General features: G+C 63.7%; 49 protein-coding genes, 1 tRNA gene and 1 riboswitch (1 of these 51 running past the window's edge). Of the genes, 33 read left to right on the forward strand and 17 right to left on the reverse strand.

The genetic code is table 11. From position 1 onward, the window contains the following. The 5 genes from cobG to AB6802_RS12590 form a co-directional block, all read right to left on the reverse strand. Positions 1-172: the start of a precorrin-3B synthase gene (cobG, locus tag AB6802_RS12570; protein ID WP_371010409.1), read on the reverse strand. Its footprint begins 1,289 nt before the window's first position; 172 of the gene's 1,461 nt are visible here — the first part of the coding sequence; it begins with the start codon at positions 170-172; the stop codon falls past the left edge of the window. Next, complete coding sequence (locus AB6802_RS12575; RefSeq protein ID WP_371010410.1) at positions 169-3,711, reverse strand: cobaltochelatase subunit CobN; 3,543 nt, start codon at positions 3,709-3,711, stop codon at positions 169-171. The genes cobG and AB6802_RS12575 overlap by 4 nt, the downstream gene beginning before the upstream one ends. Positions 3,712-3,733: 22 nt before the next feature. Further along, positions 3,734-4,771 (reverse strand): cobalamin biosynthesis protein CobW, encoded by a 1,038-nt coding sequence (gene cobW / locus AB6802_RS12580; protein WP_371010411.1) that lies wholly within the window; start codon positions 4,769-4,771, stop codon positions 3,734-3,736. 2 nt (positions 4,772-4,773) lie between these two features. Continuing rightward, the gene (locus AB6802_RS12585) at positions 4,774-5,199 is read right to left on the reverse strand and encodes a DUF1636 family protein (RefSeq protein WP_371010412.1); all 426 of its coding nucleotides are present in this window, start codon (positions 5,197-5,199) and stop codon (positions 4,774-4,776) included. A 39-nt stretch (positions 5,200-5,238) separates the two neighbouring features. After that, positions 5,239-5,443: riboswitch (cobalamin riboswitch) on the reverse strand. Between the two features lie 28 nt (positions 5,444-5,471). Beyond that, positions 5,472-6,671, reverse strand: coding sequence for a winged helix-turn-helix domain-containing protein (locus tag AB6802_RS12590; RefSeq protein WP_371010413.1), 1,200 nt, complete (start codon positions 6,669-6,671; stop codon positions 5,472-5,474). A 333-nt stretch (positions 6,672-7,004) separates the two neighbouring features. Here AB6802_RS12590 and AB6802_RS12595 point away from each other — a divergent pair, with 333 nt between their 5' ends. From AB6802_RS12595 to AB6802_RS12710, 24 genes are all read left to right on the forward strand, one after another. Continuing rightward, positions 7,005-7,370: an NADH-quinone oxidoreductase subunit A gene (locus AB6802_RS12595; protein WP_371010414.1), complete on the forward strand. Its 366-nt coding sequence runs from the start codon at positions 7,005-7,007 to the stop codon at positions 7,368-7,370. Then, positions 7,361-7,942 carry an NADH-quinone oxidoreductase subunit B family protein gene (locus AB6802_RS12600; RefSeq protein ID WP_013531090.1) on the forward strand — a complete coding sequence of 194 codons (582 nt, stop codon included), beginning with the start codon at positions 7,361-7,363 and terminating at the stop codon, positions 7,940-7,942. Before AB6802_RS12595 ends, AB6802_RS12600 begins: the two co-directional genes overlap by 10 nt. Before the next feature lie 4 nt (positions 7,943-7,946). After that, a complete protein-coding gene (locus AB6802_RS12605) occupies positions 7,947-8,549 on the forward strand; it encodes an NADH-quinone oxidoreductase subunit C (RefSeq protein WP_371010415.1) in 603 nt (200 codons plus the stop codon). 34 nt (positions 8,550-8,583) lie between these two features. Further along, positions 8,584-8,961 (forward strand): four helix bundle protein, encoded by a 378-nt coding sequence (locus tag AB6802_RS12610; RefSeq protein WP_371010416.1) that lies wholly within the window; start codon positions 8,584-8,586, stop codon positions 8,959-8,961. Between the two features lie 65 nt (positions 8,962-9,026). Next, the gene (locus AB6802_RS12615; RefSeq protein ID WP_371010417.1) at positions 9,027-10,217 is read left to right on the forward strand and encodes an NADH-quinone oxidoreductase subunit D; all 1,191 of its coding nucleotides are present in this window, start codon (positions 9,027-9,029) and stop codon (positions 10,215-10,217) included. Beyond that, the gene (locus AB6802_RS12620; protein WP_371010418.1) at positions 10,217-11,557 is read left to right on the forward strand and encodes an NADH-quinone oxidoreductase subunit E; all 1,341 of its coding nucleotides are present in this window, start codon (positions 10,217-10,219) and stop codon (positions 11,555-11,557) included. Before AB6802_RS12615 ends, AB6802_RS12620 begins: the two co-directional genes overlap by 1 nt. A gap of 10 nt (positions 11,558-11,567) precedes the next feature. Further along, positions 11,568-12,872 carry an NADH-quinone oxidoreductase subunit NuoF gene (gene nuoF, locus AB6802_RS12625; protein WP_371010419.1) on the forward strand — a complete coding sequence of 435 codons (1,305 nt, stop codon included), beginning with the start codon at positions 11,568-11,570 and terminating at the stop codon, positions 12,870-12,872. Between the two features lie 73 nt (positions 12,873-12,945). Continuing rightward, on the forward strand, positions 12,946-13,629 hold the full coding sequence (locus AB6802_RS12630) for an NADH-ubiquinone dehydrogenase (protein WP_371010420.1): 684 nt from the start codon (positions 12,946-12,948) through the stop codon (positions 13,627-13,629). Between the two features lie 74 nt (positions 13,630-13,703). After that, on the forward strand, positions 13,704-15,785 hold the full coding sequence (gene nuoG, locus AB6802_RS12635) for an NADH-quinone oxidoreductase subunit NuoG (protein WP_371010421.1): 2,082 nt from the start codon (positions 13,704-13,706) through the stop codon (positions 15,783-15,785). 2 nt (positions 15,786-15,787) lie between these two features. Beyond that, entirely contained in the window at positions 15,788-16,831 is a 1,044-nt protein-coding gene (nuoH, locus tag AB6802_RS12640) for an NADH-quinone oxidoreductase subunit NuoH (RefSeq protein WP_371010422.1), read from the forward strand. After that, positions 16,831-17,322 (forward strand): NADH-quinone oxidoreductase subunit NuoI, encoded by a 492-nt coding sequence (gene nuoI / locus AB6802_RS12645; RefSeq protein ID WP_371010423.1) that lies wholly within the window; start codon positions 16,831-16,833, stop codon positions 17,320-17,322. Before nuoH ends, nuoI begins: the two co-directional genes overlap by 1 nt. A gap of 128 nt (positions 17,323-17,450) precedes the next feature. Continuing rightward, positions 17,451-18,071, forward strand: coding sequence for an NADH-quinone oxidoreductase subunit J (locus tag AB6802_RS12650; RefSeq protein ID WP_371010424.1), 621 nt, complete (start codon positions 17,451-17,453; stop codon positions 18,069-18,071). Positions 18,072-18,073: 2 nt separating this feature from the next. Next, complete coding sequence (gene nuoK / locus AB6802_RS12655; RefSeq protein WP_040982022.1) at positions 18,074-18,382, forward strand: NADH-quinone oxidoreductase subunit NuoK; 309 nt, start codon at positions 18,074-18,076, stop codon at positions 18,380-18,382. Between the two features lie 11 nt (positions 18,383-18,393). Continuing rightward, the gene (gene nuoL / locus AB6802_RS12660; protein WP_371010425.1) at positions 18,394-20,367 is read left to right on the forward strand and encodes an NADH-quinone oxidoreductase subunit L; all 1,974 of its coding nucleotides are present in this window, start codon (positions 18,394-18,396) and stop codon (positions 20,365-20,367) included. Further along, positions 20,367-21,875, forward strand: coding sequence for an NADH-quinone oxidoreductase subunit M (locus AB6802_RS12665; protein ID WP_371010426.1), 1,509 nt, complete (start codon positions 20,367-20,369; stop codon positions 21,873-21,875). The genes nuoL and AB6802_RS12665 overlap by 1 nt, the downstream gene beginning before the upstream one ends. 13 nt (positions 21,876-21,888) lie before the next feature. Continuing rightward, complete coding sequence (nuoN, locus tag AB6802_RS12670) at positions 21,889-23,325, forward strand: NADH-quinone oxidoreductase subunit NuoN (protein WP_371010427.1); 1,437 nt, start codon at positions 21,889-21,891, stop codon at positions 23,323-23,325. 4 nt (positions 23,326-23,329) lie between these two features. Beyond that, positions 23,330-24,151, forward strand: coding sequence for a biotin--[acetyl-CoA-carboxylase] ligase (locus AB6802_RS12675; protein ID WP_371010428.1), 822 nt, complete (start codon positions 23,330-23,332; stop codon positions 24,149-24,151). 50 nt (positions 24,152-24,201) lie between these two features. Beyond that, the gene (locus AB6802_RS12680) at positions 24,202-25,872 is read left to right on the forward strand and encodes a ribonuclease J (RefSeq protein ID WP_371010429.1); all 1,671 of its coding nucleotides are present in this window, start codon (positions 24,202-24,204) and stop codon (positions 25,870-25,872) included. A gap of 109 nt (positions 25,873-25,981) precedes the next feature. After that, complete coding sequence (gene mce / locus AB6802_RS12685; protein WP_371010430.1) at positions 25,982-26,386, forward strand: methylmalonyl-CoA epimerase; 405 nt, start codon at positions 25,982-25,984, stop codon at positions 26,384-26,386. Next, complete coding sequence (locus tag AB6802_RS12690; RefSeq protein WP_371010431.1) at positions 26,383-26,667, forward strand: DUF1467 family protein; 285 nt, start codon at positions 26,383-26,385, stop codon at positions 26,665-26,667. The genes mce and AB6802_RS12690 overlap by 4 nt, the downstream gene beginning before the upstream one ends. 573 nt (positions 26,668-27,240) lie before the next feature. Further along, entirely contained in the window at positions 27,241-28,569 is a 1,329-nt protein-coding gene (gene proS / locus AB6802_RS12695; protein WP_371010432.1) for a proline--tRNA ligase, read from the forward strand. Continuing rightward, on the forward strand, positions 28,566-29,849 hold the full coding sequence (locus AB6802_RS12700; RefSeq protein WP_371010433.1) for a lipoprotein-releasing ABC transporter permease subunit: 1,284 nt from the start codon (positions 28,566-28,568) through the stop codon (positions 29,847-29,849). Before proS ends, AB6802_RS12700 begins: the two co-directional genes overlap by 4 nt. Beyond that, positions 29,849-30,529 (forward strand): ABC transporter ATP-binding protein, encoded by a 681-nt coding sequence (locus tag AB6802_RS12705; protein ID WP_371010434.1) that lies wholly within the window; start codon positions 29,849-29,851, stop codon positions 30,527-30,529. Before AB6802_RS12700 ends, AB6802_RS12705 begins: the two co-directional genes overlap by 1 nt. Before the next feature lie 597 nt (positions 30,530-31,126). Then, positions 31,127-32,377 carry a site-2 protease family protein gene (locus AB6802_RS12710; protein ID WP_371010435.1) on the forward strand — a complete coding sequence of 417 codons (1,251 nt, stop codon included), beginning with the start codon at positions 31,127-31,129 and terminating at the stop codon, positions 32,375-32,377. A gap of 149 nt (positions 32,378-32,526) precedes the next feature. Here AB6802_RS12710 and lipB read toward each other — a convergent pair whose 3' ends face one another. Next, positions 32,527-33,270: a lipoyl(octanoyl) transferase LipB gene (gene lipB, locus AB6802_RS12715; RefSeq protein WP_371010436.1), complete on the reverse strand. Its 744-nt coding sequence runs from the start codon at positions 33,268-33,270 to the stop codon at positions 32,527-32,529. Between the two features lie 233 nt (positions 33,271-33,503). On the opposite strand from lipB, the gene AB6802_RS12720 reads away from it, so the two are divergent. Further along, a tRNA-Leu gene (locus tag AB6802_RS12720) sits at positions 33,504-33,588 on the forward strand. Between the two features lie 56 nt (positions 33,589-33,644). Here AB6802_RS12720 and AB6802_RS12725 read toward each other — a convergent pair. The 6 genes from AB6802_RS12725 to AB6802_RS12750 form a co-directional block, all read right to left on the reverse strand. Then, the gene (locus tag AB6802_RS12725; protein ID WP_371010437.1) at positions 33,645-34,388 is read right to left on the reverse strand and encodes a DUF1647 domain-containing protein; all 744 of its coding nucleotides are present in this window, start codon (positions 34,386-34,388) and stop codon (positions 33,645-33,647) included. Positions 34,389-34,594: 206 nt separating this feature from the next. Further along, entirely contained in the window at positions 34,595-35,494 is a 900-nt protein-coding gene (gene sucD / locus AB6802_RS12730; protein WP_371010438.1) for a succinate--CoA ligase subunit alpha, read from the reverse strand. Between the two features lie 15 nt (positions 35,495-35,509). Then, complete coding sequence (locus tag AB6802_RS12735) at positions 35,510-36,697, reverse strand: malate--CoA ligase subunit beta (protein WP_371010439.1); 1,188 nt, start codon at positions 36,695-36,697, stop codon at positions 35,510-35,512. A gap of 19 nt (positions 36,698-36,716) precedes the next feature. After that, complete coding sequence (locus AB6802_RS12740) at positions 36,717-37,679, reverse strand: CoA ester lyase (RefSeq protein ID WP_371010440.1); 963 nt, start codon at positions 37,677-37,679, stop codon at positions 36,717-36,719. Between the two features lie 10 nt (positions 37,680-37,689). Beyond that, positions 37,690-38,880: an aminotransferase class V-fold PLP-dependent enzyme gene (locus AB6802_RS12745; RefSeq protein ID WP_371010441.1), complete on the reverse strand. Its 1,191-nt coding sequence runs from the start codon at positions 38,878-38,880 to the stop codon at positions 37,690-37,692. A 147-nt stretch (positions 38,881-39,027) separates the two neighbouring features. After that, entirely contained in the window at positions 39,028-39,699 is a 672-nt protein-coding gene (locus AB6802_RS12750) for a LuxR C-terminal-related transcriptional regulator (protein WP_371010442.1), read from the reverse strand. 354 nt (positions 39,700-40,053) lie between these two features. Between AB6802_RS12750 and mgtE the strand changes: the two genes are divergently transcribed. Continuing rightward, positions 40,054-41,460, forward strand: coding sequence for a magnesium transporter (gene mgtE / locus AB6802_RS12755; RefSeq protein WP_371010443.1), 1,407 nt, complete (start codon positions 40,054-40,056; stop codon positions 41,458-41,460). A 151-nt stretch (positions 41,461-41,611) separates the two neighbouring features. Then, positions 41,612-41,998, forward strand: coding sequence for a MerR family DNA-binding transcriptional regulator (locus AB6802_RS12760; RefSeq protein WP_112100024.1), 387 nt, complete (start codon positions 41,612-41,614; stop codon positions 41,996-41,998). A gap of 307 nt (positions 41,999-42,305) precedes the next feature. Here AB6802_RS12760 and AB6802_RS12765 read toward each other — a convergent pair whose 3' ends face one another. Both AB6802_RS12765 and AB6802_RS12770 read right to left on the reverse strand, forming a co-directional pair. After that, positions 42,306-42,785: an isoprenylcysteine carboxylmethyltransferase family protein gene (locus AB6802_RS12765; protein WP_371010444.1), complete on the reverse strand. Its 480-nt coding sequence runs from the start codon at positions 42,783-42,785 to the stop codon at positions 42,306-42,308. Next, a complete protein-coding gene (locus AB6802_RS12770) occupies positions 42,782-43,783 on the reverse strand; it encodes a heparan-alpha-glucosaminide N-acetyltransferase (protein WP_371010445.1) in 1,002 nt (333 codons plus the stop codon). The genes AB6802_RS12765 and AB6802_RS12770 overlap by 4 nt, the downstream gene beginning before the upstream one ends. Before the next feature lie 226 nt (positions 43,784-44,009). Here AB6802_RS12770 and AB6802_RS12775 point away from each other — a divergent pair, with 226 nt between their 5' ends. Then, on the forward strand, positions 44,010-45,209 hold the full coding sequence (locus AB6802_RS12775; protein WP_371010446.1) for an MFS transporter: 1,200 nt from the start codon (positions 44,010-44,012) through the stop codon (positions 45,207-45,209). Here the strand turns inward: AB6802_RS12775 and AB6802_RS12780 are convergent. Further along, positions 45,201-46,379, reverse strand: a complete 1,179-nt coding sequence (locus AB6802_RS12780; RefSeq protein WP_371010447.1) for an aromatic ring-hydroxylating dioxygenase subunit alpha — start codon at positions 46,377-46,379, stop codon at positions 45,201-45,203. The two genes, AB6802_RS12775 and AB6802_RS12780, sit on opposite strands and share 9 nt — an antisense overlap. Before the next feature lie 103 nt (positions 46,380-46,482). Here AB6802_RS12780 and AB6802_RS12785 point away from each other — a divergent pair, with 103 nt between their 5' ends. The 3 genes from AB6802_RS12785 (at position 46,483) to cobO (ending at position 48,462) form a co-directional block, all read left to right on the forward strand. Beyond that, the gene (locus AB6802_RS12785) at positions 46,483-47,169 is read left to right on the forward strand and encodes a gamma-glutamylcyclotransferase (protein ID WP_371010448.1); all 687 of its coding nucleotides are present in this window, start codon (positions 46,483-46,485) and stop codon (positions 47,167-47,169) included. Positions 47,170-47,300: 131 nt separating this feature from the next. Continuing rightward, positions 47,301-47,846 carry a bifunctional adenosylcobinamide kinase/adenosylcobinamide-phosphate guanylyltransferase gene (gene cobU / locus AB6802_RS12790; protein ID WP_371010449.1) on the forward strand — a complete coding sequence of 182 codons (546 nt, stop codon included), beginning with the start codon at positions 47,301-47,303 and terminating at the stop codon, positions 47,844-47,846. Between the two features lies 1 nt (position 47,847). Beyond that, positions 47,848-48,462 carry a cob(I)yrinic acid a,c-diamide adenosyltransferase gene (cobO, locus tag AB6802_RS12795; RefSeq protein ID WP_371010450.1) on the forward strand — a complete coding sequence of 205 codons (615 nt, stop codon included), beginning with the start codon at positions 47,848-47,850 and terminating at the stop codon, positions 48,460-48,462. On the opposite strand, the gene cbiB is transcribed toward cobO, so the two are convergent. Continuing rightward, entirely contained in the window at positions 48,459-49,448 is a 990-nt protein-coding gene (gene cbiB, locus AB6802_RS12800; RefSeq protein ID WP_371010451.1) for an adenosylcobinamide-phosphate synthase CbiB, read from the reverse strand. The two genes, cobO and cbiB, sit on opposite strands and share 4 nt — an antisense overlap. Between cbiB and cobD the strand changes: the two genes are divergently transcribed. Continuing rightward, positions 49,447-50,502 carry a threonine-phosphate decarboxylase CobD gene (gene cobD / locus AB6802_RS12805; protein ID WP_371010452.1) on the forward strand — a complete coding sequence of 352 codons (1,056 nt, stop codon included), beginning with the start codon at positions 49,447-49,449 and terminating at the stop codon, positions 50,500-50,502. The two genes, cbiB and cobD, sit on opposite strands and share 2 nt — an antisense overlap. After that, positions 50,499-51,008 carry a tyrosine phosphatase family protein gene (locus tag AB6802_RS12810; protein ID WP_371010453.1) on the forward strand — a complete coding sequence of 170 codons (510 nt, stop codon included), beginning with the start codon at positions 50,499-50,501 and terminating at the stop codon, positions 51,006-51,008. The genes cobD and AB6802_RS12810 overlap by 4 nt, the downstream gene beginning before the upstream one ends. Here AB6802_RS12810 and AB6802_RS12815 read toward each other — a convergent pair whose 3' ends face one another. Further along, the gene (locus AB6802_RS12815) at positions 51,009-51,806 is read right to left on the reverse strand and encodes a creatininase family protein (RefSeq protein WP_371010454.1); all 798 of its coding nucleotides are present in this window, start codon (positions 51,804-51,806) and stop codon (positions 51,009-51,011) included. It lies immediately after the preceding gene. Positions 51,807-52,001: the final 195 nt, after the last annotated feature.

The following is a 52,001-nucleotide window of genomic DNA, read 5'->3' on the forward strand; positions in this document are numbered from 1 at the left end:
CGGTTACTTCCATGATGCCGTTGCCGTGGCGCAAGGCGGATTCGCCGAGTCCGATCAACAGCTTCGGTGACAGTCCTCCAGCGACGGGGTTCAGCCGCACCAAAAGCCCGTCGCCGGTCTGCATGGGCGCGCTCAAGGCCGGGCAGGCGCCGCGGCGCGAAAACGCGTTCATGCCGCGACCCCATTTGCCTGGGCCTCGGCGATCAAAGCGGCGAGATCGTCATCGACGGAGTTTCTTAACGGATGCCACAGGCCGCGCCGCCGTGCGGAGAGAAAGCGCTCCGCGATGATTTTCGCAGCCGCCGGATTCTCGCGCAGGATGAAAGCGCGGACCTCAGCATCGCCGAGATAGGCGTCGTGCACGGCTTCGATCAGCGCGCCCGAAATGGCATGCGTGGTTTCGGCGAAGCCGACCAGGCGGTCGACGGTTTCGGCAAATTCCGAGGCGCCGCGCGGTCCATGCCGCATCTGGCCGGCAATGAAGCGCGGGTTGACCGCGCGAGCCCGCACCACACGGGATACGGCCTCGCTGACCGAGCGTGGTTTGGGCTTTGCCGGATCGGTCGTGTCGAGCACGATGACGTCGGCATTTCGCCCAAGTGCTGCCAGCGCCGCCGAGAATCCGCCGATGAAAGCGACGTCGGCCGAGCCTTCGAGAATATCGCGGCCGGGATCGTCGCCGGTGTGAACGAGCAGGTCGGCCTCGGCGATCCGGTTCTCGAAGGCGCCGGGGGAGGCGACGCCCTCGCCGTCAGCGCCGCCATAAGCGTGCGAGGTGGCGTCGAGATAGGCGCGACCGATCTCTTCGCGCGCCGCCCATTCGCCGCGTGACAGAAGATCCTCGACGCCGGCGCCATAGGTGCCGGGCGATGTGCCGAAAATGCGCGGGCTAGTTTTGCCGTCGGCGCGGGTTTTGGCCGCAAGCGGGTTTTCGGAATCCTCTTCGTCGCGGGCCGCAACAGCGTTGGCGGCGGCATCGATCAGCGCGATCTGGGTCGGGAACATGTCGCGGAACAGGCCGGAGATGCGCCAGGTGACGTCGACGCGTGGGCGGCCGAGCATTGCCGGCGGCAGAACCTCGATGCCGGTGACGCGGCCTGTCGCGGCATCCCATTGCGGCCTGCAGCCCATCAGCGCCAAGCCTTGGGCGATTTCCTCGCCGCCGGTGCGCAACGACGCGGAGCCCCAGAGGTCGATGACCAGCGAGCGTGGCCAGTCGCCATGGCTCTGCATGTAGCTGCGTACCACTTCCTCCGCCGCCGCCTGGCCGAGATCATGGGCCGTCGGCGTCGGCATGGTGCGCGGATCGGAGGTGAAGAGATTGCGGCCGGTGGGCAGCACGTCGGAGCGCCCGCGCGTCGGCGCGCCGGCCGGACCGGCCTTGATGTGGCGGCCGTCGAGGGCGGCCAGCAGCGTTGTTTTCTCGTTCTCGGCACTTTGCCGACGCAACGGATCGGGCTCGCCCTCCGGCGCGCGGCCATAAACATGCAGCCCGTCCTTGACGGCGAAATCCTTGAGATCGCAGAGCCAGGCGTCGATGCGGCGGAGCGCCTCGTCGGGCGCGTCGGTCCGGGCGACGCCGGCTTCGGAGGCGAGGCCGCTCTTTTGCGCCGTCCCGACGATCAGCTTGGCCAAGCGGTCGCGGCGGCGGCGGTCGAGCCCGTCGGCCAGAGCATATTCGTCGACCAACCGCTCGAGCTTCTGCTGAGTCTCGTCAAGGCCGGCGCCGGTCAGCGGCGGCGGCAGATGGCCAAGCGTAACGGCGGCAATGCGGCGCTTGGCTTGCGCGGCTTCGCCCGGATTGGAAACGATGAAGGGATAGATGACCGGCAGCGAGCCGGTGACGATCTCGGGGAAGCAGGTGCCGGAGAGGGCGACGGTCTTACCCGGCAGCCATTCCAGCGTGCCGTGAGCGCCGACATGGATGATGGCATGCACGCCGAGCGATTTTTGCAGCCAGAGGCCGAAGGCGAGGAGGGCGTGGCGAGGAGGAAGGGCCGGGTCGTGGTAGTCGGCGCGGCGGTCGGCCGAGCGGCCGCGATCGGGGGCGAGCGCGACGGTGACGTTGCCGAAGGTGGCGGCGCGGAAGGGGAAGTGCGGTGAGGTCGGCGCTTGAGCCCCCCTCTCTGCCCTGCCGGGCATCTCCCCCTCAAGGGGGGAGATTAGCAGTTTCGCCGACGGCGCTCCACTTACAGCGTTGGAGATTGGTGAAGGCAGAGATGAGGGCCTGATCTCCCCCCCCGAGGGGGAGATGTCCGGCAGGACAGAGAGGGGGGTCTCGCGCGAACCTATCCCTTCCGGCTGCCCCCACGCTGCCTCTACTGCGCCACGTGCTGCCCCTGGGAGTTCGGTCGAAAGATCCAAGTAGTCCTGTAAGCCAAGGCCATGCCCTGCCTTCTCCAGAGCATCCAGCAACTTCCGCGGCGTTTGCGGAATCCCATCAACCGCATAGCCCTGTTCCTTCAGGTCATGCAGCATCGCCAGCACGCTGGATGGCACATCGAGGCCAACCGCGTAGCCGGTCCGTCCGGGCGCGCTCGGATAGTCGGGAATCAGGATCGCCAGCTTGCGCTTGGACCGTTCCGTCTTTTGCAGGCGAATGAACGCCGCGACCCGCCTGGCGACCTGCGCCACGCGATCAGCTTCCGGACGATTGGCGAAGGCGCGGAAGGCCAGCGCCGGATCGGTCTCGATCTCGCCCTTGAAGGAGATTGCACCGGCGAGGATACGGCCGTCGAGCTCCGGCAGCACAACATGCATGGCGAGATCGGCCGGCGCCAGGCCGCGCTGGTTGTTTTCCCAGACGTCGCGGCGGGTGGTGGCGACGATGACCTGGAAGACGGGCACGCCGGCGCGGTCGAACAGGGTTTCGACGCCGGGTTCGGCGCCTGAGGCGAAGGCGGTCGCGGTGATGATGACGGCCGGTTTCAGCGATGCGATGGCGTCCTCGACGAAGACCAGCGACGTCGGGTCTTTCAGGCTGGAGACGAAGATCGGGACTGGGGCCAGGCCGCACTGACGGAGCGCTTCGACGAGTGCGTCGATGGGCGCGACGTCCGCGGCGAGGAGCATCGAGCGATAGAAGAGGATGGGTACAATGGAGACGCTGACATTGTCGGCGTCGAGTTCGCCAACGCCCGATGGCTTTCCGACAACTCCCAGCCCCGGCTCATAATATCCCGACTTCGGCACCGCCACCGGTCCCGCCACCGACGCAGCCGATCCAGCCAAGCGCGCCAGCCGCTGCATCAGTGCGCTCATATTTGCCGGGCCGCCCTCGCGGAAATAGCCGAGCAAGGCGTCCAGCTCGGCGCGGGGCAGCGTCGAGGCCTCGATCAGCCTTTGATCCTCGTCATGGCTTTCACCGGGCAGCAGCACGAGCTTGATGCCGCGTTCGCGCGCCACCGCCGCGAGCTGGTCGCAGCCGTAGCGCCACCAGTCGTAGCCGCCCAGGATGCGGATAAGGATGACCTTGGCGTGGCGGGCGACGCTGTCGATCCATAGATCGACGGACATCGGATGGCGCAGGTCGCGCAGCGCCGCGAGCCGCATCGAGGGCAAGCGGGCGGCGTCGGCTTTCCATGCCACCGCCAGGCCGGCGAGGTCGCTGTCGGTGAAGGACAGGGCCAAGATATCCGCCGGCGTCTGCCGCAGATCGACCGGCTCGGCGAGATCGTCGAGCGAGGCGGAGCTGGTGGTCAGTATGTGCATTTCGCCCCTAGGTCGGTTGGCGTCAGCCGGCGAGTATAGCCTCGATCGCCGGGCGGTTCAGCCCCTTGAGGCCGATGACGACGAGACGCGAGCGGCGGTCGTCCTCGGCGGTCCAGGCGCGGTCATAGTAATGGTTGACGCGCTGGCCGACGGCCTGCAGCAAAAGCCGCATCGGCTTGCCGCCGACTTCGACGAAACCTTTGACGCGCAACACGTTTTCCTGTTCGGCGGCGGTGGCGACACGCTTTGCCAGCTCGTCCGGATTGGCGATCGACGGGATGTCGACGATGAAGGTGTCGAAATCGTCATGCTCGTGGTCGAACGCGCCGTCATGATGCGATTTGCGGTTCTCGATGTCGTCCTCGACGGCGAGGCCGAGACCGAGCAGCACCGAGGGATCGACCTTGCCATGCGATGTCGGCACGATCTTCACGGCGCGGGCGGAGTGTTCGCCAATGATGGCGTTGGCGCGGGCCGAGCCGGCGGCGTCCATCAGGTCGTTTTTCGAGAGAATGATGAGGTCGGCGCAAGCGATCTGGTCCTCGAAGACTTCCTCGACCGGGTCGTCGTGGTCGAGGCTATCGTCCTGGGCGCGCTGCGCCTGTAAAGCATCCATGTCGCTGGCGACGCGGCCTTCGGCGAGCGCCGGGCCATCGACCACGGCAATGACGCCGTCGACGGTCACCCGGCTCTTCACCGTCGGCCACTGGAATGCCTGGACCAGCGGCTTCGGCAAAGCGAGGCCGGAGGTCTCGATCAGGATGTGGTCGACCTTGGGGGTGAGCGCCAGGATCTGGTCGAGCGCCGGCACGAAATCGTCGGCCACGGTGCAGCAGATGCAGCCATTGGCCAGTTCGACGATGTTTTCCTCCGGGCAGGTGTCGATGCCGCAGCCTTTGAGGATTTCGCCGTCGATGCCGATGTCACCGAACTCGTTGACGATGATGGCGATGCGCTTGCCGCCGGCATTCTCCAGCAGATGACGGACCAGGGTCGTCTTGCCGGCGCCGAGGAAGCCGGTGACGACGGTGCAGGGAATACGGGAAACGGAAGCGCTCATGGTCAGTCCTTCAGCATGTCGAGGGGAGGGATGCGGGCAACAAGGCCGCGCTTGAGGGAATCGGGGCGGCCGCGCCAGGGGATCAGGCCATCCGTCGACGTGGCGAAGAGCTTTGCGCCGGCAACGAGGTCGGCGCCGCTGGTCGCGCTCAGGTCGCCGAAGACATAGCTCCAGCAGCCGTCGCGCAGGATCGCCGCGCTCAGCCGCCGCTTGCAATTGCCGAGGCATTCGACCGTGCGGATGCGGATGTTGTCATCGGCTGCGGCGCGGCGGGTGTCATCGGCCAGCAATTCGCCGGCGCGGGGGTGGGCATCGGAGCCGGCCTCATTGCGGCAGGAAGCGCAGACGATGACCGTCACGCCGGCCAAAGCGTCGCCCTCGGACGAATTATCCGCTGGGCCAGCCGAAAAACTGCCGTTGTGGTCCAAAAAGCCGGGCTCCTTGCCCGGAAACCCGCCGGGCGATCGGATTGTTCTGTCGCAGACGGCAGGTCTCCTGGCTCGCGGATCATCGCCTTGGTTGGCCGCCTTCCCGGGAATTCCCAGTGGCTTTCGGCCTTGGCTCATCGCTTACAGTTGCGGGGACAGCCGCGGATTTGGGTTTTTGTCCCGCACCGCATTCCCTCTTGGCCCTTGCCGTTGCGGGCAAGGGACCGTCTGGAGGGATTTAGGCTTTTGCAGGCAGCGGTGTCAACGCGCGGTTACGACGCTGAAAGGTCGGCCAGTGGCTGCCCGAGGTCGCCCGCTGGCGTCACTTCGATGTGCTCCAAGCCGAGCCAGGCCTGCATCTGCTTCAATTCCTCGAAAAGCTGGGCGGCTGTCTCCGGCGGCGCTTCAGGCTCGGCATAGGCGGCATGGACGCGCAGCACACCCGCTGGACGGTCGGCTTTGAGGTCGACGCGGGCGACGATCGTGTCGCCGAGCAGGAAAGGCAGCACGTAATAGCCGTATTGGCGCTTGTCGGCAGGCGTGTAGATTTCGATGCGATAGCGGAAATTGAAAAGCCGCTCCGAGCGCGACCGTTCGAAAACGACGGGATCGAACGGCGCAAGCAAGGCGCGCGCCTCGATGCGGCGGGGAAAACGGGCGTCCTTGTGCAGATAAGCGGTCCTGTCCCAGCCTTCGACGCTTACGGGCAGCAACTCGCCCATTTCGACCAGTTCCTCGATGCGGTCCTTGGTGTCGCCGGGCGCCAGGCGAAAATAGTCGCGCAGGTCGCCATAGGTGGCGATGCCGTGGGCGCGGGCGGAAATGCGCAGCAATTCGCGGTGCGCGTCCTCGACGGAGGGGACAGGCAGGTCGAGCACGGCCTGCGGCAAAACGCGCGCCGGCAAGTCGTAATAGCGCTCGAAGCCGCGCCGGTAGGCGGTGGTGATGCGGCCAGCCCAGAACAGCCATTCGAAAGCGTGCTTGGCCTCGCTCCAGCCCCACCAGCCGCCGTTGCCCTTGTGGCCTTCTATGTCGGAAGCAGCGGTCGGCCCGCGTTCGGCGACTTGCTTATAGATTTCATCGATCATCCCGGTCCGCTCGCGTCCCCATTTGGCGAGGCCGAGATACATTTCGCCGCCCTGTTCGGCGCGCTGCATGCGCCAGCGCATCAGCGGCCAGGTCTCGACCGGCAGGAAGGACGCTTCATGCGCCCAGTATTCGAACACGGTGCGCTTGCGGGTGACGGCGGCGTTGTCGAGCAGCGCGAGCGGATAGGGGCCAAGGCGCGAATAGAGCGGCATATAGTGCGCGCGCACCACGGCGCTGACGGAATCGATCTGCAGCAAGCCGGTGCGGGAAAGCACGCGGGCAAGGTGTCGCCGATCGGGTGTGCCGCCGGGCCGCGGGTCGGTGAAACCCTGCGCGCCGAGCGCGATGCGCCGGGCCATAGGAAGCGAAATCTTGTCCTTCATCGAGGCGACCTTGCCCTGATCGTTTGCCGGATTTTTAGCCGGTGATTCCGGTGATGCTAGCAGGCAAATGGCGGGAGATGTGTCAGGAGACAGAAGTGGAGTAAAAAGAGAAGGAAATCAAACAGGAGCGGATCGGACCAGTTTCCTCCGATATGGCGTCCAGGGCGGTAATTTGAACAAGGTTTGACTTGCTTCGCTGAAACCGCTGCGCTAACCCTCGCCGCGTTGCAGCATGGGCCTCCTAAAACGGTTCAGCGGTTAAACTGTCACGCTTCCGCATTAGAGTTCGTTGCTGTAATCAAAGTGAACTGGCCCGCCGAGGAAAGCCGCCGCATGAGCGCACTCCTGAGTTCGTACCTGCCGATCGTCCTGTTCATCGCCGTGGCGCTGGTCGTCGGCCTGGCGCTGCTGGTGGCGCCGTTCCTCGTGGCCTACCGCAATCCCGATCCGGAAAAGCTTTCCGCCTATGAATGCGGGTTCAACTCATTCGACGACGCCCGCATGAAATTCGACATCCGTTTCTACCTGGTGTCGATCCTGTTCATCATCTTCGACCTGGAAGTGGCCTTCCTGTTTCCCTGGGCCGTCTCCTTCTCGAAGATCGGCATGCTCGGTTTCTGGTCGATGATGGTGTTTTTGGCGGTGCTGACCATCGGCTTTGCCTATGAATGGAAAAAAGGAGCGCTGGAATGGGATTGAACGACAGTTCAGGCACCCTCGTCGCGCCGAAGCCCAAGGGCATCATCGACCCCAACACCGGTCGGCCGGTGGGGGAGGACGATCCCTTCTTTCTCGAAATCAACAATGAACTGGCCGACAAGGGTTTCCTTGTCACCTCGACCGAAGCGCTCATCACCTGGGCGCGCAGCGGCTCGCTGATGTTCATGACCTTCGGCCTCGCCTGCTGCGCGGTCGAGATGATCCACACCTCGATGCCGCGTTACGATTCGGAGCGTTTCGGTGTCGCGCCGCGCGCCTCTCCGCGCCAGTCCGACATCATGATCGTGGCCGGCACGCTGACCAACAAGATGGCGCCGGCTTTGCGCAAGGTCTACGACCAGATGCCGGAGCCGCGCTACGTCATCTCGATGGGTTCCTGCGCCAATGGCGGCGGCTATTACCACTATTCTTATTCGGTGGTACGCGGCTGCGACCGCATCGTGCCGGTCGACATCTATGTGCCCGGCTGCCCGCCGAGCGCCGAAGCGCTGCTTTACGGCATTCTCCTTCTGCAGAAGAAGATCCGCCGCACCGGCACGATCGAACGGTGAGCCGATGACCCAGGCATTGAACGACCTCTCCACTTATCTTGGCGAGAAGCTCTCAGGACGCATCGGCGAGACAGTGCTTGCCTATGGCGAGCTGACGGTTCTGGTCGAGCCGGCCAATCTGATCGAGGTGGCGACCTTCCTGCGCGACGACGCGCGCTGCCAGTTCATCTCGATCATCGATATCAGCGGGGCGGACTATCCGTCGCGCGCCAAGCGCTTCGACGTCGTCTATCATCTGTTGTCGCCGAAGCAGAACGTCCGCATCCGGCTCAAGGTCCACGCCGACGAGGAAACGATGGTGCCGTCGATGACCGCCGTCTATCCCGGCGCCGACTGGTTCGAGCGTGAGACCTACGATCTCTACGGCGTGCTGTTTTCCGGCCATCCGGATTTGCGCCGCATCCTCACCGACTACGGTTTTGACGGGCATCCGCTGCGCAAGGATTTCCCGCTGACCGGCTTCGTCGAGGTTCGTTACGACGACGAGGCCAAGCGCGTGATCTACGAGCCGGTCGAATTGAAGCAAGAGTTCAGAAACTTCGACTTTTTGAGCCCCTGGGAAGGCACTGACTATGTGCTGCCCGGCGACGAGAAGGCGAAACAGTGAGTAGGGAAATAGTGAGTAGTCAGTAGGGAAGGAATTGGAAAAGCGGATCGAATCTTATCGCGACTTGGTGGTGTGGCAATCGGCGATGGTTCTTGCCGAAGATTGTTACCGTGTCACCAAAGTTTTTCCGAGAGATGAGATCTATGGAATGACCTCCCAGATGCGCCGCTCGGCGGTATCTATCGCCGCCAACATTGCGGAAGGGTACGGTCGTGAGAATAGAGGTTCGTTCGTTCAATTTCTGCGCATTGCGCAGGGCTCGTTGAAGGAACTGGAAACACATATACTGTTGGCATGCCGTGTCGGCATGCTGGAACGAAATAACGAGACTGAGCTGCTACTGCGATGCGAAGAGATTGGGAAAATGATGCGATCTCTCATCAGAACGGTGCAGGCAAAGCAGGCGGAATAAGTAGGCATTGAGATTGATGACCACTACTCACTACTCACTACTGACTCTTCGCCAGAGGCGCCACGATGGCTGAAACCTCCGTCCGCAATTTCAACATCAACTTCGGTCCGCAGCACCCTGCGGCGCATGGCGTTTTGCGCCTGGTGCTTGAGCTGGACGGCGAGGTGGTCGACCGCGTCGATCCGCATATCGGCCTGCTCCATCGCGGTACCGAGAAGCTGATCGAGGCCAAGACCTATCTGCAGGCAGTGCCTTATCTCGACCGGCTCGACTATTGCGCGCCGATGAACCAGGAGCATGCCTTCGCTCTGGCCGCCGAGCGCCTGCTCGGCATCGAGGTGCCGAAGCGCGGCCAGCTGATCCGCGTACTCTACTCCGAAATCGGCCGCATCATGTCGCACATCCTCAATGTGACGACGCAGGCGATGGACGTCGGCGCGCTGACGCCGCCGTTGTGGGGCTTCGTCGAGCGCGAAAAGCTGATGGTGTTCTATGAACGGGCCTCGGGCTCGCGAATGCATGCGGCTTATTTCCGGCCGGGCGGGGTGCATCAGGATCTGCCGCAGAAGCTGGTCGAGGACATCGGCAAGTGGATCGACCCGTTCCTGAAGTCGCTCGACGATCTCGACAGGCTGCTCACCGGCAACCGCATCTTCAAGCAGCGCAATGTCGATATCGGCATCGTCTCGCTGGCCGACGCCTGGGCCTGGGGTTTTTCAGGTGTCATGGTGCGCGGTTCGGGCGCCGCCTGGGACCTGCGCAAATCGCAGCCTTATGAATGCTATTCCGAGATGGATTTCGACATCCCGATCGGCAAGAACGGCGACTGCTACGACCGCTACCTGGTGCGCATGGAAGAGATGCGCCAGTCGGCCAAGATCATGCGCCAGTGCATCGATCTCCTGCTCGGCAAGGAAAGTGCCGGACCGGTGTCGAACCTCGACGGCAAGGTCGTGCCGCCGAAGCGCCAGGCGATGAAGCGCTCGATGGAAGCGCTCATCCACCACTTCAAGCTCTACACCGAGGGCTATCGCGTGCCTGCCGGCGAGGTCTACGCGGCCGTCGAGGCGCCGAAGGGCGAATTCGGTGTCTACCTGGTCTCCGACGGCACCAACAAGCCTTATCGCTGCAAGCTGCGCGCGCCCGGCTTCGCGCATCTGCAGGCCATGGATTTCCTGTGCCGCGGCCACATGCTGGCCGACGTCACCGCCGTTCTCGGCTCCCTCGACATCGTGTTTGGTGAGGTCGATCGTTAATGTCAGTCCGCCGTCTCGCAGATGCCAGCGTCCAGCCAGCTTCCTTCGCCTTCAACAAGGCGAATGCGGCGGCGGCTGAGCAGTGGATCGCCAAATATCCGAAAGGGCGCGAACAGTCGGCCATCATCCCGTTGCTGATGATCGCGCAGGAACAGGAAGGCTGGGTCACCAAGGCGGCGATCGAGACGATCTGCGACATGCTCGGCATGCCGCGCATCCGTGGGCTCGAGGTCGCGACCTTCTACACGCAGTACCAGCTCAATCCGGTCGGCACGCGCGCGCATATCCAGGTCTGCGGCACGACGCCCTGCATGTTGCGCGGCTCGGAAGCGCTGATGGATGTCTGCCGCTCCAAGATCCATCACGACCAGTTTCACACCAACGGCAAGGGCACGCTGTCGTGGGAGGAAGTCGAGTGCCTCGGCGCCTGCGTCAACGCGCCGATGGTGATGATCTTCAAGGACACTTTTGAAGACCTGACGCCCGAGCGGCTGGCCGAGATCATCGATCTCTACGACGCCGGCAAGGGCGCTGACGTGAAGCCCGGCCCGCAGAATGGCCGCCATGGCTCCGAGCCTGCCGGTGGCCTGAAGACGCTGACCAGCGAAAAGGCGATCCTGAAGTCGACGCGCGACAAGGAAGCCAAGGCCGCCGCGAAGGGGGCCAAGGACGCCGCTGCTGCTGCGCCGGCCGCCGTTCCCGCCGCCGTCGTCTCACAGGCTGCACCTGCTCCAGCCGCGCCCGCGGCTTCGGCGCCCGCAGCGCCGTCGGCCTCAGGCCCGGTTGCGCCGTCCAAGTCCAGCAAGCCGAAGACGCATGCGGTCGAAACCAGCCCGGCGCTCAACACGCCGTCGCCGGTCAAGGTCGCTCCGACCACCGAGAACGGCGCCAGCGTCAGGGCGCCGCGCCATTCGGCCGCCAACGCCAACCAGGCCGACCCGGAAGTCGAGGCTGTTTCCAAGCAGCGCAACGGGCCGAAGACCAAGGCCGAGCCGGCCACAGCTTTCAAGGCGCCGGAAACCAAGCAGCCGGCCGCCAAGCCGGCAAAGCCGTCGCTGGAGGACAAGAACCGCCCGGCGGGCATAGAGCGTCCGGCGACGGTCGACGATCTCAAGCTGATCTCCGGCGTCGGCCCTAAGATCGAGGCAACTTTGCATTCGCTCGGCATCTACAGTTTCGCTCAGGTCGCCGCGTGGAAGAGCGCCGAGCGGGAATGGGTGGACGGCTATCTGAACTTCCGCGGCCGAATCGACCGCGACGACTGGGTGAAGCAGGCCAAGGCGCTCGCCAAGGGCGGCGTCGCCGAATATATCCGCGTCTTCGGCAAGAAGCCGGTCTGAGGGACGAAAAATGCTTCAGGACAAAGACCGCATCTTCACCAACATCTACGGCCTGTTCGACACGTCGCTGGCCGGGGCGCAGTCGCGCGGCATCTGGGACGACACGCCCGGCCTCGTCGCCAAGGGGCGCGACTGGATCGTCAACGAGATGAAGGCTAGCGGGTTGCGCGGGCGTGGCGGCGCCGGCTTCCCGACCGGGCTGAAATGGTCGTTCATGCCCAAGCAGAGCGACGGTCGGCCGAGCTATCTGGTCGTCAATGCCGACGAATCCGAGCCGGGCACCTGCAAGGACCGCGACATTCTGCGCAACGATCCGCACACGCTGGTCGAGGGCTGCCTGGTCGCCGGCTTCGCCATGGGCGCGGTCGCGGCTTACATCTATGTGCGCGGCGAGTTTATCCGCGAGCGCGAGGCGCTGCAGCGCGCCATCGACGAGGCCTACGCGGCCAAGCTGATCGGCAAGGGAAACACCTCCGGCTACGATTTCGACGTCTACATGCATCATGGCGCCGGCGCCTATATCTGCGGCGAGGAAACCGCGCTGCTCGAAAGCCTCGAGGGCAAGAAGGGCCAGCCCAGGCTGAAGCCGCCTTTCCCGGCCAATGTCGGCCTCTATGGCTGCCCGACCACGGTCAACAACGTCGAGTCGATCGCGGTGGCGCCGACCATCCTGCGCCGCGGCGCGGCCTGGTTCTCGTCCTTCGGCCGGCCCAACAACGCCGGCACCAAGCTGTTCTGCGTCTCCGGCCACGTCAACAATCCGTGCACCTTCGAAGAGGCGATGTCGATCCCGTTCCGGGAACTGATCGAGGAGCATTGCGGCGGTATTCGCGGCGGCTGGGACAACCTGCTGGCCGTCATTCCCGGCGGCGCTTCGGTGCCGCTGGTGCCGGCCGAGCAGATCATGGACGCGCCGATGGATTTCGACGCGTTGCGCGATCTCAAATCCGGCCTCGGCACGGCGGCTGTCATCGTCATGGACAAGTCGACCGATATCGTGAAGGCGATCGCCCGGCTGTCCTACTTCTACAAGCATGAGAGCTGCGGCCAGTGCACGCCGTGCCGAGAAGGCACCGGATGGATGTGGCGGGTGATGGAGCGGCTGGTGCGCGGCGAGGCGCACAAGCGCGAGATCGACATGCTGCTCGACGTCACCAAGCAGGTCGAAGGCCATACGATCTGCGCGCTGGGCGACGCGGCCGCCTGGCCGATCCAGGGCCTGATGCGGCATTTCCGCGGCGAGGTGGAACGCCGCATCGACGAGTTTTCGCGCAACGCGCACCGGGTCGAACCGGTGATGGTGGCGGCGGAATAGAATTTTGGAATGCGGGCGCAAGCCCGAGACGGAACGCAGGGGCGGGGCACGAAGAAACGACCAGGAGATTTCTATGGCGCCGTATTCGATACCTTACCCGTTGATGCCTGATTTGGAACAATTCGAGAAAATGAACCAGGACCTGACCAGGATGATGCCGAAGGAGATGGCTAGCGCCGTCAACCTTTTCGCGCATCCCGTCGCCGGCGCGGCGGCGATGTCGGCGCTTGGCCTGGGTCTCGCCAACCACGCCGTCGGCATGTGGATGGGCGCGTTCACCGGGGCGCTCGAAGCGTCGCAGCGCATGTTCCAGCCGTTCCTCGACGACCTCGAGGCGCAGAACGAAGCGGCCGCCAATTCCTCCAAGGCGCGCAAGGCGACCGATACGCTGATTGCCGAAGCGCAGACTTTTGCCCGCGACGTGACCGACATCGCGGCGAACGCCACCGAGAAGGCGCTCGACGCGACTAGCACTGACGCGGCTCCCGAGCCGGTAGCAGCCGGGCTGATGCCTGAGGATTTCAGGCAGCCGAAGGCGATCGACAAGCCGGCCAAGCCGTCGGATCTGAAGGCGATTTCGGGCATCGGCCCGAAGCTGGAAAAGGTGCTCAACGGTCTCGGCATCTGGACCTATGGCCAGATCGCGGCGTGGACGTCGGAGGAGATCGCCTGGGTCGAGGATTATCTGTCGCTTGCCGGCCGCATCGGCCGCGACGACTGGGCCAGGCAAGCGGCGACGCTCGCCGTCAAGAAGTGAAATGAAATGCCGGGCGCGGCTCGAGCCGCGCCCGCAAAGATAGATTGCGGGACAGCCGCAGGGGTTTGAGGCGAATGGCAAAGCTCAAGGTCGACGGGAAAGAAATCACGGTACCCGACCACTACACGCTGCTGCAGGCGGCGGAGGATGCCGGCGCGGAAGTGCCGCGCTTCTGCTTCCACGAGCGGCTGTCGATCGCCGGCAATTGCCGCATGTGCCTGATCGAGGTCAAGGGCGGTCCGCCCAAGCCGCAGGCGTCCTGCGCCATGGGCGTGCGCGACCTGCGCCCCGGCCCGAATGGCGAGCCGCCGGAAATCTTCACCAACACGCCGATGGTCAAGAAGGCCCGCGAAGGCGTGATGGAATTCCTGCTGATCAACCATCCGCTGGATTGCCCGATCTGCGATCAGGGTGGCGAGTGCGACCTGCAGGACCAGGCGATGGCCTTCGGTGTCGATTCCTCGCGCTACCACGAGAACAAGCGCGCCGTCGAAGACAAGTATATCGGTCCGCTGGTCAAGACGGTGATGAACCGCTGCATTCACTGCACGCGCTGCGTCCGCTTCACCACCGAGGTCGCCGGCATTTCCGAACTCGGCCTGATCGGTCGCGGCGAGGACGCCGAGATCACCACCTATCTCGAACAGGCGATGACCTCCGAGTTGCAGGGCAATGTCATCGACCTTTGCCCGGTCGGCGCGCTGACCTCCAAGCCTTTCGCCTTCCAGGCGCGGCCGTGGGAGCTGACCAAGACGGAATCGATCGACGTCATGGACGCCGTCGGCTCGGCGATCCGCGTCGATAGCAGAGGCCGCGAAGTGATGCGCATCCTGCCGCGCGTCAACGAAGCGGTGAACGAGGAATGGATCTCGGACAAGACCCGTTTCATCTGGGACGGCCTGCGCACGCAGCGCCTCGACCGCCCCTATGTGCGCAGGAACGGCAAGCTGGCAGCAGCAAGCTGGGCGGAAGCCTTCGCCGCCATCAAGGACCAGGTGGGCAAGACGACGCCCGAGCAGATCGGCGCCATTGCCGGCGATCTCGCGGCGGTCGAGGAAATTTACGCGCTCAAGCTTCTGATGACGGCGCTCGGCTCCAAGAACATCGACTGCCGCCAGGATGGCGCAGCACTCGATCCGTCGCTCGGCCGTGCCAGCTACATCTTCAACCCGACCATCGAAGGCATCGAGCAGGCCGACGCGGTGCTGATCATCGGCGCCAATCCGCGCTTCGAGGCTTCGGTGCTCAACGCCCGCATCCGCAAGCGCTGGCGCCTCGGCAACCTGCCGGTCGGCGTCATCGGCGAGGTCGGCGACACCCGCTATGACTACGAGTTGATCGGCGCCGGTCCTGAATCGCTGAAGGGGCTGGCGGATGGCAGCGGCAAGTTCTTCGAGGTGCTGAGCAAGGCGACGCATCCGCTGATCATCGTCGGCCAGGGCGCGCTGGCGCGCGCCGACGGCGCCGCGGTGCTCGGTCAGGCAGCCAGGCTGGCTGCGGCGGTCAATGCTGTCACCGCCGACTGGAACGGCTTTGCGGTGCTGCACAACGCCGCGGCCAGGGTCGGCGGCCTCGATGTCGGTTTCGTGCCGGGCGAGGGCGGCAAGGACGTCGCCGGCATGCTCGGCGAGACGGATCTGCTCTTCCTGCTCGGCGCCGACGAGATCGATATGGCCAAGACCGGCGGCGCCTTCGTCGTCTATATCGGCACGCATGGCGACGCCGGCGCGCACCGCGCCAACGTCATCCTGCCGGCCGCCGCCTACACCGAGAAGTCGGGTACCTATGTCAACACCGAAGGCCGCGTGCAGCAGACCAACCGCGCCGGCTTCGCGCCGGGCGAGGCGCGCGAGGACTGGGCGATCCTGCGGGCGCTGTCGGATGTGCTTGGCAAGAAGCTGCCCTTCGATTCGCTGCCGCAACTGCGCGCCAAGCTCTATGGCGACTATCCGCATCTTGCCCGCATCGACCAGGTTCTGGCCGGCAGCGCCGATGACGTCGCCAAGGCGGCGAAGCTAGGCGGCCGCCTGAACAAGGGTACCTTCACCTCGCCGGTGAAGGATTTCTACCTGACCAACCCGATCGCGCGAGCGTCGGCCGTGATGGCTGAATGCTCGGCGCTGGCCAAGAGCGGCTTCAAGCAGGCGGCGGAATAAGCATGGACACTTTCTTCTTCCTCTATGTGGTGCCGGCGCTCTGGATTCTGGGCGAGTCGATGCTCCTCATCGTCGTGCTGCTGATCTTCGTCGCCTACATCCTCTACGCCGATCGCAAGATCTGGGCGGCGGTGCAGCTGCGCCGCGGTCCGAATGTCGTCGGCCCGTTCGGCACGTTGCAGGCTTTCGCCGACCTTCTGAAATTCGTCTTCAAGGAGCCGGTGATCCCGGCCGGCGCCAACAAGGGCGTCTTCCTTTTGGCGCCGCTGGTGTCGGCGGTGTTGGCGATCTCGGCCTGGGCAGTTATTCCGGTCGACAAAGGCTGGGCGATCGCCAACGTCAATGTCGGCATCCTCTATGTCTTCGCCATCTCCTCGCTCGAGGTCTATGGCGTGATCATGGGCGGCTGGGCGTCGAATTCGAAATATCCGTTCCTCGGCGCACTACGTTCGGCCGCGCAAATGGTGTCCTACGAAGTCTCGATCGGCTTCGTCATCGTCACCGTGCTGCTCACCGCCGGTTCGCTCAACTTGTCCGATATCGTGCTGTCGCAGCATGATGGGATTGGCACGCGGCTCGGTCTGCCCAACACGTTCCTCGACTGGAACTGGCTGGCGCTGTTCCCGATGTTCATCATCTTCTTCATCTCGGCGCTTGCCGAGACCAACCGCCCACCTTTCGACCTGGTGGAAGCCGAATCGGAACTCGTCGCCGGCCACATGGTCGAATATTCGTCGACGCCGTTCCTGCTGTTCTTCCTCGGCGAATATGTCGCGATCGTGCTGATGTGCGCGCTGGCGACCATCCTGTTTCTCGGCGGCTGGCTGCCACCCTTGAACTTCTGGCCGTTCACCGTTGTGCCCGGCGTCATCTGGTTCGTGCTGAAGGTCTGCTTCGTGTTCTTCGGCATCTCGATGGTGAAGGCCTTCGTGCCGCGCTACCGCTACGACCAGCTGATGCGTCTCGGCTGGAAAGTGTTTTTGCCGATTTCGCTGTTCATGGTCGTCGCCACCGCGGCCTTCCTCAAGATCACGGGGTTTGCGTGATGTCCGCTCTCGGCCAAGCCGCAAAGTCGCTGCTGCTGCAGGATTTCGTCAGCGCCTTCTTCCTGTCGATGCGCCAGTTCTTCGCGCCGAAGGAAACGATCAACTATCCGCACGAAAAGGGGCCGACCAGCCCGCGCTTCCGCGGCGAGCATGCGCTGCGCCGCTATCCGAACGGCGAGGAACGCTGCATCGCCTGCAAGCTGTGCGAGGCGATCTGTCCGGCGCAGGCGATCACCATCGAGGCCGGCCCGCGCCGCAATGACGGCACGCGCCGCACGGTGCGATACGACATCGACATGGTGAAGTGCATCTATTGCGGCTTCTGCCAGGAAGCATGCCCGGTCGACGCCATCGTCGAGGGGCCGAATTTCGAGTTCGCGACCGAGACGCGCGAGGAGCTTTACTACAACAAGGAAAAGCTGCTTGCCAACGGCGATCGCTGGGAGCGGGAACTGGCGCGCAACATTGCGCTGGACTCGCCCTATCGCTGACATTTGACGCATGGACGGGGCGAGGGGCCTCGTCTAAGGAACACGCGGCTTCGGTACCGGAGGCGGAACGAAGTCACAGAGTACGGAAAGGACGAAAGGTCCGATCCGACAGGAACCCGGGGGAACCCATGCTGACTGGATTAGAGGCGGCCTTTTTCTACCTCTTCGCCTTTATCGCCGTGGCGTCGGCCTTCATGGTCATTTCGTCGCGCAACCCCGTGCATTCAGTGCTGTTCCTGATCCTGACCTTCTTCAACGCCGCCGGCCTGTTCATGCTTACCGGCGCCGAGTTCCTGGCGATGATCCTGCTCGTCGTCTATGTCGGCGCGGTGATGGTGCTGTTCCTGTTTGTCGTCATGATGCTCGACGTCGACTTCGCCGAGATGAAGCAGGGCGCGGCGCAATATGCGCCGATCGGCGCATCGGTTGGGATCATCCTGTTTTTTGAGCTGGTCATCGTGCTCGGCGGCTACACATTCGCGCCGCAGCTCGCCTCGACGGTCGCCAAGCATACACCGGACCTCGCCACGCGCTCCAACACGGCAGCGCTCGGCGACATCCTCTATACGGACTACCTCTACTACTTCCAGATTTCGGGCCTCGTGCTTTTGGTCGCCATGATCGGCGCCATCGTGCTCACGCTGCGCCACAAGGAAGGGGTCAGACGGCAGTCGATCGCCGCCCAGGTCGGCCGCACGCCGGCGACGGGCATGGAAATCCGCAAGGTCAAGTCGGGCGAGGGTATCTGAAGATGGTCGTCGGCATCGCACATTATCTGACCGTATCGGCGATCCTGTTCACGCTCGGCGTGTTCGGCATCTTCTTGAACCGCCGCAACATCATCGTCATCCTGATGTCGGTCGAGCTGATCCTCCTTGCGGTCAACATCAATTTCGTCGCCTTCTCGGCGGCGCTGCATGACCTCGTCGGACAGGTCTTTGCCCTGTTCGTGCTGACGGTCGCAGCCGCCGAGGCCGCGATCGGACTTGCCATTCTTGTCGTCTTCTTCCGCAACCGCGGGTCGATCGCGGTCGAAGACGTCAGCGCGATGAAGGGTTGACGGGAACGACCATGTATCAGGCTATCGTCTTCCTTCCGCTGCTCGGCTTCCTGATTGTCGGCCTGTTCGGCAATTCGCTCGGCGCCAAGGCATCCGAATACATCACGTCCGGCTTCCTGGTGATCGCCGCTGTTTTGTCGTGGGTCGCCTTCTTCACCGTCGGCTTCGGCCATGGTGAAGTGTTCACGGTGCCGGTACTGCGCTGGATCCAGTCTGGCGGCATCGACGCGTCCTGGGCACTCAGGATCGACACGCTGACGGTGGTGATGCTGGTCGTCGTCAACACCGTGTCGGCGCTGGTCCACATCTACTCGATCGGCTACATGCACCACGATCCGAACCGGCCGCGCTTCTTCGCCTATCTGTCGCTGTTCACCTTCGCGATGCTGATGCTGGTGACGGCCGACAACCTCATCCAGATGTTCTTCGGCTGGGAAGGCGTCGGTCTCGCCTCCTATCTGCTGATCGGCTTCTGGTACAAGAAGCCGTCGGCCAATGCCGCGGCCATCAAGGCCTTCGTCGTCAACCGCGTCGGCGATTTCGGCTTCGCGCTCGGCATCTTCGGCGTCTTCGTGCTGTTCGGCTCGGTCAATCTCGGCACCATCTTTGCCAATGCGGCGACCTATCTGCCGGCCGAAAGCGCGCCGGCGGGCGCCGCGGTGCTGACCTTCCTCGGCCATGCGCTGGACAAGCAGTCGGCGCTGACGGTGGTCTGCCTGCTGCTGTTCATGGGCGCCATGGGCAAGTCGGCGCAGGTGCCGCTGCACACCTGGCTGCCCGACGCCATGGAAGGCCCGACGCCGGTTTCCGCGCTGATCCACGCCGCGACCATGGTGACCGCCGGCGTGTTCATGCTGGCAAGGCTGTCGCCGCTGTTCGAGCTGTCGCATTCGGCGCTGACCGTCGTCACTTTCATCGGCGCCTTCACCGCTTTCTTCGCGGCTACCGTCGGACTGGTGCAGAACGACATCAAGCGTGTCATCGCCTATTCGACCTGCTCGCAGCTCGGCTACATGTTCGTGGCGCTCGGCGTCGGCGCCTATGGCGCGGCGATCTTCCATCTGTTCACGCATGCCTTCTTCAAGGCGCTGCTGTTCCTCGGCTCCGGTTCGGTCATCCACGCCGTGTCGGACGAGCAGGACATGCGCAAGATGGGCGGCCTGCGCAAACTGATCCCCAACACCTATTGGATGATGGTCATCGGCACGCTGGCGCTGACCGGCGTCGGCATCCCGGCGACGGTGATCGGCACGGCCGGCTTCTTCTCCAAGGACGCCATCATCGAAACCTCGTTCGCCGGTCATAACGCGGTCGCGGGCCTGGCCTTCGTGCTCCTGGTGATCGCGGCCTGCTTCACCAGCTTCTATTCCTGGCGGCTGATCTTCATGACCTTCCATGGTGAGCCGCGCGCCAGCCACGAGGTGATGCATCACGTCCATGAATCGCCGCCGGTGATGCTGGGCCCGCTCTATGTGCTGGCGGTCGGCGCGCTGTTTGCCGGTGTCATCTTCCACGGCTCCTTCATCGGCGAGGGTTATGCCGAGTTCTGGAAGGCGTCGCTGTTCACGCTGCCGGACAATCACATCCTGCACGAAATCCACGAGCTGCCGCTGTGGGTGGAACTGGCGCCGTTCGTCGCCATGCTGATCGGCTTTGCCGTCGCCTGGCAGTTCTATATCCGCCGGCCCGACATGCCGGTGAATCTTGCGGCGCAGCATCGCGGCCTCTACGCCTTCCTGCTCAACAAATGGTACTTCGACGAGCTCTACGACTTCCTGTTCGTGCAGCCGGCCAAGCGCCTCGGCCGGTTCCTGTGGAAGACCGGTGACGGCACGATCATCGACGGGCTTGGCCCCGACGGCATCTCGGCGCGCGTCGTCGACGTCACCAACCGCGTCGTCAAGCTGCAGACCGGCTACCTCTATCACTACGCCTTCGCCATGCTGATCGGCGTGGCCGCTCTCGTCACCTGGATGATGCTCTGATGACCGCCGCCTGGCCAATCCTCTCGCTGGTCACCTTCCTGCCGCTGGTTGGTGTTCTGCTCATCCTGTTCATCAACGACGACAATGACAACGGGCGCCGCAACATCCGCGCGATCGCCTTCATCACGACGGCCTTCACCTTCGTGGTGTCGCTGTTCATCTGGTCGGGCTTCGACAACACGCAGGCCGGTTTTCAGTTCGTCGAGAAATCCGCCTGGCTGGATTCGGGGATTTCCTATCACATGGGCGTCGACGGCATTTCGATGCTGTTCGTCATCCTGACCACTTTCCTGATGCCGTTCTGCATCCTGGCTTCGTGGGAAGCGATCGAGAAGCGGGTCAAGGCCTATATGATCGCCTTCCTGATCCTCGAGACGCTGATGATCGGCGTGTTCTGCGCGCTCGACATCGTGCTGTTCTACGTCTTCTTCGAGGCCGGCCTGATCCCGATGTTCATCATCATCGGCGTCTGGGGCGGCAAGCGGCGCGTCTATGCCTCGTTCAAGTTCTTCCTCTACACGCTGGCCGGCTCGGTGCTGATGCTGCTCGCCATCATGGCGATGTTCTTCCAGTCCGGCACCACCGATATCCCGACGCTTTTGACGCATCACTTCCCGGCCAATATGCAGACCTGGCTGTGGCTCGCCTTCTTCGCTTCCTTCGCGGTGAAGATGCCGATGTGGCCGGTCCATACATGGCTGCCCGATGCCCACGTCGAGGCGCCGACGGCCGGCTCGGTCATCCTGGCCGGCATCCTCTTGAAGATGGGCGGATACGGCTTCTTGCGGTTTTCGCTGCCGATGTTTCCGGAAGCGTCGGCGATGTTTGCGCCGCTGGTGTTCACGCTCTCCGTCGTCGCCATCATCTACACCTCGCTGGTGGCGCTGATGCAGGAGGACATGAAGAAGCTGATCGCCTATTCGTCGGTCGCCCATATGGGCTTCGTCACCATGGGCATCTTCGCGATGAACCAGGAAGGCGTGCAGGGCGCGATCTTCCAGATGCTCAGCCACGGCCTTGTCTCGGGCGCGCTGTTCCTGTGCGTCGGCGTCATCTACGACCGCATGCATACACGCGAGATCGACGCCTATGGCGGCCTGGTCAACAACATGCCGAAATACGCCACCGTGTTCATGATCTTCACCATGGCCAATGTCGGCCTGCCAGGCACCTCAGGCTTCATCGGCGAATTCCTGACCATGCTCGGCGTGTTCAAGGTCAACACCTGGGTGGCATTCTTTTCCGCCACCGGCGTGATCCTGTCGGCGGCTTACGCGCTCTGGCTCTATCGTCGAGTGATCTTCGGTGCGCTGACCAAGGAGAGCCTGAAGAACCTGCTCGACCTTTCGACACGCGAAAAGGTGATCGTCTATCCGCTGGTGGTGCTGGTCATCTTCTTCGGCGTCTATCCAGCGCCGGTGTTCGACGCGACGGCCGCTTCGGTCAAGACGCTCGTCACCAACGTCACCGCATCCATCAATTCCGCGCAGACCGCGGCGGCGAACTGACTGGGGATAAACCATGACGCCGGAACTTCTCTCCAGTCTTTCGCTCTCGACGCCGGAGCTGATCCTCGCCATCGGCGCGCTGGTGCTGTTGATGATCGGCGCTTATTCGCGCAGCAACAACACCATGACGGTGACCGTGCTTGCCGTCGCCGTGCTGGTGATCGCCGGCTTGTCGCTGGCCTTCTCCAGCGGGGTCGGGCCTGCCTATGGCGGCGCCTTCATCCAGGATTCCTTTTCGCGCTTCATGAAAATGCTGTCGCTGATCGGCTCGGCGGTCGCGCTGGTGATGTCGATGCGTTTTGCCCGCCAGGAGCATTTCGACAAGTTCGAGTTCCCGGTGCTGATCCTTTTGTGCACGCTCGGCATGATGCTGATGATCTCGGCCAACGGTATGATCGGGCTCTATCTCGGCCTCGAGCTGCAGTCGCTGGCGATCTATGTGCTGGCGGCGATCAACCGCGACAATCTGCGTTCGACCGAAGCGGGCCTGAAGTATTTCGTGCTTGGCGCGCTGTCGTCGGGCATGCTGCTCTACGGCATCTCGCTGGTTTACGGCTACACCGGCAATGTCGGCTTCCAGGAAATCGCCTCGGCACTCGGCAGTGGCGAGCGCCAGCTTGGCCTCGTGGTCGGTCTCGTCTTCGTCCTGGCCGGCCTTGCCTTCAAGATTTCGGCCGTGCCGTTCCACATGTGGACGCCGGACGTCTATGAGGGTGCGCCGACGCCGGTCACGGCATTCCTCGCGGCAGCGCCGAAAATGGCGGCGATGGCGCTGATTGTGCGCGTCACCATGGGCGCCTTCAAGCCGATCGCCGCCGACTGGCAGCAGATCGTCGTCTTCATTTCGATCGCCTCGATGGCGCTTGGCGCTTTCGCGGCCATCGGACAGACCAACATCAAGCGCCTGATGGCTTATTCCTCGATCAGCCATATGGGCTACGCGCTGGTTGGCCTTGCCGCCAACAGCCAGGACGGTGTGCGCGGCGTCGCCATCTACATGCTGATCTATCTGGTGATGACGCTCGGCACCTTCGCCTTCATCCTCGCCATGCGGCGCAAGGAAGGCAATGTCGAACAGATCAGCGATCTTGCCGGTCTCTCGTCGACCAATCCCTACATGGCCACCATCCTGACCATCCTGATGTTCTCGCTGGCCGGCATTCCGCCGCTCGCGGGCTTCTGGGGGAAGTGGTACGTGTTCCTCGCCGCCATCAACGCGCATCTCTATGCGCTGGCGATCATCGGCGTGCTGGCCTCCGTGGTGGGCGCTTACTACTACCTGCGCATCATCAAGATCATGTGGTTCGACGAGCCGGTCGGCGGTTTCGTGCCGATGGCGAGCGAACTGCGGGTCGTGCTCGGCTTAAGCGGCGCCTTCGTGCTGTTCTACGTGCTGATCGGCGGGCCGATCGGCAGCTATGCCGAAGCCGCCGCAAAGACCTTTTTCTGACGGTATGGCGTTTCGGCTGGCTCCAACCGCGACGTCGGAAGGGTTCCGGCTCGATGCCCATGACCGTGTCGGCTCCACCAACACGGTGGCGCTCGAACATGCGCGCGCGGGCGATCCCGGCAAGCTCTGGGTCGTGACCAGAAAGCAGGAAAGCGGGCGCGGCCGGCGCGGCCGTGCCTGGCTGATGCCCGAAGGCAATCTGGCGGCAACGCTGCTTCTCCTTCCCGGCAGCGAATTAAAGCTTGCCGCGACGCTGGGCTTCGTCGCCGGGCTGGCACTCGCCGATGCGCTCGACGCCGTTGTGCCGAAAGGCCGGATCGCGGTTGCCGTCGACGGCGCCAGCCACGGCCGCAACCGCTTCGAGCTGAAATGGCCGAATGACGTGCTGGCATCCGGCGCCAAGCTCGCCGGTATCCTGCTGGAATCGACTATGCTGGAAGGCGGCCGGTTCGCGGTTGCGATCGGCATCGGCGTCAATGTGGCTGCCTATCCGCAGGATCTGCCTTATCCGGCGACGTCCTTGCAGGCGCTGGGCGCCGATTGCGACGCAGAGACGTTGTTCCTGGCATTGTCGGATGCCTGGAGCGAGAACGCCCGGCTGTGGGACGACGGACGCGGGCTCAACACCATAAGAAAGCGCTGGTTGACCCGCGCGGCGGGCCTTGGCGGCGAGGTTGCTGTCAGAATTGACGGCAATGTGGTGCGTGGCGTCTTCGAAACCATTGACGAGGACTGCCGTTTCGTGATCCGCGACGATGACGGATCGGTTTTGACGATCGCCGCCGGCGATGTGCATTTCGGCGCTGTCGCATCGGCTCGTCTTTGACGGCTTGATTTGATTGACTTGGCCCGATCGGTCAGGAAGGAAAGAATTTGATGGCGAACAAGGAAAACGCCGAACTCGTCTTCGCGCCGCTCGGCGGCGTCGGCGAGATCGGTATGAATTTCGCCCTTTACGGCTATGGGCCTGCGGATGCGCGTGAGTGGATCGTCGTCGATGTCGGGGTCACGTTTCCAGACAGCGCCCATCCTGGCGTCGACCTCATCTTGCCCGACACGCGCTTCATCGAGGAAAACATCGATGGCCTGCGCGGCATCGTCATCACCCACGCGCATGAGGATCACTACGGCGCGCTGCTCGACATCTGGCCGAAGCTCAAAGCGCCTGTATGGATGACGCCGTTTTCCGCCGGGCTGCTCGAAGCCAAGCGGCAGGGCGAACAGGGCGCGCCAAAGATCCCGGTGACGATCTACCGAGCCGGTGAGACGTTCACCATCGGGCCGTTCGAGATCGAGGCAATTCCCGTCGCGCATTCGATCCCCGAGCCTATGTCGCTGGCGATCACCACACCGGCCGGCACGGTGATCCATACCGGCGACTGGAAGATCGATCCGGCGCCGACGATCGGCCCGATGACCGACGAGGCGCGTTTCCGCGCCTATGGCGACAAGGGCGTGCTGGCGCTGATCTGCGATTCCACCAATGCGCTGCGGGAAGGCGAATCGCCGTCCGAAGTCGCGGTCGGCGAAGGGCTCAAGGGCGTCATCGAGAGCGCCAAGGGCCGTGTCGCGGTCACCACCTTCTCCTCCAATGTCGGGCGCATCGTTTCGATTGCACGGGCGGCGCGTGACGCCGGCCGGCAGTGCCTGGTGCTCGGCCGCTCGCTGAAGCGCGTCATCGATGTCGCCGGTGAACTCGGCTACATGGACGGCCTGCCGGAGTTCATTGCCGAAGAGGATTACGGCTTTATCCCGCGCGAGAATCTGGTGATCATCTGCACCGGCAGCCAGGGCGAGCCGCTGGCAGCACTTGCCAAGCTTTCGCGCGACGAGATGAAATCGGTGTCGCTGACGGCCGGCGACACGGTGGTGTTTTCCTCGCGCACCATTCCCGGCAACGAGAAGGCTATTCTTGAAATCAAGAATCGTCTCATCGATCTCGGCATCAAGATCATCGAGGACGGCGACGCGCTGGTGCATGTCTCCGGCCATCCGCGGCGCAGCGAATTGCGCAAGATGTATGAATGGGTGCGGCCGCAGATCGGCGTACCTGTCCATGGCGAGGCGGCGCATCTGGTGGCGCAGGGCTCGCTGATGTCGATGTCGGGCATCGGCCAGGTGGCGCAGGTGCGCGACGGCGATCTGCTCAAGCTCTGGCCCGGACCGGCGACGATCATCGACCAGGTGCCGTTCGGCCGCGTCTACAAGGATGGCAATCTGATCGGCACCGATCAGGCGATGGGCATACGCGACCGGCGCAAGCTCTCATTTGCCGGCCATGTCGCGGTCAATGTCGTGCTCGACGAAAAATACGAGCTCGCCGGCGATCCCGATCTTGTCGCTATCGGCGTTGCCGAGGCGGACGGCAAGGGCAATACCCTGGAAGACCTGATGCTCGACGCGGCGGTCGGCGCGGTGGACTCCATCCCGCGCCAGCGTCGGAAGGATCTCGACCTGGTGCAGGAAGCGGTGCGACGCGCGGTGCGCGGCGCCGCCAACGAGGCTTGGGGCAAGAAGCCGCTGGTGACGGTGTTCGTCACGCGGTGACGAACAAGGGAATAGGGGAGTAGGGAGAACGGGCGGTTGCCTTCTTCAGTCTTTTTTCCCTACTCCCTTACTGCCCTACTGCCTTACTCCCCTGAAAGCGGAGCACTTTATGCTTGGACGCCTCAATCATGTCGCGCTTGCCGTGCCGGATCTGGCCGCCGCGACCGCAATCTATCGCACGACACTTGGCGCGCGGCTCAGCGAACCGCAGGCGCTGCCGGAACATGGGGTGACCGTGGTGTTCGTCGATGTCGGCAACACCAAGATCGAGTTGCTGGAGCCGTTGGGCGAGGCTTCCCCCATCGCCGCATTTCTCAACAAGAACCCGTCAGGCGGCATGCATCATGTGTGCTACGAGGTCGACGATATCCTTGCCGCGCGCGACCACCTCAAAGCGAGCGGCGCCCGGGTACTTGGTGACGGCAATCCCAGGATCGGGGCACATGGCAAGCCGGTGCTGTTCCTGCATCCCAAGGATTTCTTCGGCACATTGGTCGAACTGGAGCAGGCATGAACTGGGTTCTGTTCGCCGCATTGTTCTTCGTCACCTGGTGGCTGGCGCTGTTCATTGTTCTGCCGTTCAGCCTGCGCACGCAGGACGACGATAAGGATGTCACGCTGGGCACCGTTTCCAGTGCGCCGCGCGGGCCGCATATGCTGCGCGCTTTCATCCGTGCGACGATCGTGACGGTGGTCGTGATCGGCACCCTCTACGGCTTGACGATGGGCCTGGGGTTCAGTTTCGACGACGTCATGCGCATCATGCCGGACTTCAGGCCGGATGCCAGTCACTGAAGCTGGCTCCACAGTTTCCGCAAGTATTACGCAGTAAACGCGCGCCAAGGTTGAAATCGGAAGCCGGCTTCCGATTTTTGCGGTTTTGCCAGGCTAAAGCTGTTGGGCAGGGGAGCGTGCTAAGCAGATGATTGCACAAAAAAAATGCAAGGCACAAGGCCTTGCAATTTAAACGCGTCCGATCCGTTTCCGGTGTCCGGCGGCAGCGAGTAACCGCGCCTAGATCGCATCCTCCCAAGACTTTGACCGCGTAGGAGAGCAGATTTTTCTCTGCCCTCTCGGTTATCGGCGCACACTAGACCAAGGCAGATGAAAATGTCACGAAGAATTTTGCCCTGAAACGGGCAATATCGTGCTGCACTGCACAATAGTGTAGCATAGCTTGCTTCTGAATCGATCAAATAGCGGTATTCGGCATTTCGGGGCCTCGACTGACTTTTTGGTCGGGTTCAGAAGCCCCCAACACTTTAGGAGGCTCGGGTTTCAATTCGGCCATGAAATGGCTATGAAGCGCGGGCAAAGCAGCCTCGTCGCGCCGATTCCGGCGCGCTCTTCTCATTTACGGACCAGTCCATGCGTTTGTCGCGCTATTTCCTGCCCATTCTCAAAGAAAATCCCCGCGAGGCCGAAATCGTCTCGCACCGGCTGATGCTGCGCGCCGGCATGATCCGCCAGCAAGGGCAGGGCAGCTTTTCCTGGTTGCCGCTCGGCAAGCGCGTGCTGGACAAGGTCTGCCAGATCATCCGCGAGGAGCAGAACCGTGCCGGCGCGCTGGAAATCCTGATGCCGACCATCCAGTCGGCGGATCTGTGGCGCGAAAGCGGGCGCTACAATGACTATGGCAAGGAGATGCTACGCATCAAGGACCGGCAGGACCGCGACATGCTCTACGGTCCGACCAATGAGGAAGTGGTCACCGAGATTTTTCGCGCTTATGTGAAGTCTTACAAGGACCTGCCGCTCAATCTCTACCACATCCAGTGGAAGTTCCGCGACGAGGTGCGGCCGCGATTCGGCGTCATGCGTTCGCGCGAGTTCCTGATGAAGGACGCCTATTCCTTCGACCTCGATTTCGAGGGCGCGCGAGCGGCCTACAACCGCATGTTCGTGTCCTATTTGCGAACCTTCACGCGAATGGGGCTGCAGGCGATACCAATGCGCGCTGACACCGGTCCGATCGGCGGCGACCTCAGCCACGAATTCATCATCCTGGCCGACACCGGCGAGAGCCAGGTGTTTTGCGATCGCGCCTATCTTGCGCTCGACGTGCCCGGTGCCGACACCAACTTTTCCGACGACGCCGAGATCGGCGACATCGTGAAGACTTGGACCACGCCTTACGCCGCCACCGACGAGATGCATGACGAGGCGGCCTGGGAGAAGCTCGGCGAAGCCGACCGGGTCTCGGCACGCGGCATTGAGGTTGGCCACATCTTCCATTTCGGCGACAAATATTCGAAGCCGCTGAACGCCAAGGTGACCGGACCCGACGGCAAGGATCATTTCGCCTCCGGCGGCTCCTACGGCATCGGTCCGTCGCGGCTGGTGGCGGCGATCATCGAGGCCAGCCATGACGAGAACGGCATCATCTGGCCGGAAGCGGTGGCGCCGTTCGATATCGGCCTGATCAACATGAAGGTGGGCGACGCCGAATGCGACCGCGTCTGCGACGAGCTTTACGCGGCGCTGAGCGCGGCCGGCAAGGACGTTCTCTATGACGATACCGACCAGCGTCCAGGCGGCAAGTTCGCCACCGCGGACCTGATCGGCCTGCCCTGGCAGGTGATCGTCGGCCCGCGCGGCGTGGCCGCCGGCGAGGTCGAGATCAAGAACCGCAAGACGGGCGAGCGCGAGACGCTGCCGGTCGCAGAAGCGAAGAAGCGCCTGGGTGTCGCCGCATGAGCGAAGCGGCGGCGACCCGGTCAGCGGCAGGTGCATTCTCGGGCTTCGAGCGCATGGTGGCGTGGCGCTATCTGCGTTCGCGACGCAAGGAGACGGTGATTTCGGTCATCGCCTCGATCTCCTTCCTCGGCATCATGCTCGGTGTCGCGACGCTGATCGTCGTCATGGCGGTGATGAACGGCTTTCGCGCCGAGTTGCTGACGCGCATCCTCGGCGTCAATGGCCATCTGATCGTGCAGCCGCTCGATTCGCCGCTTGAGGACTATGCCCAGGTGGCGGGCCGCATCAACGGCGTCCCGGGCATCAAATACGCGATTCCCCTGATCGACGGCCAGGTGCTGGCGCAAGGCAATGTCGGCGGCGGCAGCGGTGCGCTGGTGCGCGGCATCCGCGGCGGGGATCTCGGCAAGATCTCGATCGTTGCCAGCAACATCAAGGAGGGGACGCTCGACGGCTTCGACACCGGCGAAAGCGTGGCGATCGGCAAGCGCATGGCGGAGAACCTCGGCCTCGTGCTCGGCGATACCATCACGCTGATTTCGCCCGACGGCGACGTGACGCCGCTCGGCACCACGCCGCGCATGAAAGGCTACAAGGTGGCGGCGATCTTCGAGGTCGGCATGTCGGAATATGACAGCTCGATCGTCTATATGCCGTTTTCGGAAGCGCAGCTCTATTTCAACATGGACGGGCGGGCGCAGACCATCGAGATCTATGTCGACAATCCAGACAATGTCGACGCCTTGAAGCCGCTGGTCGAGCAGGCGGCGCAGCGGCCGATCGATATCGTCGACTGGCGGCAGCGCAACGAGACCTTCTTCTCGGCCCTGCAGGTCGAGCGCAACGTCATGTTCATGATCCTGACGCTGATCGTGCTGGTGGCGGCGCTCAACATCATTTCAGGCCTCATCATGCTGGTGAAGGACAAAGGCCATGACATCGCCATCCTGCGCACCATGGGCGCCTCGCGCGGCGCGATCCTGCGCATCTTCCTGATGACGGGGGCGGCGATCGGCGTTACCGGCACGATCGCCGGCGTGCTGCTCGGCGTCGTCATTTGCCTCAACATCGAATCGATCCGCCAGTTCTTCTCCTGGATGACCGGCAAGATCCTGTTCAATCCCGAGCTTTATTTCCTCAGCCAGCTGCCGGCCAAGATGGATCCGCGCGAGACCACCTATGTCGTGATCATGGCGCTCGGCCTGTCGTTTCTAGCAACCGTGTTTCCGGCCTGGCGGGCAGCCCGGCTCGATCCCGTCGAAGCCTTGCGGTACGAATGATGGCCGAGACCATTATCGAACTGAAGGGTGTGGAGCGGCACTATGTCCAGGGGCCGCGCAAGCTCACCATTTTGAACGGCGCCGATTTCTCGCTGCGGCGCGGCGAGATGGTGGCGCTGGTGGCGCCGTCGGGCACCGGCAAGTCGACGCTGCTCCATACCGCGGGGCTGCTGGAGCGGCCCGACGCCGGCGACGTGATCCTTGGCGGCCGCGCCTGCGGCCGGCTGTCGGACGAGGACCGCACCGCCATCCGCCGCAACGATGTCGGCTTCGTCTATCAGTTCCATCACCTGCTGCCGGAATTCTCGGCGCTCGAAAACATCATGATGCCGCAGTTGATCAAGGGGCTGCCTCACAAGGACGCATCCGAGCGGGCGGCGCAGCTTCTCGATTACATGCAGATCGGCAAGCGCGCGCAGCACCGGCCGTCTGAACTTTCGGGCGGCGAGCAGCAGCGCGTGGCGATCGCGCGAGCCGTGGCCAACGCGCCGCTGGTGCTGCTCGCCGACGAGCCCACCGGCAATCTGGACCCGGTGACTGCTTCCTACGTCTTCGACGCGCTGGAGGCGCTGGTCCGGCAATCGGGATTGGCGGCGCTGATCGCGACCCACAATCATGAGCTGGCGGGTCGCATGGATCGACGCGTGACGCTGGCCGAGGGCAAGGTCGTGCCGCTTTAGGGCACGGCGATACTCAGGTGAGGCCGGCCTGCGAAAGGCGGCTTCCTGCGCTTCCGGTGCTCGCGTACTTCAAGTACGCTCCGCTCCGGTTCTCGGAATCCACCATTCTCGACTCGGCCTGACCTGAGTCTCGCCATGCCCTCGCCGGCGTTGGGCGGCTCGCCATTCCCGCGTCAACCTTTCCTTAACCCTGCAGAAATCGACCGTCCGGATTCGGTCTCGATGGTGCACAACGGGCGTTGACTTTGAAACAAAATTAGAACAAATTGCGAACATATCAACAACAGGAGAGAAGTTATGTCTGATCTGGTTCAGGATGTCGTCTCGCTGGTTTGCATGAGCACCTTCCTTGTTTCCATGGCGATCTGGATCGGCGCCATGTGATCAGGCGGCATGATCGCCGCTGGGACGGGCAGGCGCCCGTCCATTGCTTGGGACGGGCGAAGGGTCCGCCCACTATTCGGGACAGGCGAAAGCAGCCCGTCCGGGACGAGCAAAGGGCTCGCCCGTTGTCGGGACGGGCAAGAGCCCGCCCGTTGTTAAGTCTTTCTTGGCCGTGCCGCCGCTAGGGTGCCCTTCAAGACAGGAGCATAGGCAGTGTCGGTCATTGTCACGGTCACACTCGTGGCCGGAAATCTCGGACTGATCTTTTTGCTGATGACGGTGCCGCTCGGTCTGCGCACGGTTACGGTCAGTCGTGTGATGCGAGCCGAGCGGGCCCGCCTCTGGCAGGCGCTGTGGCCGTTCGGCAGCGATGCCGGCTGGTCCGGCGAAATCCTCTCGGCCGAAGCTTTGGACGGCCACGGGACGGCGTTGATCAAGCTGTCCTGGGAGGGCCGGGACGGCCAGCCGATCGACCGCAAGGCGCGGTTCGAGGATGTCGTGGAAGGGAGCCGTTTCTCGATGCGCGTGATCGAGGATACGGCGCTCGATCCGTCGTTCTGGGCCAATTATCGCGAGACCACCGCGCTTGCGCCCGAAGGCGGGGCCACGCGGGTGACGCTTAGCCAGACCGACCGCTATCGCGGCGTCGCCTTCCTGATCTTCCGCTTCTTTGCCATGCGTCGGGAACTGCGCAAGCTGGAGATCTGGGCGGCAACCGGCAAATACCGCAAGGGCGGCTGGTTCGAGCATCCGGTAAGCCAGGTCGGCTTTGCCGTGCTATCGGCCTTCATCCTGTGGCCGTTCTTCGGCCTCAACATCGGCGGCTTCGCGCTGGCTGCCATCCTGACCTCGGTGGTCGCGCTGCACGAGCTCGGCCACATGGCGGCGTTCCGGCTGATGGGACATCGCCGGGCACGCATGATCTTCATTCCATTGCTTGGCGGCATCGCCATGGGCGGCAGGCCCTATGACAGCCGCTTCGAGGTGGCGTTCGTGGCGCTGATGGGCGCGGGCTTCTCGGCGTTCCTGGTGCCGCTGCTGATCGCCGCCAACGGTTTTGCCAGCGCCGAAGGGCACCGTCTGGCCGCGGCGCTGCTGGCGACGCTGGCCGGCTGCGCGTCACTCTTCAACATCGCCAATCTGGTGCCGGTGTGGAAGTTCGACGGCGGCCAGGTGCTGCGCCAGATCTGTTCCGGGCCGATAGCGCTTGCGCTGGCGTCGTTCTTCCTTCTATCGGCGCTTCTGGCGCTTGGCTGGATGGCCGGTTTTTCACCGAGCTTCCTGCTGATTGCCGGCGCGGTGTTCTCGATCCTCAGCCTGCTCACCATGGGCAGCGGCGTGAAGCCGCGTCACGAGTTGAAGCCGATCCAGCCCTTCGACCGGCTGGCGATGGCCGGCGCACTGCTCGCTGTCTTTGCCATCCATGGCTACGGCATGCTGTGGGCGTCGGCGCAGTTGATGTAGAGTGCGTTGATATTCAGGTGATGCCGGCCTGCAAACGCTGGGCTCCTGCGCTTCCGGTGCTCACGTACTTTAAGTACGCTCCGCTCCGGTTCTCGGAACCCACCGTTTTCGACTCGGCCCGACCTGAATCTCAACACACTCTGGCCAGCTCAGCCCGCCTTTCGGGCCTTGTCGGCCACTGGAACTGCCGCAGGTCCGAACACGCCCTCAAAAGCGGATTTCAGCGCGAGGTCGAGATCGGCCATGGTCACCGGCAGGCCGAGATCGACAAGGCTGGTCACGCCGTGGTCGGAGACGCCGCAAGGCACGATGCCGCTGAAATGGCCGAGTTCCGGCTCGACATTGATGGCGATGCCGTGAAAGCTCACCCAGCGCCTGAGCCTGATGCCGATGGCCGCGATCTTGTCCTCGGCTGGCGAGCCGTCCGGCAGGGCAGCGCGGTCCGGCCGTACCACCCAGACGCCGACGCGATCCTCGCGCCGCTCGCCGCGCACGTTGAAGGCGGCCAGCGTGCCGATGATCCAGTCTTCCAGCGCGGCGACGAAGGCGCGGACATCCTCGCGCCGGCGCTTGAGGTCGAGCATCACATAGGCCACCCGCTGCCCTGGGCCGTGATAGGTGTATTCGCCGCCACGTCCAGCGGCAAAGACCGGGAAGCGATCGGGCTCGATCAGATCCTCGCTGCGGGCGCTGGTGCCGGCGGTGTAGAGCGGCGGATGCTCAACCAGCCAGACCATTTCGCTTGCTGCCCCGGCGCGGATCGCCTCGGCGCGCGCTTCCATGAAGGCAAGGGCTTCAGGATATGCGGTGAGGCCCGGCTCGATCACCCATTCGACCGGCGCCGAGCCGGGCAGGGGCAGGAACGACGTGGCGATCTGGCTGCGTTCTGTCATGGCTTTTCGTTTGTTCGCTCAAAGCACGCCGGCTTCCAAACCATTTTGCGCTTTGGCCGGAATGAATTTGCCTTTCATATGGCGGTATCTGGCCAAAACGTCCAGTTCGCCTCGCATTTCGGCCTTCCCGACCGTTATGCCAATTCCCGGCGATTATTGTACAGCGTGCCCTTGTTTCGCCGGAAACGATTTGCTACACGCCGCGAGCCGGTTCGTTCCGGCTCCTACCACGTGCGGTCGTGGCGGAATTGGTAGACGCGCAGCGTTGAGGTCGCTGTGGGGCAACCCGTGGAAGTTCGAGTCTTCTCGACCGCACCAAATTCTCCCTTGAAATCCGGACGGATCAGGCCTGTTTGCCAAGGCTGAGCCCGGCGTCAGCTCTCGACATCCTGGTGTATCTTGAACCCAAGTAGCGTTTTGGCAGCCTTCCTGCTTACGCGAGGACGACCAGCACGATAGGCGAGCACAGTGAGCAGTGCTTGGTCCTGTCGGTGATTGGCGCGGCTTGAACCCTCTGGCGCGACGCAGTCCTTGATCAGGGCGTACCGCGCCCAGTCTTCAAGCAGGCTGACGCCTCGCGGGTTGCGCATGTCAAACGCCACGCAAGCGGCGTTGAGGTTGCGAAAATCGCTTTTCCAACCCGCTGGCAGGTCGAGATAAGCCAGCATAGCCGGATGGGTAAATTCCGAGATCGTCCCCTGCGACTGCGGGCAATAATAGCCTTCGCACCGTGCCTCGCGCCGCAGTTCGCGCAGTGGTTCGGTGACGATGTTGCCGGCGTCCATCCAGCAGACGATTTCCCGGCTTTCGCGGGCCACGTCGCCGATCATTTGCGGCTTCCAGGCGTATTGGCCGGCCGCGATCCTGATATCGAGGAAGGCCGGATATTTCGAGAATTCGAAGGCCCTGAATTCGTAGTCGAAGCGCGACTTCAGATGGCCGAGTTGGGCGGCGGTCATGCCAAGGTCGTAGACGAAGACCCGCGCGGTCGGCTCGTGGCGTTGAATGCTGGCGAGCAGGTTCTCCAGCGAAAGCGCATGGCTTGCGTCGCTCGCCGCCACCAGGGCCAACTTGTCCGTGGCGAAACAACGTCGCACCCGGTCGAAAAGCATCCTCATGGGATACTGCTCTAGCAAAGTCTAGTTGGCGGTGCACATACTTCCGTGCGGCGTTTCACCTAACGGACATTTCTTCGATTGGGTTGGTCGATCCTACTTTGGCGCTTATTAACATCGACGATTGTGGAGAGTAACCAGGCTGCGCAACTGAACCAGCGCCGCGTCGCGCTCCGGCAACCGCTGCGAGGCCGGTCTGTCCGCGAAGGCTACGCAGCCTTCTTCGTCCGCGACAGCGTCTCGGCCACCACCTCGCCGAACGACGCTGGCGTCGGCACGATGACGACGCCGGCGTCCTTGAGGATCTCAACCTTTTCCTGCGCCGACTCGCCGAACGCCGAGATGATGGCGCCGGCGTGGCCCATGCGGCGGCCTTTCGGCGCCGAAAGCCCGGCGATGTAAGCGATCAACGGCTTCCTCATATTGTCGCGGGCCCAGATCGCGGCTTCGGCTTCCTGCGGGCCGCCGATCTCGCCGATCATCACCACGGCGTCGGTGTCGTCGTCGCGCTCGAAGAGCTGCAGGATGTCCTTGAAGGACGAGCCGTTGATCGGATCGCCGCCGATACCGACGCTGGTCGACACGCCGATGCCCAATGCCTTCATCTGCGAGGCGGCCTCGTAGCCGAGCGTGCCGGAGCGGCCGACGATGCCGACGCGTCCAGGCAGATAGATGTTGCCCGGCATGATGCCCATCAGCGCCTGTCCGGGCGTGATGACGCCGGCGCAGTTCGGCCCGACCAGCCGCATGCGGTCCTCGAAGCGGTAGCGGCGCATGTAGCGCTTGACCTGCATCATGTCCTGCGAGGGTATGCCGTCGGTGATGCACACGCAAAGTTTGATGCCCGCGTCCGCCGCCTCCATGATCGAATCGGCGGCGAAGGGCGGCGGCACGAAGACGATGCTCGCCTCGGCGCGCGTCTCGCGTACCGCGCCCTTGACGGTGTTGAAGACCGGCAGGCCGAGATGCGTCTGGCCGCCCTTGCCGGGGGTGACGCCGCCGACCAGCTTGGTGCCGTAGCGCTTCATATCGTCGGCATGGAAGCTGCCGATCTTGCCGGTGAACCCTTGCACGATGACGCGGGTGCTGCGGTTGAGCAGGATTGCCATTTTATTCGACCTCCCTCAGGCTGCTTTTTTTGTCTTGGTGGCGGCGCGCCAGGCGGCGACGGCCTTGTCGGCGGCTTCGGCCAATGTCTCGGCGACGATCACCGCCTCGCCGGAATCGGCCAGGATCTTACGGCCTTCCTCGGCCCTGGTGCCGGAGAGGCGCACCACCAAAGGCACGCCGACGCCGACCTCGCGGATTGCCTTGACGACGCCCTCGGCGACCCAGTCGCAGCGGTTGATGCCGGCGAAGATGTTGACCAGGATGGCCTCGACATTCTTGTCGCCGAGCACGGCGCGGAAGGACTTCGCCACGCGCTCGGGCGAGGCGCCGCCGCCGATGTCGAGGAAGTTCGCCGGCTCGCCGCCGGCGATCTTGATCATGTCCATGGTCGCCATGGCGAGACCTGCGCCATTGATGATGCAGCCGATGTTGCCGTCCAGCCCGACATAGGAGAGGCCACGATCGCTGGCGAAGGTCTCGCGCGGATCTTCCTGGCTCTTGTCGCGCAGCTCGGAGATTTCCGGGCGTCGAAACAGCGCGTTCTCGTCGAACGACATTTTGGCATCGAGCGCGACGAGATTGCCGTCGCGCGTCACCACCAGCGGATTGATCTCCAGCATCGAGGCGTCGTAGTCGCGGAACACCTGGTAGCAGCCGAGGATGGTTTCGGTGGCCTTGCCGATCAGATTGTCCTCGAGCCCAAGGCCAAAGGCGATCTCACGCGCCTGAAAGCGCTGCATGCCGACGCCGGGATCGACGGCGGCGCGGATGATCGAGTCGGGCGCCGTCTCGGCGATCTCCTCGATCTCCATGCCGCCGGCGGCCGAAGCGACGATCATGACGCGCTCTTCCTTGCGGTCGAGGACAAAGCCGAGATAGAGCTCCTGCGCGATGTCGACGGCTTCCTCCAGATAAAGCCGCGAGATCAGCTTGCCGCGCGGGCCGGTCTGGTTGGTCACCAGCTTGCGGCCAAGCATCGCTTCGGCGGCGTTGGAGATCTCCTCGTCATTGGCGCAGAGCTTTATGCCGCCGGCCTTGCCGCGCGCGCCGGAGTGAACCTGCGCCTTCAGCACCCATTTGGCGCCACCGATCTCCCTGGCACGGTAGGTCGCCTGCTCGGGGCTGTAGGCGAGGCCGCCGCGCGGCACATGCACGCCGTGGCGGGCAAGCAATTCCTTCGCCTGGTATTCGTGAATGTCCATTTTGTCCTCCCGGTGTTTTCTACTGCGCGGCGACGCGCGGCTGGCCGGCGCGTTCGATCGCCTCGTTGACCACCAGCACGTTGCGAGCCATGCGCTCGGATGCCGCGTCGATCATCTTGCCGTCGAGCGCGGCGGCGCCTTTGCCCTGTGCCTCCGCTTCCTTCAGCACTTCCAGGATGCGCCTGGCGCGGGTGACCTCTTTCTCCGGCGGCGAAAACACGTCGTTGGCCAGAGCGATCTGCGAAGGATGGATCGCCCATTTGCCCTCGATGCCGAGGGCGGCGGCGCGCCTGGCGGCCGCCTTGTAGCCTTCGGGATCGGAAAAATCGCCGAACGGTCCGTCGATGGCGCGCAAGCCGTAGGCGCGGCAGGCGACTGTCATGCGCGACAGAGCGAAATGCCACTGGTCGCCGGGATAGTCGGGATTGAGCCCGCCGATGTTGACGGTGCGGGCCTTGTTCGAGGCAGCATAGTCGGCGACGCCGAAATGCATCGCTTCCAACCGTCCGGGCGTCGCCGCGATCGCCTCGACATTGGCCATGCCGAGCGCGGTCTCGATCAAGGCTTCGAGGCCGACGCGGGTCTTGAAGCCCTTGGCCATCTCGATCTGGTTGACCATGGCTTCGACCATATAGAGGTCGGCCGGCACGCCGACCTTCGGCACCAGGATGGTGTCCAGCCGGTCGCCGGCCTGTTCCATGACGTCGACCACGTCGCGGTACATGTAATGCGTGTCGAGGCCGTTGATGCGCACCGAGACTGTCTTGCCCTTGGCGCGCCAGTCGATGTCGTTCAGCGCCTGGATGATGTTCTTGCGGGCACGTTCCTTGTCCGGCGGCGTCACCGCGTCCTCGATGTCGAGGAAGACGAAGTCGGCGGCGCTGCTTGCCGCCTTGTCGATCATCTCGGGGCTGGAACCCGGGACCGCCAGTTCGCTGCGCTGCAGCCGGAGCTTCTTCAGATGGTTGATGGTGTGGCTCATCTTGCGCTCCTCACGCCGCCTTGGCGACAGGCACGTCGGCGGTGCGCCGGAAATGCTCGATCGCCGCCGCCACGCCGGAGCCCGGCGCCAGCCGTACGCCGCAGTCGAGCAGCGCCATTTCGGCCGCCGACAGCGAGGCGCAGACCATCACCTCGTTCAGCCAGCCGAGATGGCCGATACGGAAGACCTTGCCGAACACTTTGTTGAGGCCGCCGCCGAGCGATGTCCGGTAGGCGCTGTAGGCGCGCTTGACGACGTCGCCGCTGTCGATGCCTTCCGGCACCAGGATGGCGCTGACCGTATCGGAATGCCATTTCGGCGCCTTGGCGCAGAGTTTCAGCCCCCAGGCATCGGCCGCCTTGCGCACGCCTTCGGCGAGGCGATGATGGCGAGCGAAGATGTTTTCCAGCCCTTCCTCGGCGATCAGGTCGAGCGAGGCGCGCAGGCCGCGCAGCAGCTGCGTCGCCGGCGTGTAGGGGAAATAGCCGGCATCATTGGCACGGATCATGTCCTCGAAGGAGAAGAAGCAGCGCCGGTGGGTGGTGCTCCTCGAAGCGATAAGCGCCTTCTTGCTGACGGACAGGAAGCCGAGGCCGGCGGGCAACATGAAACCTTTCTGAGAGCCGCTGACGGCGCAGTCGACGCCCCATTCCTCCTGGCGGAAGTCGATCGAGCCGATCGAGGAGACGCCGTCGACGAAAAGGAGGGCCGGGTGGTTCGCCGCATCGAGCGCGGCGCGGCAACCGGCGACGTCGCTGGTCACGCCCGTCGCGGTCTCGTTCTGGGTGCAGAACACGGCCTTGATGAGATGCGCCTTGTCGGCCTTCAGCCGCTCGGCATAGAGCTCGAGCGGCACGCCGGTGCCCCATTCGCAGTCGATGAGGTCGACGTCGAAGCCGAGGCGTTCGGCCATGTCGACCCACAGATGCGAGAACTGGCCGAAGCGCGACATCAGCACCTTGTCGCCGGGGCTCAGCACATTGGTCATCGCCGCTTCCCAGGCCCCGGTGCCGGACGACGGATAGATGAAGACGCGGCCGGTTTCGTTCTTGAAGACGCGCTTGATATCCTCGAACAGCGGCAGTGTCAGATCGGGGAAGGAGGCGGCGCGCATGTCCTCCATCGGCAGGTTCATGGCCTGCCGGACCTGTTCGGGAATGTTGGTAGGCCCGGGGATGAAAAGATGCGTGAACCCAGCCATGCGCGAAACTCCTCCAGTCACGTGGGATTGTGGAGGAAGTCTCGTTCCTACGCCGGATCACGACAACACCTTGCCGGGTAAGGAGTTGGCCCGCGCGGGTGGGACGACCCTACCCGATTGGCCTACCCGATTGGCCACTCGGGCGGCCTACCCGAAAGGCGACTTCGGAGGGCGGCGCTTCTCGCTGGCATAGAGCGCGACGGCCATGGCGCGGTTGCGCACGTCCAGTTTGTCGTAGAGGTTCTTGAGGTGATACTTCACCGTGTTCTCGGAGATCCCGGTACGTGTCGCGATCTGCAGATTGGTCCAGCCGTCGGACAGCACCGCGAGCAATTCACGCTCGCGCACGGTGAGGCGCGACAGCGGCGTGTCGTTAACCTTGTTGATGTCGATGTAAGGAATGCAGATGCGGCCATGCGCGACGGCAAGAATGGTGTCGAAGATGATCGCGGGATCGTCGAACTGGAAGCAATAGCCCTGCGCGCCGAGGCGCACGCATTGCTTCAGGATGCCGATGTCGTGGTCGTTGGAAAACACCGTGACGCGCACGCCGAGCTGTCGGCTCTGGATCTCGGCCAGGATGTCGGCGCCGTCCATGTCGGCTAGCTTCCAGCCGATCACCGCGACGTCGAATTTGACGGTGGCGGCCATATCGAGGAACTGTGCGCCGCTCTGCACGGCGTCGAGCAGATCGAAGCGGCCGTCGCATTCCAGCATTTCACGCAGCGCCGAGACGACGAATGGATTGCGTTCGGCAACGACCACACGAACGCGCCGCTCGCTATTTTTCTGAGTTGTCTTCCCGGACTTGATGTTCAAGGGCAGCGTTTTTGTCCTCGACCGATTGGACGATGCGCCGACAGACGATGCATCAGGACAATTCTGCCCCAACGGCAGGCGGGTGCTCTTTCCCCAGCGACATCAACTGTCGCGTCGGCTGAAGGCATTGTCGCACCGGCGACGCATTGCAATTCAGCGCCTCCAGAGGGCTGGATTGTCGAGGGATTCCCTAGGCTATTCCGGGCTCTAACGCGAGATCTAGCCAAGACGAATCCCGTCGTTGCGCTATCTGCCGAACACGTCTTGGATTTTCCCAAAAGCGGTTTCCGGTTTTTTGGGTCATGCGCTAGACCTGATTTGAAACCTTCAGGATTCTGATGGCGGGAGGCGCTGGTGGAAGGTCAGGACAGACAGACGCCGGCCAGTGAGCACCACGCCGACATTTATGGCGAGGACGGCGCTGTGCGGGCACCCTTCCTGGCCCAGATTGGCGCGGCGATCGCCGATCGCGACACGATCACCCTGAAGCGTGAAGTCGACGACCTGCATCAATCCGAACTCGGCGACGTGCTCGAGGCGCTTCATCCCGAACAGCGCCGCGCCCTGGTCGACCTGCTCGGCGCCGATTTCGACTTTTCCGCGCTGACCGAGGTCGACGAGGCAATCCGCCTCGACATCGTCGACAATCTGCCGAACGCGCAGATCGCTCAGGCGGTGCAGGAGCTCGATTCCGACGACGCCGTCTACATTCTGGAGGACCTCGACCAGGAGGACCAGGACGAGATCCTGTCGCAACTGCCGTTCACCGAGCGGATCAGGCTGCGACGGGCGCTCGATTATCCCGAAGAGACAGCCGGCCGGCGCATGCAGACGGAGTTCGTCGCCGTGCCGCCCTTCTGGACCGTCGGCCAGACCATCGATTACATGCGCGAGGACAAGAACCTGCCCGAGCGCTTCAGCCAGATCTTCGTCATCGATGCGAGCTTCAAGCTGATGGGCGCTATCGACCTCGACCAGGTCCTGCGTGCCAGGCGCGCGGTCAAGGTCGAGGACATCATGCATGAGACCTCGCACGCGATCCCGGCCACGATGGACCAGGAAGAAGCGGCGCGGGAATTCGAGCAGTACAATCTGCTTTCGGCTGCCGTGGTCGACGAGAACGGGCGCCTGGTCGGCGTACTGACCATCGACGATGTGGTCGACGTCATCCAGGAAGAGGCGGAGGAGGACCTGCTGCGCATGGGCGGCGTCGGCGACGAAGAGCTGTCCGACACCGTGCTTGCCACCTCGCGGTCGCGCGTGCCGTGGCTGCTGGTCAACCTTTTGACGGCTTTTCTTGCTGCCTCGGTAATCAGCCTGTTCGACCATACGATCGAGCACATCGTGGCGCTGGCCGTGCTGATGCCGATCGTCGCCGGCATGGGGGGCAATGCCGGCTCGCAGACCATGACGGTGACGGTGCGGGCGCTGGCGACCAAGAACCTCGATATCTACAATGCCGCCCGCATCATCCGTCGCGAAGTCGGCGTCGGTTTCATCAACGGCATCGTCTTTGCGGTGCTGATCGGCATGGTTGCCGGGTTCTGGTTCCGCGACCCCAATCTGGGCGGCATCATCGCGGCGGCGATGATCATCAACATGTTCGCCGCAGCCCTTGCCGGCATCCTTATTCCGCTGGTTCTCGACCGCTTCAAGATCGATCCGGCGGTGGCCTCGGCTGTCTTCGTCACCACCGTCACGGATTGCGTCGGCTTTTTCGCCTTTCTCGGGCTGGCGACCTGGTGGTTTAGAGTTCCCTAAATCAATCGGCTGCCGTTAATTGACTTTTACGTAAATGCCATGCGAGGTTGCCTCGGGGTCAGGTGCCGATTCCGGCATGGGACGGGTTTGATCGGAGGAAAGGGCGCGTCGCGCAACGACGATGCCTGGACGTTCGGGCGTGGGAGCGAGAATGCGGGAATATTATACGATCACCGAGTTGACGCGCGAATTCGACGTGTCGACGCGGACGTTGCGGTTTTACGAGGACGAAGGGCTGGTGCAGCCGGTACGGCGTGGCCGCACAAGGCTGTTTCGCCCGTCCGACCGGCACCTGATCCGTCAGATCATGCGCGGAAAGCGGCTTGGCTTCTCGATCAACGAGATCCGCGAAATCATCCAGATGTACAAGGAGCCGCCCGGCGAGGTTGGCCAGCTCAAGCTGATGATCCGACGTATCGAGGAAAAGCGCGAGGATTTGCGCCAGAAGCGGCGCGACCTCGAGGAGACGCTGGCCGAACTCGACCAAGCCGAGGAGTCGTGTGTCGAGCGGCTGGTCGAGCTGGGCGTGAATACCTGAGTGGACTCGGCGATGGCTCGTTTCGACGCAAACGTTCGAGACTGGCCGGAGTCTCCGGAGCCTCGTCATTCTAGGGCGAAGCAGGAGCGAAGCTCCGTCGCGTAGACCCTAGAATCCATTCCGTGACCTTGAACGAAGGGCGCAGCGGCGCAGAATTCTGAAGTGTAGCGGCGACTTGGAGGTCGCGGCATGGATCGTCGGGTCTGCGCCGCGTCGCTTCGCTCCTTGCTTCGCCCGTGGATGACGAAGAGACGAACGTCTTGGCCAATCGCCGAAGTGTGTAGTCTCTACCAATGACCGCGCCGGCTCAAATCCAGCGTCGCACCCGCTTGGCGTAGTCGCGGTATTTCTTGCCGAACTTGGCGGTGAGCATCTTCTCCTCCTTTTCGATCGCCAGCTTCTGCGTGGCGAAGGCGGCGAGGAAGGCGAAGAGCAGGAACCAGGCGATGCCGGTGATAAGGGCAACACCGATCAGGAGCAGTGTGTTGGCAAGATACATCGGGTTGCGGGTGATGCCGAACGGGCCCGACGTCACCAGATGCTCGGGCTCGGCGTTGGGATCGAGCGTCGTTTTCGCCCGCATCATGGCGCGGATCGCGGTGATCCAGAGCATGACCACGCCAAACAGGGCGACCAGTCCGACGCCGAACAGGAGGTCGCCGAGAAGGTCGCCGATCCAGGGCAGCGGATAGAAGATGCCAAGCGCGACGCTGAGCGCGATCGCCACGATATAGATCACCGGCGGCCAGGGAATGATGCCGCGCCTTGGCTTTGCGATGTCCGTCATTGCTGCCCTCCCTGCATCTTGCTTTCCGTGGCGGCGGTGCAGGTGCTTGCCAGGTCGGTAAGATGCGATCTCCAGATGCTGGACTGGTCGTTGCTGTAGAGCTTGTCGAGCGAGCCTTCGCCCTTGAGCGTGTCCAGCATGCAGCCACAATAGCTGGAACAGAACGTGCTGTCCTGCTGTTGCTCGCATTGCGCCTGGCAGGCCGGAAGGAAGCTGGCGTCCTTGTCTTGCGGCGGCGCCGGCATGACCTGCGAGACGAGCCACACCGAGCCGAACAACAACGGCTGATGGATCAGATAGAAGGCGAGGCTGTGCCGGCCGATGAAGATCAGCGGGTTCGACCAGCGGCCAGGCGTCCATGTCCCCAATCGCGCCAACAGCCCGGATGAGGAGGCAAGCTTGACTGACGCGATGCCGAGCAGGACGGCGCCGAACCAGGGAAACAATGGCACATAATCGTTGGAGCGCGGATTGGTTGCCGACAGGCCGACCCACCACAGCGCCGGGTGGTCGAAGACCTCCGAGCGCAGATAGTAGGGTGCCGCGATGACGGCCGCCGCGGCGATCGCCGTCAACAGCGCCGGCAGCCTGAGGAAAGCGAGGCCAAGCAGGCTCGCCAGCGCGATCTCGTGCAGGATGCCGAAGAAGATGAAGCCGTCCGGCGTGACCAAGTAGGTGACAGCGGAAATGGCGATCGCCGCGACGGCAACCATGGCAAAGCGTTTCCAGAAACTCGGCCAGCGGATCTGCTTTCCATGGGCGAGGAACAGGCTGACGCCGACCAGGAACAGGAAGGTCGAGGCGATGCAGCGCGCATAGAACTTCCACCAGCCGAAGGCGGTGAGGGCGGGAGCTGTGTAGCCGAAGTTTTCGAGATCCCAGGTGAAATGGTAGCTCGCCATCGCGATCAGCGCGATGCCGCGCAGGAGGTCGAAGGCGGTGATGCGGCCGGGCTTCGCTGCGTCCTGCACAGGGTCGCTCGTCGTTTGAAGGCTCATCGTCACGCAATCCGATTCCGTCGTGCCAAACGACTATCACGGTTCAAGTGGACGACAGAAGCAGGCGGCATCAATGCATTTCATGGCAGCCATGAAATTCCGCCTTGGGCCAGCGGCGGAAAGCCTTTGACAGGCTTCGTTTTTCGGCCGTTCAGGGTCGGTTTCCTGCTACCGGGCAGCGACTGGTCCGGCCAGATTTGAGGCGTGATTCACTTTCGGAGAGCCGATGTCCACCCATGTGCGCCATCCGATATGGCTGCCCGCTTTGCGGCCGGCCGACGCGCGCACTTTCGCTTCGCTCTATGCGGTCGAATCCTTCGCCCGTGCCACGATCTCCAGCGTCATCCCGATCCAGGCCTACGAGATCCTGCACAATGAGCAGATCGTCTCGATCCTCTACACGATCGTCTCGCTCACCGGCCTGTCGGTGACCTTGTTCATGCCGATGCTCATCCGCCGCTTTGCGCGGCGCTGGGTCTACACCGCCGGTTGCCTGTTGCTGGCGATCGGCTCGGCCTTCTTCGTCACCCACACGCTGTGGGGACAACTGGCAGGCATGCTCTGCCGCGTGATGGGGGCCAGCGCACTGTCGATCACGCTCAACCTCTACATCATGGACCACATCCGCAAGACCGACTTCATGCAGGCCGAATCGCTGCGCATGGCGTGGTCGATGTTTGCCTGGACCGGCGGACCGACGCTCGGCATCTTCCTTTACACGCGCTTCGGCATCTATGCCGCGCATGGCGCGGTCGTCGTCTTCGCGCTGGCGCTGCTGACGCTGTTCTGGGTCTATCGGCTGAGCGACAACCAGTCGATCCGCCCCGGCAAGACGCGCCCCACCAATCCGCTTGCCAATATCGGCCGTTTCGTGCGGCAGCCGAGGCTGCGGCTTGCCTGGCTGATCGCCTTTGGCCGCTCCTGCTTCTGGACGACATTCTTCGTCTACGGCCCCCTGTTCATGGTCATCACCGGCCAGGGCGAATTAGCCGGCGGTCTGCTGGTCTCAGCCGGCAATGCGCTGCTCTTCATGGCGATCTTCTGGGGCAAGGCGGGCAAGCGCTTCGGCGGGCGGCGGGTGATGACCTTCGCCTATTTCGCGATGGCTGCCATGCTGTTTGCGGCCGGCGGCGTCGGCGAAGCCGCGCCGCTGCTTACCGGCGCATTCCTGCTTTGCGGCGCCTTGTTCACGATTGCGCTCGATGCGCTGGGCTCGACCGTCTTCATGCGTTCGGTGCGGTCCTATGAAAGGGCGCAGATGGCGGCGGTCTACCGCACCTATCTCGACTTTTCCGAGCTGACGCCGCCACTGGTCTATTCGGTGGTGCTAGCTTTCTTCGGCCTCGGCTCGGTGTTCGTCACGCTCGGCCTTCTGGCCGCGTTTTGCGGCTTCTTCACCTGGCGCTATCTGCCGAAATCATTCTGATCCAGCCTGGAATGCGGCGTGGCGCGCGCGCACCCATTCGTGGAAGCGGTGGAGATCATACTCCTCGGGCATCAGCACGCCAGCCTGATGGCGCGTCGAGCGCAGGCCCTTCTGGTTGACCTCGCAGATTGCGGCGTCCTCCTCCAGCACCTGCGTGCCGAAGGCGACGATGTTGTCGATGTCGGTTTGCGCCAGCGCATCGGGCGCAAACAGCCATTCGGCGGTGAGCTCGGTCTGCTCGGGGCCGAGCGGCGCCAGCCGCACCGTGCGCACATAATCGGCATGGCCGACGATGAACATCGAAGGCAGCGCTGTCGCATAGATCTGGCCGGCGGCACGCTCGGCCGGCGTCAGGCCGGCAAAGACCGGGCCATGGACACGTCCGTCGCGCGACCAGGTTTCGGCGCCGGCGCGCAGACCGCCGGAAAACTCCGGCGCGTCATTGTCGGCGTGACGCGTCCATTCCGGATCGTCGTGCCGGGACATCAGGCCGCGGCCATAGATCGGCACCAACCGCGACAAATCCTTGTGCACGCCGGGGCAGTGCAGGCATTCGTTGAAGTTTTCCCAAAAGATCTTCCAGTTGCAGTTCATCACCTTGCTCAGCCGGTGCCCGGTGACCAGCGTTTCCAGCGGCCAGTTGGACAGGTCACCTGAGGCCGGATCGAAAGCGGTTTGCGCCGATCCCGCAGCATCTTCGGCAAGATTGATGAAGACGAAGCCGCGCCACACCGACAACGCCACCCGATAGAGCGGATAGTCGGCCTTGTCGAAGCCTTCGGGCAACGATTTCGACGGCACGCGCACCAGGTCGCCACGCAGCGAATAGGACCAGGCGTGGTAGGGGCAAGTGAGCAGCCTGGCTTTCAGCCGTCCGGCGCTTTCCTGGCAAAGCTGCGAGCCGCGATGCCGGCAGGTGTTGTGGAAGGCGCGCAGGGCGCCGGTCTCGTCGCGCAGCACGACGATCTCCTGGCTGCCGATGCGGAATGTTCGGAAGGCGAGGGGCTCGGCGAGGTCAGCCTCGCGGCAGACCATCAGCCAGCTCCGGTACCAGATGGCGTCGAGGTCGCGCCGGTAGGCGTCGGCGTCCCAATACGCCGCCGACGGCAAGGTCGGTTGCAGGCTGGTCAGACCGTTATAGAGGTCGCGCTCGCTTGGATTGGGCTGCATCGGCGTCTCCCTGGCAGCCTCAGCCGACACCCGGCCAATGGAGTTGTCAATCGCCGGTCGTCCCGGATTGTGGCGCCAGCGCGGGGACCTTAAGGTCGCGCGCATGTTGCTAAGAACCATGTCGCTGACCGAGGAACTGGTCGCCCGCTGTTTTCGTACGGTCGAGGACACCGGACCGGACCCCGATGCGCAGCACCTGAACGACGCCGACTATGATGAAATAGTGCGCATGCTGGAGGCTGAGCTTCCAGCCACTGAACCGCTCTGGCTGTTTGGCTATGGCTCCTTGATCTGGAAGCCCGAGATCGAGCATGTCGAGGAGAGGGTGGCCCTGCTGCGCGGCTGGCACAGGTCTTTTTGCATGAACATGACGCGCTGGCGGGGGACCAAGGAAAATCCGGGCCTTATGATGGCGCTGGACCGAGGCGGACAATGCAAGGGCGTGGCCTTTCGTCTCGGCGATGGCGACAGGCGCGGGCAACTCGACAAAATCCTGCGGCGCGAGGTAACGCTGAAGCCGACCAGCTACCATACGCGTCTGCTCAATATGACGAGCGACGTCGGACCGGTGCGGGCGCTGGCCTTCGTCATCAACCGCCAGGGCACCACCTATGCCGGCCCACTCAGCGAGGACGAAGTGGTCGAAAGGCTCGCGACGTCCTGCGGCCATTGGGGTTCGGGCGCCGATTACCTCTTCAACACGGTGAAAAACCTGGAGCAGCGCGGCATCCACGATGCGCATCTGTGGCGGCTGCAGCAGCTCGTTGCCGCCCGGATCGCCGCTTCATAAAAGGCCGTGCCGCAATCGCGCCCCGCATTGGCGGAATTTGGTTTGCCGGCCAAAGCGCTTCTGCCTAGAGTCGCGGCTCGCTGCCATTCGTGGCCAGGACAAGATTCAAGCCAAAGATGAAAGGCCCCCGAATGACCGGCGCGACAGAAGCGAGCGGCGATGCCCCTTCCGATCGCAAAGTGACCTTCATCCTTGGCGGCGCGCGCTCGGGCAAGAGCACGTATGCCGAGAGCCTGACGACCGCCTATCCGTCGCCCTGGGCCTATATCGCCACCGCGCAGGCCTATGACGACGAGATGCGCGAGCGCATCGCGCTGCATCGGTCGCGACGCGGCGAAGGCTGGGTGACCGTCGATGCGCCGCTCGACCTGGTGGAGGCGATCGGGGCCTTGCCGGACCACCGGCCGGTGCTGATCGACTGCCTGACCTTGTGGCTGACCAATCACATGCTGGCCGACCATGATGTCGAGGCCGAGTGCCGGCGACTGGCGGATGTGCTGTCGCGGCCGCGCGGGCCGTGGTTCGTTGTGTCGAACGAGGTTGGCCTCGGCATTGTGCCCGACAACGTGCTGGCGCGCCGGTTCCGGGACGCTGCCGGCCGGCTGAACCAGCAGGTCGCGGCCGTCGCCGACAACGTTCTCATGATGGTGGCGGGGCTGCCGCTCAAGGTGAAATGACATGGCTGATATCGAAGACAAGGAAGCGGACCGCCATCGCGCCAAGATGGCCAAGCGCAAGGCGGTGCAGGATGCCGAGGTTGCGGGCAAGACGATCGAGAAGGGGCTGCTGATCGTCAACACCGGGCCGGGCAAGGGCAAGACCACGGCGGCCTTCGGCCTGGCGCTGAGGATGCTGGGCTATGGCAAGCGGGTCGGCGTCGTCCAGTTCATCAAGGGCAAATGGCATACCGGCGAGAAAGACGCTTTCGCCGCCTTTGGCGATCGCGTCGTCTGGCATGCGATGGGTGAGGGCTTCACCTGGGAAACCCAGGATTTGAAGCGCGACGTTGCCGCGGCTGAAGCCGCCTGGGCCAAGGCTGAGGAACTGATCGCCGACCCGTCGATCAGCCTGGTCGTGCTCGACGAGCTCAACATCGCGCTGCGCTACGACTATCTCGACCTGGAAAAAGTGGTCGCGGCGCTGAAGGCGAGGCGCGAGGACCTGCATGTCATCGTCACCGGCCGCAACGCCAAGCCGCTGCTGGTCGAGGCCGCCGATCTCGTCACCGAGATGGGGCTGACAAAGCATCATTTCGCGGCCGGCGTTAAGGCGCAGCAGGGAATAGAGTTTTAGCCAGTTATCGTGACGGTAACGGCGATGGCGACCGCCGACAGGACCGCGAACAGGCCGATCAGCAGCCAGTCGGCGACACGGTAGAGTTTCAGCGCCTGGCGGATGTCGGTGCTTTCGGCCTCGCGCCGGCCGCCTTCGCCCATATGGGCGTCCTCGACCAGTTCGCCGCCATAGCTGCGCGGCCCGGCCAGCGACAGTCCCAGCGCGCCGGCCATCGCGGCTTCCGGCCAGCCGGCATTGGGCGAGCGGTGTTTTTTGGCGTCGCGGCGCATGACCTGCCAGGCCGCGCGTGGTTCCGCGCCGGGCACAAAAAATGCGGCGAGCACGATGAGCAGACCGGTGAGTCGCGCCGCCGGCAGGTTGATCCAATCGTCGAAGCGGGCGGCGGCCCGGCCGAAGGCTTCATATTGCGGCGTGCGGTGGCCGATCATCGAATCGGCGGTGTTGGCGGCCTTGTAGGCGGCACCGCCGGCAAGCCCACCGATGCCGGTCCAAAAGGCCGGCGCGACGATGCCGTCGGAGAAATTCTCGGCCAGGCTTTCGATCGCGGCGCGGGCGACGCCGGCCTTGTCGAGCTTTTCGGGATCGCGGCCGACGATGCGCGATACCGCGATGCGGCCAAGCGTCAGTCCGCCGGTCTCCAGCGCGTCGGCGACGGCCTCGACATGCTCGGCGAGACTTTTTTGCGACAGCAGCGAGGAGCCGAGGATGGCGGCGATAACCAGGCCGGTTGGAAAGATCAGCCAGAGCAGGACATGCAGCGCCAGGCCGATGGCCGCCGGCACCAGCACGATGACCAGCAACGCCCGCACGCCCTGACGGCGACGCGCTTCGTCGGAATCAGTGGCGCGGTTGAGCCGGCGATCGAGAAAGGATATCAGCCTGCCTATCCAGGTGACGGGATGGCCGATGGCGTTGACCAGCCAGTCCGGGTAGCCCAGGACACGTTCAACGATCAGGGACAGGAAGGCGATCAGGATCGACATGAAGCTTCTTGGTGGAGCGGTTGCTGCGGTAGATCACGGCGGATCCCTTGGTCGGGCGAGAGCGCTCTTCCCTCACGCGCCATTGCCTTTCGTCGACCTTTCGACGGGTATCAATCCGCACTCCTATCCGCTTTTCGAACTGCCTGCCACCACCTTTTGGCGACTTCCGGAAGGCGCGCGCAACCATGAGCTGAAGGCAATCGCGGCGAGCACCTATGGCGCGCCCTCGGCGGCGCATGTCGCAGCCGCTCCCGGCACGCAGATCCTTCTGCCGCGCGTCGCCTCGCTGGTTAAGCCCGGCAAGGCGCTGGTGCTCGGGCCAACCTATGCCGAGCACGCCAGGGCATCCGCGATTGCCGGCCATGCCGTGGCCGAAGTCAGCGATATCGATGCCCTGGCGGAGGCGGATCTAGCCATCCTGGTCAACCCGAACAATCCGGACGGACGCGTGATCGAACGAAGCCGTCTGCTTGATCTCGCCGCGAGGCTTCGCGCCAAAGGCGGTCTGCTGGTCGTCGACGAAGCTTTCATGGATGTCGGCCCCGTCGGGCAAAGCCTGGCCGGCTATGCTGGCGAGGGCGGCATTGTCGTTCTGCGCTCGTTCGGCAAGTTCTTCGGCCTTGCCGGCATCAGGCTGGGCTTCGCGCTGGCCGATCCGCTGACGGTCGAGCGGCTGGAGACGCAGCTCGGCCCCTGGGCCGTGGCCGGTCCGGCGCTCGAATACGGCATCCGCGCGCTGTCGGACACAGCATGGCAGGCCGACATGCGCCGGCGCCTCGCGGCTGACACCGAGCGGCTTGACGCTCTCTTCAACCGCTTCGGCGCTCCGGTCGCGAGCGGTACCTCTTTGTTTCGCTATTTGTCTCTTGCCGATGCCAAAAGCCTGTTCTCGGCGCTCGGTGAGCACGGCGTGCTGGTGCGTCATTTTGCCGAGCGGCCTCGGGTTCTGCGCGTCGGCTTGCCGGGTACGGAAACAGAATGGGAGCGCCTTGAAAACGCGCTTGTAGCCTGGACTTCACGGCGCGAGGATGCGTCGAAGGAGACCGCGCGATGATCCATGTCTGTTCGCTGGCGAAGGTAGACCAGACGGTCGCAAGGACCGGAGCGCAGCGGCTGTTGTCCCTGCTTGCCGCCGGCACCGAGGTGACGCGTCCGGCCTCGATCCAGGCGGAAAACCATCTGCATCTGGTCATGCACGACATCGCCGTCGCGCAGGAGGGCATGACGGTGCCGGGGGAGGCGCATGTGCGCGCCTTGCTCGATTTCGCCTATCGCTGGGACCGCGCAAAGCCCATGGTCGTGCATTGCTATGCGGGGGTGAGCCGCTCGACCGCCTCGGCCTATATCATAGCGGCCGCGCTGGCGTCCAAACGTGACGAAATGGAGCTCGCCAGGACGCTGCGCTTTCTCTCGCCGACAGCGACGCCCAACCCACGGCTGATCGCGGTTGCCGATGTGCTGCTCAAGCGCGACGGCCGCATGATCGCGGCGATCGAAGCTATCGGGCGCGGCGCCGACGCTTTCGAAGGCGTTCCGTTCGAGCTCGCCATCGAGGGATAGCTACAGCAGCCACTCGGCAAGCTTCGCCTCACGGACATCCGTGACCAGGCTGATGAAACCGTCGGCCTGGTGCTCGGCGGTCAGCCGGCCTTTCTCGGCCGTGGCGATACCGGCGTCGCCGACCACGCCGTTGGCGTTGAGGTCGCTGGCGATCCAGGCGAAGGCATGCATTCCGGTGTGACGCAGCAAGCCGAATTCCTTTTCGGCGCGGCCGACATTGGAGACGAAATTGTCGGCCTTGCCCATGTCGACGAGGTCGGGCCGGAAATGCAGCATCAGCGAGGTCTCGACGTCACCGCCATGGATGCCGTGGCGGTCCTCAAGCTCGGTATACATGCCGGCCGGTCGGCCAAAGCGCTGCCAGCTCGTCTTCACCGCCAGCATTTTGGCGCGCACCCGCAATTCGCGCGTGATGATCCCCATGATCTCTTCATTGCCGCCATGCGAATTGACGACGATCAATTTTCTCACCCCGGCGCGCGCGACCGACAGGCCAAGCTCGGTCCAGGCGTCGACCAGCGTGGTGGCCGGCAGCGTGAGCGTTCCCGGCGCGTGCAGGTGCTCGTTCGACTTGCCCACCGCTTGTACCGGCAGGATGCGGATGTCGAGATCGTCGGGCAGCCGCGCGATCACCGTTTCCAGCATGCCGGTCATGATCGAGGTGTCGGTCGAGACAGGCAGATGCGGGCCATGCTGCTCGATAGCGGCGACCGGCAGCACGGCAATCGTCGCTTCGGCGTCGATCGAGGCGTATTCGGTGGTTCGGTAGTCGCCCCACCACACTCGTCTTTTCGTCACTGTCGTCTCCCGATCGGTCTGCTCTAGAGCGGTTCAGCGTTTCACGGAATCGCAGAACCATTCTAACTTTTTGTTTTTACGCAATTCCGGACGGAAAACCGTTACACACTTGTCCTGGAATTGCTCTAAGGCCTGTTGATATTCAGGATTCCCATCCGGGGCTGAGCGTGATTCAAGCTTCGGATGGAACGATTC

Source organism: Mesorhizobium sp. RCC_202, from assembly GCF_041355295.1.
Taxonomy (GTDB): Bacteria; Pseudomonadota; Alphaproteobacteria; order Rhizobiales; family Rhizobiaceae; genus Mesorhizobium.

What these genes read in the sequence shown, in the direction of transcription:
- AB6802_RS12575 (WP_371010410.1), bottom strand. Translation starts at nt 3,711, where the DNA reads ATGCACATACTGACCACCAGCTCCGCCTCGCTCGACGATCTCGCCGAG.
- cobW (WP_371010411.1), bottom strand. Translation starts at nt 4,771, where the DNA reads ATGAGCGCTTCCGTTTCCCGTATTCCCTGCACCGTCGTCACCGGCTTC.
- AB6802_RS12590 (WP_371010413.1), bottom strand. Translation starts at nt 6,671, where the DNA reads ATGAAGGACAAGATTTCGCTTCCTATGGCCCGGCGCATCGCGCTCGGC.
- AB6802_RS12595 (WP_371010414.1), top strand. Translation starts at nt 7,005, where the DNA reads ATGAGCGCACTCCTGAGTTCGTACCTGCCGATCGTCCTGTTCATCGCC.
- AB6802_RS12600 (WP_013531090.1), top strand. Translation starts at nt 7,361, where the DNA reads ATGGGATTGAACGACAGTTCAGGCACCCTCGTCGCGCCGAAGCCCAAG.
- AB6802_RS12605 (WP_371010415.1), top strand. Translation starts at nt 7,947, where the DNA reads ATGACCCAGGCATTGAACGACCTCTCCACTTATCTTGGCGAGAAGCTC.
- AB6802_RS12615 (WP_371010417.1), top strand. Translation starts at nt 9,027, where the DNA reads ATGGCTGAAACCTCCGTCCGCAATTTCAACATCAACTTCGGTCCGCAG.
- AB6802_RS12620 (WP_371010418.1), top strand. Translation starts at nt 10,217, where the DNA reads ATGTCAGTCCGCCGTCTCGCAGATGCCAGCGTCCAGCCAGCTTCCTTC.
- nuoF (WP_371010419.1), top strand. Translation starts at nt 11,568, where the DNA reads ATGCTTCAGGACAAAGACCGCATCTTCACCAACATCTACGGCCTGTTC.
- AB6802_RS12630 (WP_371010420.1), top strand. Translation starts at nt 12,946, where the DNA reads ATGGCGCCGTATTCGATACCTTACCCGTTGATGCCTGATTTGGAACAA.
- nuoG (WP_371010421.1), top strand. Translation starts at nt 13,704, where the DNA reads ATGGCAAAGCTCAAGGTCGACGGGAAAGAAATCACGGTACCCGACCAC.
- nuoH (WP_371010422.1), top strand. Translation starts at nt 15,788, where the DNA reads ATGGACACTTTCTTCTTCCTCTATGTGGTGCCGGCGCTCTGGATTCTG.
- nuoI (WP_371010423.1), top strand. Translation starts at nt 16,831, where the DNA reads ATGTCCGCTCTCGGCCAAGCCGCAAAGTCGCTGCTGCTGCAGGATTTC.
- AB6802_RS12650 (WP_371010424.1), top strand. Translation starts at nt 17,451, where the DNA reads ATGCTGACTGGATTAGAGGCGGCCTTTTTCTACCTCTTCGCCTTTATC.
- nuoK (WP_040982022.1), top strand. Translation starts at nt 18,074, where the DNA reads ATGGTCGTCGGCATCGCACATTATCTGACCGTATCGGCGATCCTGTTC.
- nuoL (WP_371010425.1), top strand. Translation starts at nt 18,394, where the DNA reads ATGTATCAGGCTATCGTCTTCCTTCCGCTGCTCGGCTTCCTGATTGTC.
- AB6802_RS12665 (WP_371010426.1), top strand. Translation starts at nt 20,367, where the DNA reads ATGACCGCCGCCTGGCCAATCCTCTCGCTGGTCACCTTCCTGCCGCTG.
- nuoN (WP_371010427.1), top strand. Translation starts at nt 21,889, where the DNA reads ATGACGCCGGAACTTCTCTCCAGTCTTTCGCTCTCGACGCCGGAGCTG.
- AB6802_RS12675 (WP_371010428.1), top strand. Translation starts at nt 23,330, where the DNA reads ATGGCGTTTCGGCTGGCTCCAACCGCGACGTCGGAAGGGTTCCGGCTC.
- AB6802_RS12680 (WP_371010429.1), top strand. Translation starts at nt 24,202, where the DNA reads ATGGCGAACAAGGAAAACGCCGAACTCGTCTTCGCGCCGCTCGGCGGC.
- mce (WP_371010430.1), top strand. Translation starts at nt 25,982, where the DNA reads ATGCTTGGACGCCTCAATCATGTCGCGCTTGCCGTGCCGGATCTGGCC.
- AB6802_RS12690 (WP_371010431.1), top strand. Translation starts at nt 26,383, where the DNA reads ATGAACTGGGTTCTGTTCGCCGCATTGTTCTTCGTCACCTGGTGGCTG.
- proS (WP_371010432.1), top strand. Translation starts at nt 27,241, where the DNA reads ATGCGTTTGTCGCGCTATTTCCTGCCCATTCTCAAAGAAAATCCCCGC.
- AB6802_RS12700 (WP_371010433.1), top strand. Translation starts at nt 28,566, where the DNA reads ATGAGCGAAGCGGCGGCGACCCGGTCAGCGGCAGGTGCATTCTCGGGC.
- AB6802_RS12705 (WP_371010434.1), top strand. Translation starts at nt 29,849, where the DNA reads ATGGCCGAGACCATTATCGAACTGAAGGGTGTGGAGCGGCACTATGTC.
- lipB (WP_371010436.1), bottom strand. Translation starts at nt 33,270, where the DNA reads ATGACAGAACGCAGCCAGATCGCCACGTCGTTCCTGCCCCTGCCCGGC.
- AB6802_RS12725 (WP_371010437.1), bottom strand. Translation starts at nt 34,388, where the DNA reads ATGAGGATGCTTTTCGACCGGGTGCGACGTTGTTTCGCCACGGACAAG.
- sucD (WP_371010438.1), bottom strand. Translation starts at nt 35,494, where the DNA reads ATGGCAATCCTGCTCAACCGCAGCACCCGCGTCATCGTGCAAGGGTTC.
- AB6802_RS12735 (WP_371010439.1), bottom strand. Translation starts at nt 36,697, where the DNA reads ATGGACATTCACGAATACCAGGCGAAGGAATTGCTTGCCCGCCACGGC.
- AB6802_RS12740 (WP_371010440.1), bottom strand. Translation starts at nt 37,679, where the DNA reads ATGAGCCACACCATCAACCATCTGAAGAAGCTCCGGCTGCAGCGCAGC.
- AB6802_RS12745 (WP_371010441.1), bottom strand. Translation starts at nt 38,880, where the DNA reads ATGGCTGGGTTCACGCATCTTTTCATCCCCGGGCCTACCAACATTCCC.
- AB6802_RS12760 (WP_112100024.1), top strand. Translation starts at nt 41,612, where the DNA reads ATGCGGGAATATTATACGATCACCGAGTTGACGCGCGAATTCGACGTG.
- AB6802_RS12765 (WP_371010444.1), bottom strand. Translation starts at nt 42,785, where the DNA reads ATGACGGACATCGCAAAGCCAAGGCGCGGCATCATTCCCTGGCCGCCG.
- AB6802_RS12770 (WP_371010445.1), bottom strand. Translation starts at nt 43,783, where the DNA reads ATGAGCCTTCAAACGACGAGCGACCCTGTGCAGGACGCAGCGAAGCCC.
- AB6802_RS12775 (WP_371010446.1), top strand. Translation starts at nt 44,010, where the DNA reads ATGTCCACCCATGTGCGCCATCCGATATGGCTGCCCGCTTTGCGGCCG.
- AB6802_RS12780 (WP_371010447.1), bottom strand. Translation starts at nt 46,379, where the DNA reads ATGCAGCCCAATCCAAGCGAGCGCGACCTCTATAACGGTCTGACCAGC.
- AB6802_RS12785 (WP_371010448.1), top strand. Translation starts at nt 46,483, where the DNA reads ATGTTGCTAAGAACCATGTCGCTGACCGAGGAACTGGTCGCCCGCTGT.
- cobU (WP_371010449.1), top strand. Translation starts at nt 47,301, where the DNA reads ATGACCGGCGCGACAGAAGCGAGCGGCGATGCCCCTTCCGATCGCAAA.
- cobO (WP_371010450.1), top strand. Translation starts at nt 47,848, where the DNA reads ATGGCTGATATCGAAGACAAGGAAGCGGACCGCCATCGCGCCAAGATG.
- cobD (WP_371010452.1), top strand. Translation starts at nt 49,447, where the DNA reads ATGAAGCTTCTTGGTGGAGCGGTTGCTGCGGTAGATCACGGCGGATCC.
- cbiB (WP_371010451.1), bottom strand. Translation starts at nt 49,448, where the DNA reads ATGTCGATCCTGATCGCCTTCCTGTCCCTGATCGTTGAACGTGTCCTG.
- AB6802_RS12810 (WP_371010453.1), top strand. Translation starts at nt 50,499, where the DNA reads ATGATCCATGTCTGTTCGCTGGCGAAGGTAGACCAGACGGTCGCAAGG.